This window comes from Rhizobium pisi, from assembly GCF_003938655.1.
Lineage (GTDB): Bacteria > Pseudomonadota > Alphaproteobacteria > Rhizobiales > Rhizobiaceae > Rhizobium > Rhizobium pisi.
On sequence record NZ_RJJT01000025.1, the window covers coordinates 1 to 57315 of the forward strand.

The 57315-nt window shown below is 55.8% G+C and carries 53 protein-coding genes and 1 pseudogene (1 of these 54 only partly in view); 29 read left to right on the plus strand and 25 right to left on the minus strand.

The genetic code is table 11. From position 1 onward, the window contains the following. Nucleotides 1–122: 122 nt before the first annotated feature. Both EFD55_RS27095 and EFD55_RS27100 read right to left on the minus strand, forming a co-directional pair. A complete protein-coding gene (locus EFD55_RS27095) occupies nucleotides 123–1241 on the minus strand; it encodes an ATP-binding protein (RefSeq protein WP_125849257.1) in 1119 nt (372 codons plus the stop codon). A gap of 460 nt (nucleotides 1242–1701) precedes the next feature. Beyond that, nucleotides 1702–1986 carry a hypothetical protein gene (locus EFD55_RS27100; RefSeq protein ID WP_125849259.1) on the minus strand — a complete coding sequence of 95 codons (285 nt, stop codon included), beginning with the start codon at nucleotides 1984–1986 and terminating at the stop codon, nucleotides 1702–1704. An 846-nt stretch (nucleotides 1987–2832) separates the two neighbouring features. Here EFD55_RS27100 and EFD55_RS27110 point away from each other — a divergent pair. The 6 genes from EFD55_RS27110 to EFD55_RS27130 all read left to right on the plus strand — a co-directional run bounded on the left by EFD55_RS27110 (nucleotide 2833) and on the right by EFD55_RS27130 (nucleotide 14104). Next, nucleotides 2833–3579: an HAD family hydrolase gene (locus EFD55_RS27110; protein ID WP_125849261.1), complete on the plus strand. Its 747-nt coding sequence runs from the start codon at nucleotides 2833–2835 to the stop codon at nucleotides 3577–3579. Nucleotides 3580–4007: 428 nt separating this feature from the next. Beyond that, nucleotides 4008–5831, plus strand: coding sequence for an AAA family ATPase (locus EFD55_RS27115; protein ID WP_125849263.1), 1824 nt, complete (start codon nucleotides 4008–4010; stop codon nucleotides 5829–5831). Next, nucleotides 5828–6496, plus strand: coding sequence for a 4Fe-4S single cluster domain-containing protein (locus EFD55_RS27120; protein ID WP_125849265.1), 669 nt, complete (start codon nucleotides 5828–5830; stop codon nucleotides 6494–6496). Before EFD55_RS27115 ends, EFD55_RS27120 begins: the two co-directional genes overlap by 4 nt. Nucleotides 6497–6854: 358 nt before the next feature. After that, nucleotides 6855–12125 (plus strand): protein kinase domain-containing protein, encoded by a 5271-nt coding sequence (locus tag EFD55_RS27125; protein ID WP_245438574.1) that lies wholly within the window; start codon nucleotides 6855–6857, stop codon nucleotides 12123–12125. Nucleotides 12126–12152: 27 nt separating this feature from the next. Next, on the plus strand, nucleotides 12153–12749 hold the full coding sequence (locus EFD55_RS33915) for a PDDEXK-like endonuclease domain-containing protein (protein WP_245438576.1): 597 nt from the start codon (nucleotides 12153–12155) through the stop codon (nucleotides 12747–12749). Beyond that, nucleotides 12746–14104, plus strand: a complete 1359-nt coding sequence (locus tag EFD55_RS27130; protein ID WP_125849267.1) for a hypothetical protein — start codon at nucleotides 12746–12748, stop codon at nucleotides 14102–14104. The genes EFD55_RS33915 and EFD55_RS27130 overlap by 4 nt, the downstream gene beginning before the upstream one ends. 185 nt (nucleotides 14105–14289) lie before the next feature. Here the strand turns inward: EFD55_RS27130 and EFD55_RS27135 are convergent. Further along, nucleotides 14290–14553, minus strand: a pseudogene (locus EFD55_RS27135) (efflux RND transporter periplasmic adaptor subunit); the annotation flags it as partial. Nucleotides 14554–14832: 279 nt separating this feature from the next. Here EFD55_RS27135 and EFD55_RS27140 point away from each other — a divergent pair. From EFD55_RS27140 to EFD55_RS27155, 4 genes are all read left to right on the plus strand, one after another. Then, nucleotides 14833–15795, plus strand: a complete 963-nt coding sequence (locus tag EFD55_RS27140) for a GlxA family transcriptional regulator (RefSeq protein WP_125849269.1) — start codon at nucleotides 14833–14835, stop codon at nucleotides 15793–15795. Between the two features lie 93 nt (nucleotides 15796–15888). Then, nucleotides 15889–16707 (plus strand): alpha/beta fold hydrolase, encoded by an 819-nt coding sequence (locus EFD55_RS27145; protein WP_125849271.1) that lies wholly within the window; start codon nucleotides 15889–15891, stop codon nucleotides 16705–16707. Nucleotides 16708–16837: 130 nt separating this feature from the next. Then, complete coding sequence (locus tag EFD55_RS27150) at nucleotides 16838–17596, plus strand: SDR family oxidoreductase (protein ID WP_125849273.1); 759 nt, start codon at nucleotides 16838–16840, stop codon at nucleotides 17594–17596. Between the two features lie 76 nt (nucleotides 17597–17672). Next, nucleotides 17673–18911, plus strand: a complete 1239-nt coding sequence (locus EFD55_RS27155) for an MFS transporter (RefSeq protein ID WP_245438579.1) — start codon at nucleotides 17673–17675, stop codon at nucleotides 18909–18911. Nucleotides 18912–19003: 92 nt separating this feature from the next. On the opposite strand, the gene EFD55_RS27160 is transcribed toward EFD55_RS27155, so the two are convergent. After that, nucleotides 19004–19870, minus strand: a complete 867-nt coding sequence (locus EFD55_RS27160) for an aldo/keto reductase (RefSeq protein WP_125849275.1) — start codon at nucleotides 19868–19870, stop codon at nucleotides 19004–19006. Between the two features lie 337 nt (nucleotides 19871–20207). Between EFD55_RS27160 and EFD55_RS27165 the strand changes: the two genes are divergently transcribed. Continuing rightward, nucleotides 20208–21332 (plus strand): HlyD family secretion protein, encoded by a 1125-nt coding sequence (locus EFD55_RS27165; RefSeq protein ID WP_125849277.1) that lies wholly within the window; start codon nucleotides 20208–20210, stop codon nucleotides 21330–21332. After that, nucleotides 21329–22924, plus strand: a complete 1596-nt coding sequence (locus tag EFD55_RS27170) for an MFS transporter (protein WP_125849279.1) — start codon at nucleotides 21329–21331, stop codon at nucleotides 22922–22924. The genes EFD55_RS27165 and EFD55_RS27170 overlap by 4 nt, the downstream gene beginning before the upstream one ends. A gap of 310 nt (nucleotides 22925–23234) precedes the next feature. Here EFD55_RS27170 and EFD55_RS27175 read toward each other — a convergent pair whose 3' ends face one another. From EFD55_RS27175 to EFD55_RS27190, 4 genes are all read right to left on the minus strand, one after another. Then, nucleotides 23235–23624 (minus strand): GNAT family N-acetyltransferase, encoded by a 390-nt coding sequence (locus EFD55_RS27175; RefSeq protein ID WP_125849281.1) that lies wholly within the window; start codon nucleotides 23622–23624, stop codon nucleotides 23235–23237. A gap of 291 nt (nucleotides 23625–23915) precedes the next feature. Continuing rightward, nucleotides 23916–25202 carry a c-type cytochrome gene (locus tag EFD55_RS27180; protein WP_125849283.1) on the minus strand — a complete coding sequence of 429 codons (1287 nt, stop codon included), beginning with the start codon at nucleotides 25200–25202 and terminating at the stop codon, nucleotides 23916–23918. 21 nt (nucleotides 25203–25223) lie between these two features. Beyond that, the gene (locus EFD55_RS27185; protein WP_125849285.1) at nucleotides 25224–27116 is read right to left on the minus strand and encodes a monovalent cation:proton antiporter-2 (CPA2) family protein; all 1893 of its coding nucleotides are present in this window, start codon (nucleotides 27114–27116) and stop codon (nucleotides 25224–25226) included. A gap of 3 nt (nucleotides 27117–27119) precedes the next feature. Continuing rightward, the gene (locus tag EFD55_RS27190; protein ID WP_125849287.1) at nucleotides 27120–27722 is read right to left on the minus strand and encodes an NAD(P)H-dependent oxidoreductase; all 603 of its coding nucleotides are present in this window, start codon (nucleotides 27720–27722) and stop codon (nucleotides 27120–27122) included. 204 nt (nucleotides 27723–27926) lie between these two features. Here EFD55_RS27190 and EFD55_RS33345 point away from each other — a divergent pair, with 204 nt between their 5' ends. From EFD55_RS33345 to EFD55_RS27205, 4 genes are all read left to right on the plus strand, one after another. Beyond that, nucleotides 27927–28103, plus strand: a complete 177-nt coding sequence (locus tag EFD55_RS33345; RefSeq protein WP_165405085.1) for a hypothetical protein — start codon at nucleotides 27927–27929, stop codon at nucleotides 28101–28103. A gap of 409 nt (nucleotides 28104–28512) precedes the next feature. Next, complete coding sequence (locus EFD55_RS27195; RefSeq protein ID WP_245438581.1) at nucleotides 28513–31287, plus strand: ATP-binding protein; 2775 nt, start codon at nucleotides 28513–28515, stop codon at nucleotides 31285–31287. Nucleotides 31288–31566: 279 nt separating this feature from the next. Beyond that, nucleotides 31567–31806, plus strand: a complete 240-nt coding sequence (locus tag EFD55_RS27200; RefSeq protein ID WP_125849289.1) for a DUF2188 domain-containing protein — start codon at nucleotides 31567–31569, stop codon at nucleotides 31804–31806. 4 nt (nucleotides 31807–31810) lie between these two features. Further along, the gene (locus EFD55_RS27205) at nucleotides 31811–32530 is read left to right on the plus strand and encodes a helix-turn-helix transcriptional regulator (RefSeq protein WP_125849291.1); all 720 of its coding nucleotides are present in this window, start codon (nucleotides 31811–31813) and stop codon (nucleotides 32528–32530) included. A 248-nt stretch (nucleotides 32531–32778) separates the two neighbouring features. On the opposite strand, the gene EFD55_RS27210 is transcribed toward EFD55_RS27205, so the two are convergent. The 5 genes from EFD55_RS27210 to EFD55_RS27230 form a co-directional block, all read right to left on the minus strand. Continuing rightward, the gene (locus EFD55_RS27210; protein WP_125849293.1) at nucleotides 32779–32994 is read right to left on the minus strand and encodes a hypothetical protein; all 216 of its coding nucleotides are present in this window, start codon (nucleotides 32992–32994) and stop codon (nucleotides 32779–32781) included. A gap of 38 nt (nucleotides 32995–33032) precedes the next feature. After that, nucleotides 33033–33293, minus strand: a complete 261-nt coding sequence (locus EFD55_RS27215) for a hypothetical protein (RefSeq protein ID WP_125849295.1) — start codon at nucleotides 33291–33293, stop codon at nucleotides 33033–33035. A gap of 35 nt (nucleotides 33294–33328) precedes the next feature. Beyond that, nucleotides 33329–33517 (minus strand): hypothetical protein, encoded by a 189-nt coding sequence (locus EFD55_RS27220; RefSeq protein WP_125849297.1) that lies wholly within the window; start codon nucleotides 33515–33517, stop codon nucleotides 33329–33331. Between the two features lie 259 nt (nucleotides 33518–33776). Next, nucleotides 33777–34634 (minus strand): alpha/beta fold hydrolase, encoded by an 858-nt coding sequence (locus EFD55_RS27225; RefSeq protein ID WP_125849299.1) that lies wholly within the window; start codon nucleotides 34632–34634, stop codon nucleotides 33777–33779. 24 nt (nucleotides 34635–34658) lie between these two features. Continuing rightward, a complete protein-coding gene (locus EFD55_RS27230; RefSeq protein WP_125849301.1) occupies nucleotides 34659–36059 on the minus strand; it encodes an FAD-dependent oxidoreductase in 1401 nt (466 codons plus the stop codon). A 222-nt stretch (nucleotides 36060–36281) separates the two neighbouring features. Here EFD55_RS27230 and EFD55_RS27235 point away from each other — a divergent pair, with 222 nt between their 5' ends. From EFD55_RS27235 to EFD55_RS27270, 8 genes are all read left to right on the plus strand, one after another. After that, complete coding sequence (locus tag EFD55_RS27235; protein WP_125849303.1) at nucleotides 36282–37118, plus strand: alpha/beta fold hydrolase; 837 nt, start codon at nucleotides 36282–36284, stop codon at nucleotides 37116–37118. A 132-nt stretch (nucleotides 37119–37250) separates the two neighbouring features. After that, nucleotides 37251–37586: an SH3-like domain-containing protein gene (locus EFD55_RS27240; RefSeq protein ID WP_125849305.1), complete on the plus strand. Its 336-nt coding sequence runs from the start codon at nucleotides 37251–37253 to the stop codon at nucleotides 37584–37586. Nucleotide 37587: 1 nt separating this feature from the next. Beyond that, nucleotides 37588–38241, plus strand: a complete 654-nt coding sequence (locus tag EFD55_RS27245) for a nitrile hydratase subunit alpha (RefSeq protein WP_125849307.1) — start codon at nucleotides 37588–37590, stop codon at nucleotides 38239–38241. Then, nucleotides 38238–38582, plus strand: a complete 345-nt coding sequence (locus tag EFD55_RS27250; RefSeq protein ID WP_125849309.1) for an SH3-like domain-containing protein — start codon at nucleotides 38238–38240, stop codon at nucleotides 38580–38582. The genes EFD55_RS27245 and EFD55_RS27250 overlap by 4 nt, the downstream gene beginning before the upstream one ends. Nucleotide 38583: 1 nt before the next feature. Beyond that, nucleotides 38584–39351 (plus strand): aquaporin, encoded by a 768-nt coding sequence (locus EFD55_RS27255; RefSeq protein ID WP_125849311.1) that lies wholly within the window; start codon nucleotides 38584–38586, stop codon nucleotides 39349–39351. Further along, nucleotides 39348–39779 carry a DUF302 domain-containing protein gene (locus tag EFD55_RS27260; RefSeq protein WP_125849313.1) on the plus strand — a complete coding sequence of 144 codons (432 nt, stop codon included), beginning with the start codon at nucleotides 39348–39350 and terminating at the stop codon, nucleotides 39777–39779. Before EFD55_RS27255 ends, EFD55_RS27260 begins: the two co-directional genes overlap by 4 nt. Before the next feature lie 198 nt (nucleotides 39780–39977). Then, nucleotides 39978–40547, plus strand: a complete 570-nt coding sequence (locus tag EFD55_RS27265; protein WP_239620808.1) for a hemerythrin domain-containing protein — start codon at nucleotides 39978–39980, stop codon at nucleotides 40545–40547. Nucleotides 40548–40613: 66 nt separating this feature from the next. Then, nucleotides 40614–41189 (plus strand): NADPH-dependent FMN reductase, encoded by a 576-nt coding sequence (locus EFD55_RS27270; protein ID WP_125849315.1) that lies wholly within the window; start codon nucleotides 40614–40616, stop codon nucleotides 41187–41189. Between the two features lie 45 nt (nucleotides 41190–41234). On the opposite strand, the gene EFD55_RS27275 is transcribed toward EFD55_RS27270, so the two are convergent. Next, complete coding sequence (locus tag EFD55_RS27275; RefSeq protein ID WP_125849317.1) at nucleotides 41235–42107, minus strand: hypothetical protein; 873 nt, start codon at nucleotides 42105–42107, stop codon at nucleotides 41235–41237. A 155-nt stretch (nucleotides 42108–42262) separates the two neighbouring features. Here EFD55_RS27275 and EFD55_RS27280 point away from each other — a divergent pair, with 155 nt between their 5' ends. The 3 genes from EFD55_RS27280 (at nucleotide 42263) to EFD55_RS27290 (ending at nucleotide 44096) form a co-directional block, all read left to right on the plus strand. Beyond that, nucleotides 42263–42691: a cupin domain-containing protein gene (locus EFD55_RS27280; RefSeq protein ID WP_165405086.1), complete on the plus strand. Its 429-nt coding sequence runs from the start codon at nucleotides 42263–42265 to the stop codon at nucleotides 42689–42691. Between the two features lie 27 nt (nucleotides 42692–42718). Further along, nucleotides 42719–43246 carry an isoprenylcysteine carboxyl methyltransferase family protein gene (locus EFD55_RS27285; RefSeq protein WP_125849321.1) on the plus strand — a complete coding sequence of 176 codons (528 nt, stop codon included), beginning with the start codon at nucleotides 42719–42721 and terminating at the stop codon, nucleotides 43244–43246. Nucleotides 43247–43379: 133 nt separating this feature from the next. Continuing rightward, complete coding sequence (locus tag EFD55_RS27290; RefSeq protein ID WP_125849323.1) at nucleotides 43380–44096, plus strand: hypothetical protein; 717 nt, start codon at nucleotides 43380–43382, stop codon at nucleotides 44094–44096. A 13-nt stretch (nucleotides 44097–44109) separates the two neighbouring features. On the opposite strand, the gene EFD55_RS27295 is transcribed toward EFD55_RS27290, so the two are convergent. The 10 genes from EFD55_RS27295 to EFD55_RS27340 all read right to left on the minus strand — a co-directional run bounded on the left by EFD55_RS27295 (nucleotide 44110) and on the right by EFD55_RS27340 (nucleotide 52995). Continuing rightward, nucleotides 44110–45018 (minus strand): LysR family transcriptional regulator, encoded by a 909-nt coding sequence (locus tag EFD55_RS27295; RefSeq protein WP_125849325.1) that lies wholly within the window; start codon nucleotides 45016–45018, stop codon nucleotides 44110–44112. A gap of 85 nt (nucleotides 45019–45103) precedes the next feature. Then, complete coding sequence (locus tag EFD55_RS27300) at nucleotides 45104–46156, minus strand: molybdopterin-binding protein (protein WP_125849327.1); 1053 nt, start codon at nucleotides 46154–46156, stop codon at nucleotides 45104–45106. After that, a complete protein-coding gene (locus EFD55_RS27305) occupies nucleotides 46156–46851 on the minus strand; it encodes an XdhC family protein (RefSeq protein ID WP_125849329.1) in 696 nt (231 codons plus the stop codon). Before EFD55_RS27305 ends, EFD55_RS27300 begins: the two co-directional genes overlap by 1 nt. Next, nucleotides 46851–47159, minus strand: coding sequence for an XdhC family protein (locus EFD55_RS27310; protein ID WP_125849331.1), 309 nt, complete (start codon nucleotides 47157–47159; stop codon nucleotides 46851–46853). Before EFD55_RS27310 ends, EFD55_RS27305 begins: the two co-directional genes overlap by 1 nt. A 73-nt stretch (nucleotides 47160–47232) precedes the next feature. Further along, complete coding sequence (locus tag EFD55_RS27315; protein ID WP_125849333.1) at nucleotides 47233–49386, minus strand: xanthine dehydrogenase family protein molybdopterin-binding subunit; 2154 nt, start codon at nucleotides 49384–49386, stop codon at nucleotides 47233–47235. 11 nt (nucleotides 49387–49397) lie between these two features. Continuing rightward, nucleotides 49398–49847, minus strand: a complete 450-nt coding sequence (locus EFD55_RS27320) for a (2Fe-2S)-binding protein (protein WP_017965601.1) — start codon at nucleotides 49845–49847, stop codon at nucleotides 49398–49400. 21 nt (nucleotides 49848–49868) lie between these two features. Beyond that, nucleotides 49869–50243 (minus strand): c-type cytochrome, encoded by a 375-nt coding sequence (locus EFD55_RS27325; protein ID WP_125849335.1) that lies wholly within the window; start codon nucleotides 50241–50243, stop codon nucleotides 49869–49871. Between the two features lie 68 nt (nucleotides 50244–50311). After that, complete coding sequence (locus tag EFD55_RS27330) at nucleotides 50312–51529, minus strand: MFS transporter (RefSeq protein WP_125849337.1); 1218 nt, start codon at nucleotides 51527–51529, stop codon at nucleotides 50312–50314. Nucleotides 51530–51556: 27 nt separating this feature from the next. Then, on the minus strand, nucleotides 51557–52384 hold the full coding sequence (locus EFD55_RS27335; protein WP_125849416.1) for an alpha/beta fold hydrolase: 828 nt from the start codon (nucleotides 52382–52384) through the stop codon (nucleotides 51557–51559). A 164-nt stretch (nucleotides 52385–52548) separates the two neighbouring features. Next, complete coding sequence (locus tag EFD55_RS27340; protein ID WP_125849339.1) at nucleotides 52549–52995, minus strand: helix-turn-helix domain-containing protein; 447 nt, start codon at nucleotides 52993–52995, stop codon at nucleotides 52549–52551. 364 nt (nucleotides 52996–53359) lie between these two features. On the opposite strand from EFD55_RS27340, the gene EFD55_RS27345 reads away from it, so the two are divergent. Then, entirely contained in the window at nucleotides 53360–54148 is a 789-nt protein-coding gene (locus EFD55_RS27345) for an SDR family NAD(P)-dependent oxidoreductase (RefSeq protein WP_125849341.1), read from the plus strand. 182 nt (nucleotides 54149–54330) lie between these two features. After that, nucleotides 54331–57087, plus strand: a complete 2757-nt coding sequence (locus EFD55_RS27350; protein ID WP_210276365.1) for an ATP-binding protein — start codon at nucleotides 54331–54333, stop codon at nucleotides 57085–57087. 38 nt (nucleotides 57088–57125) lie between these two features. On the opposite strand, the gene EFD55_RS27355 is transcribed toward EFD55_RS27350, so the two are convergent. Next, nucleotides 57126–57315: the 3' portion of an SDR family oxidoreductase gene (locus EFD55_RS27355; RefSeq protein ID WP_125849343.1), read on the minus strand. Its footprint extends 569 nt past the window's final position; 190 of the gene's 759 nt are visible here — the last part of the coding sequence; its start codon lies beyond the right edge, outside the window; the stop codon is at nucleotides 57126–57128.

The following is a 57315-nucleotide window of genomic DNA, read 5'->3' on the forward strand; positions in this document are numbered from 1 at the left end:
CGCGCTGGCCCCTGACTTGCCTGCGCGCAGGCAAGTCAGGGGCCAGCCAATCCCATCCAACGTCTACTGCGAAGTCACTCCCGCCGGCTCGGCACCGAATACCCGCACTTCTCGACGACCGTTCACAGTTTGTCGAGGCGGCCAGCTCTACGGATCGCTGGATCAATATCCGACGGATTGTTCGTCGCGCCGATGACGACCACCCCTTCCCGCCCCCCTGCTCCATCCAAGCACTCGAGGAATGCGTTCACCACCTGCGTAGAGTAGGACTTGTTATCATGGTCGAAGCTTTCGCGATCGCCGAAGCTGTCGAGTTCGTCCACGAACATGATGCTCGGCGCGTCTGCTTTCGCCCGGGCGAAATCCGACCTCCTCAACTTGAGAAGATCGCCGAGATGTCCCTTGGCTTGCCACTGCCCTAGTGAGGACGCGACAAACGTGACGCCACAGGTTTTCGCCAGGGCTTGGGCGAAGATGGTTTTGCCAACACCTGGAGGCCCACTGAGCAGCAGCCCACGGTCGACATCGTCCCACGACAAGATCCCTGCCCGCCAGTCAGCCAGATCCTTAGCGAGTTGGAGACCCCACTCCTTAGCTGGACCGTAGCCATGCATGTCCTCCAGCCGAGGCGTTGCACGGAGTTCTGCCCGTTTGACCGGCTCGGGGTCGGCAATGGCCTCGGCGCGTGCCTCTCGCCGTAATCGACGTAAGGTCTCATCCACTGGACGCCACGGTCTCAGGGCGATGACAAGATCCTTGATAGGATATTTTAGCAATCGTTTGGCTTGCCCATAGCTGACCTTCATATCTAGGATCTCGCCACATGCGGCCTTCAGGTCGCCGGGTCGCACGGGTTCGATATCCACAATCCAGTCGAGTGCAAGTCGTAGATTTCTAGGGATATCTTCTCTGTTTGGGCAGATCACGAGAGCCTTTGGTCGGCCTTCGCATTCATTCTTAAATTTTCTCTCATTGTCCAACAAAGTGTCTCCCTGGCTGAACCAGCACGAGGCAACCGGGCCAAAATTCGTCTCGTCCTCCTCACCGAATAAAACCAGCCGAGCTGCATTGATGTGCTCATGGGGATCTGAGTTGTCCGGACTGATGAGCACCAGGACACCGACGTCAGCCGTCACGAAGCTCGGGATTTTCTTCAACGCGCGTTGCGTTGTCAGGTGAAGGGCGAAGTCTTTTACGGTCGCACGGACGCGTTCATTTCGCGTTGGGCTTTTCTGAGACATAGTTACACCACGGATTGGACAGCAGGGATTGACGCAGAGGAATCAGAGTCCTGTGTGGCCTGCTATCCGTCCCGCTGTAACTGCCTGGGTTTCGTCCGTGTTGACGAGCCAACTCCCCCCAATCCGCGATAGTCCACCAACCACATCGGAAATGATGGCCTGATCAGAGATTGGGCTACGGTATGGATAAGGGAAAGCCTGGATAGCTGTGACCGCAAAACCGCGATCAGAAACAGAGATGCTCATCATGAACCCTCAACGAAAAACAGCGATGAAACCCACAGGCGGGAGTTCAGCGATCTATTCGTATCAAGGTTCGAGCGAGAATATCCATACGAGAACGAATAGAGAACTGATCCAGGCGCGTCAAGCTCAAACTCGTACTTTCTGGGGCGTTATTCGCGCCACCTGCTTGGACGGTAAATTTCGCTCAGCAGAACAGCAGCCCCGACTTTTGCCGTTAAAGGCCAAGATCCTTGTGGAGCTCTTCTCCGTCGTCATTGGATGGACGCAGCCCTGCCTGTTCGCTCGAAACCCATGTCCAGCTCATAACGAATGCACCGTCGTCGCCGCCGCGAGATATGATCGTGTCCAAATCGACCTCGAGATCGTCGCTGATTTGCACCGCTGCGGCGAATGCCGCAGTGTCTGGATCCACTGGCTTTCGCAGTTTTTCTGCCAGTGGCCCTTCCGGAATAGATTTCAGAATCTGATCGAGTTCATCTTTTTCGAGGCGTATCCACATCGGTCTAGCTCAATTGCACTGCTGCCAGTGTGCTTCTCACTTCTGTGGGCCGCAACGGTGGATGTAAGGCACCAAGTGCTCTCGCATACCGAGTCTCTACCGGCACCCTTGATGTGAGACCGACAACGCGCAATGCGGCGGACAGAGCATAGCTGGGATGCAAAAAGTGGGATTGCTAGACTCAGGCTTGATAGGTAATCAACCGCCTCACGCGGACGGCCTGCCGATCACTCGGTTTTTGCCGTCGGTAGCAACATACGGGCGCTCCCCAAATCGGGTCGAGCGCCCGTTGTGTTTGATCGCATGGGAGCGAATAATTCTGCAGCCCAGCAGATTCCGCAATCTAATGCCCTTCAAAACTAAGTAGGCACGGGCCAACGGGGCTATTTTTGTGCCGCAAATCAACTCCAGGACTTGTAGTGCCAACAGGCACAGTAAAGTGGTTCAACTCCGAAAAAGGGTATAAATGCACTGATTCAACGGAAAATCAGTTCGATGTTACAAAGAGATTGGCGCGGAGCACGTTCCGTCTGTATTGAACCGGGCGTCACGATGCGCTTGTGCCCAGACACGACGGTAGGCCAAGCACATCGACTTCGACGCTCGGGTAAATTTTCTCTTTCACCAATTGAAGGGCGTTCACGTTGCCTTCGATGGGCAACAACCCAGCATCGCCGGGGAGCGCTGGCAACTGTTCCTCGGCCGAGAACCTGAACAATGTGATGTGAGCTACAGGAAGTCTGACCTCGGTTCTGTCCCCACAACCAAACTAACACAAAACCCAGTTGACGGTTGGGCTCACTTGGCCGGAGGCGCGGTGCTGTTCTGCCAAAGACATACCTGGTAATGGGAACTTCAACGTTATTGCCGAGCATCTGCAGTGCGACGTCGGCCTGGAAAACCGCGTCATCTCAGTTGGCCCGCGAGCCATCGGCGGCTGCCGTTGGTTCGGCAATGCTTCCTATTCGGAGTGGAGACGGAGTGGATCGAGACTACCGCAAGCCGATCATTTTCATCGATTTCGATGGCACCATCTGCCACGATCGGTACTGGCGCAGCCTTCCCCCCGTCAAGCAGAACAAGTTGCAAACCTACTTGTTTCAGAAGAACCGCCATATTGTCTTCGAGTGGATGCGAGGACTTCACACCGCGGAAGAGGTCAACGGTATGGTCGCCGCCGCACTCGACATGCCCTTCGACAAAGTATGGGAGATTTTCGTGGCAGATTGCCAGTCGATGCAGGTTTCGCTGGTCACTCTTGCCCGCCTCTCGCGCCTTAGACTGGTCGCCAATGTTATCCTTGTGACCGGAAACATGGACAGTTTTTCCCGCTTTACGGTGCCAGCCCTTCGGCTCGACCAACACTTCGATGCGATCAGCAATTCCTATAACGAAGGCAGGCTGAAGACGGATGATGGTGGCGCCTTGTTCATGCAGTATGCCGACCAGTTCAGCGCCTCGATTCTGGATTGCGTTGTCATCGATGATTCCGAGGAAGTCTGCTCGACTTTCGCCCAGCTCGGTGGAACGCCGCTGCGCGTGACTGCGGAGCGCACGACGGACGCCATCCTAGACGATTTGCTGCTGTCCTGAATACGAACGCACTACAATGGCCCGCATTCGCCCGGAATGTGCCAGGTTTGGGTCTCTCCCTGCGACCCACCGGGCGCCTTCGCCTCGTTCACGCCGGGAGCAATGGATCGCTGAATGGCAGCTATCAGATTCACTTGGTTTAAGTGCGGGCAGCCGTAACGAGGTCGAGAGTCGAGAAAGTGACGCCAGTCCGGTCCGGGCGAATCCTTCTTCACCTGTCCGGTCGGCAGGCTGACACAAGATCTCGGCAACAGATCCACGTGCTGTCGAGACTACCTTTCGGTATGGCATTAACAATATCGGTTCACTGTGAACGCCGGAATTCGTATGTTTTAGTGTGCGAAAACTCGTTGAGTTATTCTATTCGCGCTCAACCTGTGATCTAAGTTTCCGCAATTGTTATTCCAGCATACGATCGAATTGACCTGATGAATAAAACTACCTGGCTTCGCGACCTCGTACGCTTTCTTCCGCTAAAGAGCCAGTTCGTACTGTCTGGCAATGTACGTGACCTTCAGGCCTATGAGATCGCGCAGGACACCGTAGCGGCATTGCCTCTGGGCCTCTGCCTGCAGCGAGAGCTACAATCGTGTGGCTATCGCGACGTCATCTCGTTTTCGCCAACGGTGGGTTTTGGACTGCCGGGTGTGACAAATGAAGCAGAACTTGCCCAAGTTATGATGCGGAACGGCTTAGGAAGTGAAAATCCCAAGACAATGGGATTGGAGATGCTTGGACAGCTCCTTGGCTCATTCACTGCGGCAACCGGTGAACCTGCCGCACTTATCGTCGATTTCGCGTCACGGCTGGTGAACCGGTCCGATGCATTGACGATCGCCGAGCACACTCTATTCACCCAGGCGCAGATTCTTTGTCATGCGGCAAAATCCCGACCAGCAGGTCCAGATCGGAAGCCATTTTACAATTCGATTATCTGGATAGTCGAACGCGATTCCGATCTCCCCGATTGGCTAACTGTCGATAATCCCAAGCTCCGGACTATCCCCGTAGCAGTCCCCGATAGTCTCACTCGAAAATCCTTATCGCAAACCCTGCTCAAATCCTTACCTGCCGCTCAGCAGGCTTCAGAAGGGCAATTAGCTCAGTGGGCCGAGACATTTGTCAACCTGACTGAAGGGCTGTTGCTCTCAGATATGAATTCCATTGCCCAACTTGGTCGGAACGAAGGATTGAAAGCCAGCGAGATCGCTGATGCCGTTCGCCGGTATAAAGTCGGCGTCACGGACGACCCTTGGCGCAAGATCGATAGGACTAAGATCGCAGGGGCCGAAGAGTTCATTCGCTCTCGCGTAAAAGGCCAAGATCATGCGGCAATGCATATGCTCGATATTGTCAAACGGGCTGTGACAGGGGTCGGGCGCTCTTCCACCAACGGGCGTCCGCGTGGCGTTGCCTTCCTCGCTGGGCCGACCGGCGTCGGGAAGACTGAGCTGGCAAAGACGATTACCAGCCTCCTCTTCGGCGACGAGTCCGCATACATTCGTTTCGACATGTCGGAATTCAGCGCGGAGCATGCGGATCAACGGTTGATTGGCGCCCCACCAGGCTACGTGGGCTATGACGCCGGTGGCGAGCTAACGAATGCAATTCGCGAAAAGCCATTCAGCGTGGTGCTGTTTGACGAGATCGAGAAAGCGCATCCCCGCATTCTCGACAAGTTTTTGCAGGTTTTGGACGACGGTGTGCTGACGTCAGGCCGCGGCGACAGAGTTTACTTCTCCGAAGCGATTATCTTGTTCACGTCCAATCTCGGCATCTATCGGACCGATGCAAGCGGCGCTCGTATCCAGAACGTTTCGTCCGATGAGACACATGAAGTAGTGACCGCGAAGGTCAGGGAAGAGATCGATCGCCATTTCAAGCTCACCCTCAACCGACCAGAGATACTGAACCGCATCGGCGAGAACGTCATTGTCTTTGATTTCATCCGTCCGCAGATCGCTGATGCCATCTTTGACGGCATGGTTGCGAACTTGCTCGAAAGCACACGCTCGATTGGTTTCGATATTTCCATCACCGATAAAGCGAAGACCGTGCTGAAAGAGATGTGTCTGCGTGATCTGTCTAACGGCGGTCGTGGTGTTCGCAACATGGTGGAAGCACATCTAGCTAATCCATTGTCGCGAGCGCTGTTTGACACCGGAGAGGTTGGCGGCACCTTCCGTATCGAAGAACTCTCAACCGGAGCTGTAACGTCGATCACGCTCGAGCGGGAACAGCGACCATCATGACGGCTATCGCCATCTCTCGAATTCATTTTCCGGTCACGACGCTGGGACCGGGCAATCGCATCGGGATATGGCTACAAGGATGTTCAATTCGGTGCCCCGGATGTATCTCGGCAGACACTTGGGCAACAGGCAGCGGAAAGACGACTGTCGAGGACGTCCTATTCGTGATCGCTCAGTGGCTGCCCGAAATCGATGGCGTGACGGTCTCTGGCGGCGAACCATTTGATCAGCCGGAAGCTCTCCGAGACCTACTTAGGCAGATCCGCCTCCGGACCAATGCTGATGTGCTCGTCTTCTCAGGCTATCCAATTGAGAAAATTGCGGACCAACTCGACGATATGGCCGGGCTGATTGATGCGTTGATCTCCGATCCCTACTCAATCGAAGCTCCGCAGACGCTAGCCCTCCGGGGAAGCGACAATCAGCGTTTGAACATCTTAACTCCGCTCGGAAATGCCAAGTTCTCGTCGTATCAGCGGGAAGCTGCGTCCTCCGACCGGAAGTTCGACCTGATGATGGATGATGCAGGTCAGGTCTGGATGGCCGGGATCCCGGGACGCGATGACTTCAAACGGCTCACTGAAATTCTGTCCGCCCAAGATCACAAGATTTTCACAACACAAGACCGCTCCGCGGGAGCACCGAGACGCAAAGCCAATGATTAGATTTTGTCCGAACTGCAAGACAGAACGTCCACTCAGCGAGTTCTACTGCCAAACCGTCCTTGAAGATGGCGCGACTTGCAATTGGGATCTAACCGCGGTCTCCGTCAGAGAACCAGGCAAAGGTGAGGCCACCAGTACGGAATCCTCTTCTCCTGTTCACACGCAGGTACCTGCCCTACGGACGTGCCCAAATGGACACGCCGTCGACGAGGGCGATCTAATCTGTATGGCTTGCGGAGCGGAGATCTCAGACGAGGTTCCACCCATCGAACCTGTCACGTTAGAAACTCCTCCTGAAGACGCACCAACCGCGGAGGTAATCGCGACGGAGATTGCCGGTTGGACAATAGAGAGCCGCTTGCCATCGATCAGTACAGTCCGAGAGCGTTTCCTGGCAATCGAACCGGAAACAGGAAAACGAGGCATACTGACGCTTTACGCGGACGGATCTGAGCCGGATCCGTCGGTCTATGACGCCATTCGAAACATGCCCGACGACCACCTCCCCCAAGTTTATGAGGTCGGCCGTTGGCACGACCGAGCGTTTGAGATTTCCGAGGAAATCACCGGCGGGAGCCTCGAAGAGGCGCAACTCGATGGCGCCAATCTTGGCGTGGTCAACTCGGTCGTGTTTGAGATTGGTAAAGCCTTGGGGTCGTTCTCACAGGCGGGCTTGCGCCATCGCGACATCACCCCTGCGAACATCCTAATTCGGACCAGAGATCCTCTCGATCTCGTCGTCGCCGGTTTCGGATCGGCGAGATTATCTGACTACGACTTGGATATAGTCGCGCCTCTGGAAACGACCCGCTATATGGCACCTGAAGCTATCGCAGGTGGGGTGGCGGCGGCTTCCGACTGGTGGAGCCTTGGTATGATCACGCTCGAGATCGTAACCGCGGGCGCGTGCTTCGAAGGAGTGAACCCTCAGGCATTTCTAATTCACGTCCTGACCAAGGGTGTCACCGTTCCCGAAGGTTTGGACCCATCGATCGAGCGCCTTCTGAAAGGTCTCCTCGCGCGGGATCATCGCGAACGTTGGCAATGGAATGAATTGCGGGCTTGGTACGCGGGCGAGTTTGTCGAACTGCCTGCAGAAGTCGTTGACGAGACTGATACCGTTGGCAAGGCAGCCATCGCCCTGGCAGGAAAATCGTATTCAAAGGCTACAAGTTACGCCTTGGCAGCCGCAGAGCCAGGAAATTGGGACGAGGCTCGGACCCATGCCGCACGCGGCGTCATCGCCGCTTGGGCGGAAGACGCAGGATTTGATGATGCGGTTCAATCAGCGTTGAGGCGCCTCGCGCATACGGACGGACTGTCGGACGACCTACGCCTTTCGATGGCGCTGAAGACACTCTATCCGGCAATGCCTCTCATCGTGAAGGGCAATATCGTCACCCCCGGTTGGCTGCTTGACCATCCTGCCGAGGGTACAGACCTTATATTCGGGCCATCAGCTGAAATCCTGGCACGCCTCGGCGTCGAGGAATGGCTGCAGCGCTTGAAGCAGCGAGGCATTTCAGTTCGAGAGAAGGCTCGTCAGTTTTCGATCACGCTGAATGAAGAGGATTTGCAGGTCCACCTTCTGTCGAGCTCAAAGGCTCGCCTCGCGGCGCTTTGGACTGAGAAACGACGGATTCTGCCTGATACCGATCATCCTGGCCTCAACTCCCTCATTGAAAGACGCCAGACGACGGACGAGGACTTCATTCTCTTGTTGGCTGCAGACGTCGGCCAGTTCCGATCTGTCGACGAAATTCTGGATGAAGCGCAGGCAACGGCTGAACGCGCTGGAGTTCCGTCGTTCGAAAGGGAGCAAGCCCGTGACCTCCTGAGCCGGTCTCGAAGAGATTTGCACGCGCTTGTTGATCGGCGGCTCGCAGGTTTCGCACGCTCAGGCATCGAACGGGTTGACGAATGGGCGGATCAGTTCCGGCTGGACAGACGCATCAGCCTCGACCGCACCCTAGTTCTCCTTTCTGTTCCCGAGGAACATTGGCTAGAGCCGCCAAAACAGCACTATGTGTCGACTCTCCTCGAATACTTCTCGAAGAAGATTTCGGGAAGCATCCTGCGTGGACCGCTGACGAGAATGGTCATTGGCAAGACGACGCCCCGCGTTGATCTTACCGAGCTCGGGACCGAGCGTAAGCCTGCAGCGGCCATGCTAGATCTCATGCTCTCCCGAACAGATCGTTCTGAGGACCTCGATCCTGCGGCATTCGGCCAATCGGAAACGCTGGAGCGGCGGTTGCGATCACTGCACTCGCACTCGACACTCTACAAACGCGATACGGGCATCGACGGACTTTACCTTGGCTTTCCGTTCCTTATCCATCGTGACGATCGCAAAAAGCCAAAGATCGCTCCCATCCTGCTTTGGCCCGTCAAGGTCACCCCAGAGGTTGGCAATCGCGGTCACGCGACCATCGCCTTCGACCGTGACCGCGACGAAGTACGTCTCAACCCAGCGTTTGAAGGCATGATTGGCATCGACGCGTCGCGACGCTGGCAAGAGGCCGCGAACGATCTCCTTGGACGGGCAACATTAACCGCGGCGGATGTGGTCGATGGTTTTGGTGGGCTTTCCAAAATCGAGGGCCGATCACTATCGAAACTTCCGAGCAAAGACACGGATGCGGATTTCGGACATGACGTTATCTCTTGTTCGGCCGTTCTGTTCCATCTGGCATATATGGGCCAGGCGATCGTGGAAGATTTGCGCCAGTTGAAAAGCAAGCAGCTGGGTGGCAGTGCGTTGGAAACCGCGCTCAAAGTTACGGATGAACCACCGCAATCCGCGCCCCGTGAAAAGCCGTCAGAAATGGATCGTTTCTTCACAGTTGCGAGCGATCCGTCCCAAGAAGCGGCCGTCATTGAAGCGCGATATGCCCCAGGGCTTCTAATTGAAGGCCCGCCTGGCACCGGCAAAAGCCAGACTATCGTGAACATGGTGGCTGACGCGATTGGCCGGAAGAAGAGTCTCCTTGTAATCTGCCAGAAGCAAGCCGCGCTCGAAGTTGTAAAAAAGCGCTTGGAAGCTGAAGGACTCGAAGATCGCATCTTCATGGTCACAGATATCAACCGAGATCGCGAACCTATCATCCAGGCAATTCGAGATCAGTTGGAGGCCCATCACAACAACCAGTCCAACCAGGGATGGAAGCGTGATCGCCAGAATTTGGCGACGAGAATTCAAGCCGTCGAGAATGATCTGAACGGCCATCACGCTGCGCTTCATACAATCGACGACCATTCCGGGCTATCGTATCGGGCTCTACTTGGCGACCTTATAGAGATTGAGACCCCAAAGGTCCCGATGGATGTCCCGGCGCTCCGGCGACTGCTTGGCCCATTTAGCCCGACCGAGATTGCAGAGTTCGCAGAGGCGTGTGGCCCGCAGGCACGCTACTGGTTGCCAGCGAACTATGAAGGCAATTCCCTCGTCGTTCTGAAGACATTCAATCCAGATCCGGCCAACACCGCTTCCTTTGACGAAGACCTCCAAGCGTTTATCCGCAGTGAGAGCGATCGTTTGGATGTTTTCACGCGTACGGCCCAGGCGCTGTCTATGAAAGACCCCGCACCGTATCGAAGCTGGCTTGACGAAAACGATCGCGAGTTCACGGAGCTCGACCAGATTGAACGCAACGAGCTCGCTCGCTGGTACCGGCTGTGTACATTCGAAAACGGAACTAGCAAAGCTTCTATTGCCGAGGCCCGGCTGCGGCATATTCACGACGCCATTGGCGACTTAAGAGGCTCAGTTCCTCTAGAACCGTTCCGCAAGCAAACCTTGGCGCTGTCAGACGCCGACCTTAAGGCTTGGGCGGCTGACGCCCAGGTCCTGACCACTCCCCCGTCCTTCTTCGGAAAAATAAATCCATTCCGCTGGCTACGTCTACGCAAGACGAAGTCGTTCCTCCAGTCGGCCGGATTACCTCCGGAGATCGCAGCGTTCGATGCGGCCTTGCGGTGGGAGCAGCAACTCCGCCCCCTACGGCAGGACCTCGCACAGACCTTGCGTCCATTTGGTGAAGCGAATGTCGTCTCTGATGACCTTGTCGCAAACGATCTAGCAGCCGTAGCAGTCCACAGAGCTGACGCGATCGCGAGTGCTCAAGCCCTGGCAAACAAGGTTTTCCAGTACCCTGTTCCCTCACAGTTAGAGGCCGTCGTCGCGAAGGCGTCACTTGCCGAGTATCAAAGCCTGAGGGATAGCGCACATCAGGCATTCGAGCGATACGAGGCCAAGCAGTTCAGCCGTGCGTCGCTGGAAAACGCGGCGCAATGGTTCGACCCGAAGTGGGTATCCGAGCGGCTGAAAACCATTGAAGATGATGGGCAGAATGGCGGAGTGATCGCTTCAATTTTGGAAGCTCGCCCAACTCTCGAAGCCTACCAGAGATTTCGGATCAGAGCGAATGGCCTGCCGCAGGCGGCACTTGATATTTTCAAGCTTTTGCGCCCCAAAAGCGCCGAACTCGAACGCCTGCCCGGTTCGGCCCTGGACGACGAAGTTCGAAAGATCGTCAAACGCGAGGCGATGCTCGCTTGGAAAACCAAGCTCGAAAACGACGATCCCCGCCTGCTCTACGAGGCCGCTGAGCTGCAGGCCAAGATCAGATCGGTTGGCGAAGCGGAGAAGGCCATGCGGCGGGCAAACCGCCAGATGCTGACGCAGGGTATTGACCCTGCCCGGGTCGCGTCGCCACGAGATTGGGAGCCAATCACTCGGCTTCGCGGACAGCGAGCACAGCGACTGCGCGAATTCCTTGAGAAGGGACCAGACCTTGGCCTCATGGAGTTGCGCCCCGTTTGGCTGATGAACCCGGATGTGGCGAGCCGAGTGCTCCCACTACGAAAGAACATGTTCGACACGGTCATCTATGACGAGGCATCGCAGATGCCTGTCGAGTATGCCCTTCCCACCCTTTTCCGCGGTGAAGTCGTGGTCATCAGTGGTGACGAGAAACAGATGCCGCCAACCGCATTCTTCGCCAGCCGAGTTGAGAATGACGAAGCAGACGTTTTCGATGGAGAGGAGCTTGATGAAGATGCGACAGAGGTCGAGCGCGAGACGTACAACGAAACGTGGAACCGTCGCGAAATCAAGGATTGCCCCGATCTCCTGCAGCTCGGAAAATCTGTTCTTCCGACTACGACCCTTCAGATTCACTACCGCTCAGCGTATCGCGAGCTGATTGGGTTCTCCAATAGCTCCTTCTATGGCAACAGATTGAGCGTACCCGTGCGGCATCCAGATGAGGAAATCTTAAGGGCAAAGCCGATCGAGGTCATACGCGCCGACGGGATTTACAGCGATCAGACCAACGAAATCGAAGCGCGTCGCATAGTTCAGGTCCTGGCAGATATCTGGCGCAGGCCGGGGAACACGCCGACCGTCGGCGTTGTGACCTTCAACCGCAAACAGGCTGACCTGATCGAGGAGATCCTTGAGAAGCAAGCTGAGAGGGACGATTGGTTCCGAAACATGGTTGCGCGAGAGCGAGATCGTGTTGAGCGTGGTGAAGACGTAGGCTTCTTCGTTAAGAACGTCGAAAACGTCCAAGGCGACGAACGCGATTACATCATTTTCTCGTCGACCTTTGGAAAGAACGCGTAGGGAAGCTTCCGAAGGAACTTTGGTGTCTTGGGGCAGAAGGGTGGCGAGCGTCGTCTGAACGTTGCGGTAACCCGCGCACGGATCAAGGTGATCATGGTGACATCGATGCCCATCGGTGATGTTTCCGATATGTTGAGCAGTCGCCGGAAGCCAACGATCCCGCGTGATTATCTCCAAGGCTATCTCGAGTACGCTCGGTCAATGTCAGATGGCGACTTCAAGAATGGTCGTAGCTTACTGGATCGAATGCTGACTGAGCGGAGCGGGTCGCAAAATCGAGATGGATCAGATCTCGACGGATTTGCTGCATCGGTGGCGGCATACCTTGCTGAACTGGGCGTAACTACCGACCAAGTAAATGATGGAAGCGCGTTTAGCCTGGATTTTGCTGTGGAAGACCCGAAGACCGGTCTCTATGGCCTTGGCATCGAGTGCGATGCACCGCGCCACAGAATTCTAGATAGCGCTAGAGCGCGGGAAATTTGGCGGCCGTCCGTTCTCGGTCGCTCTATCCCCGTCATCCATCGCATTTCATCACATGGCTGGTACCACGCTCGCGAAGAAGAAAAGCAGCGTCTGCGCGATGCTGTCCAATCGGCGATCTTCAGGGAGGCGGCCGAATGAGCGGTCCCAAAGTCGTTCGGGTTATCACCCGAGAAGAGATAATCGCGATCTGCCAAGGTCATATCGCTGCGCTGGTAGCTGCGTTCGAGCAATGGCAGCGGGTCGGCAAGCGGAATGAAATCGTGGATGCGGAAGACATACGGCTGGCCCAAAGTAGGATCTCTGCGATGGGCGACCTTCTCGCAATGGATAAGTTCGCTGAGCTTCAAAAGCAGGCGCCTCTCGAAATCGCATTCCTAAAAGCTGACATGGAAACACGAATCGAACGGGCTGCCGAAAAGACTGCGCGGGACCGCAACGAGGGCAAGCGAAGGCTTCGCGCGGCGAATTCGTTGGCGATGGCCCTGTCAGAAAAAGGGTTTGCAGTTCCCCCTGCTCTGTCCAATCCAGGATCTTGCTCTCAAGACGAACTTCAGGCCGCTGTCACCCAGGGATTTGCACTCTTGGCGCCATCGAGCTTGCCCAGCGAGATCACGGATCGACAGCGCGAACTGGCAGCCAAGTTGGGCGAAGGAGAAGCGCATCCGACACTTGCAGATTGGCTGGCAACCCAACATCCCTCCGCGGTCGAGGATCCGCGATTGGCCGACCTCGAGCGTCGATATGAAGAATTGCGAGCACTTGATCCGGAACGCGCAAGCAAACTGAGCGATCGGGTGGAAAAAGTATCAAGCGACAGATCGTCCAGACGCTCGCTGTTAATCGACAGCTTGGCATTGGACATTGCCGCCGAACGGCGGACCGCGACTGACGAAGCGGATGCACTTGTAAAGCTGCGTGCAATGGAAGCTCAGCTTAAAAACATCCAGACACCGGCTTCAGCCTCACAGCTCGCGAAAATAAACAACCTGCTGAACGGGTCTTCGACGGTCGCCGAGCTCTCGAACATGATCGCTACCGCAACCGCAACCCTTCAAACGATAATTCAGGAGCGAGCGGAACAGGATCGGCGCAGCGCGATCCTCGCTGGTCTCAGTGAACTCGGATACGAAGTCATAGAGGGGATGCAGACAGCCTGGGTTGAGAACGGCCGGGTCGTTCTGAAGAGCAATAAAAGACCTGGGTACGGAGTGGAGATCGGTGGAAACCCCAATAGTGGCATTCAGCTACGCACGGTTGGCTTCGCCGCCTCAGCCGATCCCCGCGATGCAATCGCCGACATATCCGCTGAGACTGAGTTTTGCGGAGATTTTTCGGTACTGCAGGCCAAGCTAGCCGCGAGTGGGGGAGAATTGGTGGTGGTGAAGGCACTGGGTGTCGGAACAACGGCCGTCAAAAGAATATCTGCGGTCCCAGAAAACGAAATATCGGACACGAACGCGCGGGGCACCGCTCCCACTGTTCGACGATCATAAGTAACTTGCAGCCACTAGACTGCCCTTACTAAATCCACATGGACCGGCCTGTCGCGAAACATCATATTATCCTTTCGGTCGTTCTTGATACAGCGTGTTCGTCGCGACCACGAGAGTATGGCACTCATGGAGGAAGTCAAGATCGCGTGAAAGCTGCACAGGCCTATCTGAGCGACCGCATCGGAGGCTAAGCCTGCATTTGCTACAGCGAGGCTGGCCTTAGCTTGGCTCAAAGCAGTCACAAAGGGACGTTGGTCGACTTTGAACAGTTCATCACCGTCCTTGACCAACTGGCCGTCTTTGAAAGCAATGCTCTGCAGATAGCCACCGACGCGCGAACGGATATCGACCTGTTCGGCGGCTCGAAACCGGCCAATAAATTCATCCCTATCTGTCACGTCGCGAACCAGAGGCTTCGCTACAACCACCTGCGGAGCTGCCTCTTGGGCATTGACGAAGTCCCTCAGAGCTACCGTCCATCCGGCCATACAAAGCGATAATACAAGAATTCGGGCTTTCATTTTCCACCTCACAAGTTGCAGCGTAACAAGGGCTGACGCCGACCTCACATGAATGCGGGTCGGGCATTGTGAAAGCAGACTGACAGCACCGCAGTGCCAGTTATTGTACAATCAACGACTAATGTCCGGTCTTAGAACTGCGCTCTTGACCAAGACAGGTCCACGTCTCAAATATGGTGTATGCGGCACTTTAAGACGGAGCGATTAATGCGATCTGTGGGCTTTATTCTTGAAGACGGTTTTCAGGTCATGGGGCTTGCCGCCCTTTCGGCGTTTGAGTTCGCCAATCAGGATCAGGGTACGGAGGCCTATAAGCTGGCGGTAATGTCTGAGAAGGGAGGCACCGTTCGATCGTCGCTGAAGATTGGCGTGGAGACCGAACCCCTTGGTGATTTTCCCGACACGCTGATGGTTGTTGGCGAGCTGACCCCAAGCCCCTCTTCCCCAGTGTTGCGAGATTACATCTTCAAGGCGGGCACAGAATCGCGGCGAGTTGCCGGGCTTTGCACCGGAGCTTTTCTGCTGGCCGAAGCGGGACTGCTGGATGGGAAGGTGGCGACTACGCATTGGGCACACGCTCGCGACCTCCAGAGACGGTTTCCCTTGGCGCATGTCGATGAGGATCGAATTTTCACGCACGATGGAAATATCTGGACATCCGCGGGCATGAGCTCGGCGATCGATCTCACGCTGGCTCTGATCGAGGACGACTTTGACGCGGCCGTTTCACGGTCGATTGCGAGGAAGCTCGTCGTCTATCACAGGCGGCCTGGAGGCCAGTCGCAGTTCTCGGCGCTCTTGGAGCTTGAGCCAAGGTCCGACCGAATTCGTCGCGCCTTGATTTATGCGAAGGAACATCTCCGCAATCCATTGACGGTTGAGGAGCTGGCGGAGGCCGTCAGTTTGAGCCCAAGACAGTTCAGTCGCCTTTTTAGGGAGGAGACTGGCCAATCGCCAGCGAAAGCGGTCGAGATGTTACGTCTCGAGGCCGCGAAAGCCATGTTGGAAGACGGTCGCCACCCAATGGAGATTGTAGCTCGCGACACGGGATTTTCCGATCGAGACCGGATGCGCCGCGCGTTTCTTCGCACACTGGGACAACCACCACAAAGCTTGAAGCGGGCATTAAAGCTCATGGATGGCGAAGATGTCGAGTTAGCGGACGCATGAGTCAAAGTCCTAAAACGACGGATACCTGTCATATGAGACAAGCTGAACTTTGGCTACAATGGGTCCAGCAAGAGGTACGTCGGGAGCCAATAAATGCCTTCAGGGCCAGAGATCCACTCAGTCCAAACCAAGCATGGTGAAATTGCTATCCGGACCAATGGCCCAGAAAGGGGCACGCCGCTTGTCCTCCTTCCTCGTTTCAGAGCCACAATGGACGATTGGGATCCGGCGTTCATCAAATCGCTTTCCCGCGACCACCAAGTCGTGCGGTTTGACAATCCGGGCGTCGGTTTGTCTCAGGGCAGTTCGCTCAACAGCATAAAATCCATGGCCAGCGTTGCCGCCGAGGTAATTCTCCAAGTCGCACCGCGTCATGCTGATGTTTTGGGTTGGTCTCTCGGGGGCGCGGTCGCCCAGCAGCTTGCCTTGGATTATCCCCACCTATTGCGTCGGATGATCCTTGTCGGAGCGACGCCAGGCGCAATCGCCGAAGGACCGCGCCAACAACCCCGTGTTGCTACCGTTTTGGCGAAGCAGGAAAACGACGAACAAGACTTTCTCTACCTCTTTTATCCCGAGACGGAAGCTGCGGTGTCATGCGGTCGAACCTCGATCCGCCGGATCGCAAACCAGCCCTACAGATCTCCAGGAGTAAGCGCCCTCGCCTTTATGGAGCAAGTTCAAGCCTTCACGCGCTGGCCAGGGATACTACATCGAGCAAGAGAACTTAAATTGCCAATACTCGTCGTGGCAGGCGCACACGATATTGTGGCCCCCGCCTATTGTTCGTTTGTCCTGTCTCAGCAGGTCCCTGACGCGAAATTCATCGTTTACCCAGACTCGGGTCACGCGTCGCTCTTTCAACATGCCGAAGAATTCGTTGAGGACGCAACGCGCTTCCTCGAAGCGTAAACGAAATATCGAATGTCCGAAATCGCCGTTTCAATGACATTTGAGCCAGCGCGATTTTCCGCCATCATCCTCCCATCGAAACCCGGTTGCCCAGCCAGAAAGTTGGCACCGAAAATAGATGGAGCGATTTATGAAAATGACTGGCAACACAATCTTCATCACGGGCGGCACTTCGGGGATTGGACGCGCCCTTGCTGAAGCGTTTCACAAGCTTGGCAACAAGGTGATCATCGCCGGGCGCCGCAAGGCCCTGCTTGATGAAGTCTCGGCCGCCAATCCAGGGATCGACGGGATCGAGCTGAATATTGCCGACGCTGCGGATATCGAGAGGGTGGCTACAAAGCTGATCTCGGAATATCCGAAACTCAACGTGCTCATCAACAATGCGGGTATCATGCCGTTCGACGATCCGGCAGGCAAAATCGACGATTCCGTTTTGCAGAAGATCATCGAGACAAATCTTCTTGGCCCAATTCGCCTGACTTCGGCGCTTGTCGACCACCTTAAGGCTCAACCGGACGCGACGATCATTCACAACACGTCAGTTCTTGCCTTCGTTCCGCTCGCTGGCAACGCCGTGTACTCCTCGACCAAGGCTGCGCTGCATTCCTATTCGCTGTCCCAGCGTTTTGCGTTGCGTGACACGAACGTGAAGGTTCAAGAGATCGCTCCGCCGTGGGTCGACACAGATCTTGTTAAGAAGAGCGGCGATCCACGGGCAATGCCGCTGGACGTGTTTATCGAAAAAACCATGGCGGGGCTCGCCACCGAGGCTCCAGAGGTCTTCGTCGAAGAAATCACGGCTCTCCGCGACAACCCTGGCCTGAAAGAACATCAACTCGTTCACGACTTCAACGCGGCCCTCGTGGCAGATCCAATCCCTGTTTGAGCATCGGACCGTAACGATCGGCCTTCCCGCGGTTAGACGGGAAGGCCGAGAAGAATGCAGTTAAGGGTACCTCACCATGTCTGACCGACTGAATCTGACACCCAAGATTCCCACTGAGACACTTTCCCGGACGCTGGAAACCCCTGAGCCAACGCCGTCCTTGATGCCTGCCTATTTTCTAGCTCTTGGAACCTTCGCGATAGGCACAGAGGGTTTCATGATCGCACCTTTGTTGCCGACGATTGCCTCTGATCTCGGCATGAGCCTGTCAGCGACCGCGATGCTCGTGGTTGTCTTCACGATCACTTTGGCCATAAGTTCCCCGATCACCACAGTGATTACTGGACGTCTAAATCGCCGTGACACATTGTTAGTTGCCATGACCATTTTCGCCGTGGGCAACTTCGTGGCAGCATTCTCGGCAACGTTCTCCACCCTTCTAGTTGCTCGCTTACTTATGGCCGTGGCAGCAGGACTATACGTTCCGAGCGCGAACGCTCTGGCTGGTACAATCGCCGGGCCTGCTCGAAGAGGAAGAGCGCTTGCTATCGTCAGTGGTGGCATGACCATCGCGATCGCTTTGGGGTTACCGCTTGGAGCCCTGGTCGGTCACGCCTTTGGATGGAGGACGACGTTTCTCGCTGTCGCTGTTATGGGCCTTGTGGCGATCGTCGGTATTATCGTGGGGATCGTCCGCACGGCAGGTGAAGGCATGTCCGTCGCAAGTTTGTCGGAGCGCGTGGGCGTCATTCGGCAAGCCCCAATTCTCAAATTGCTTGCCGTCACTCTGTTCTGGTCAATTGGCGCCTATACCGCCTACCCTTACATCGCACCATACCTCACCACGGTCTTGGGTTTCGGTACCTCAGGAATTGGCGCCACGGTCTCAATGTGGGGATTTGCGGCAGCGGTAGGTGTCACGACTGGTGGCGGCCTGAATGACCGGTTCGGATCAGGAAGAGTCGTGACGGCGTCACTCATTCTGCTCGGCTGTTCCTTCACTGTTTTGGCAACGGTGACCGTCCTTGGTCCAGCAGCGGCTTTAGTACCTGCCTTAGTGGCTATCGGCGTCTGGGGTTTCAGCGTCTGGTCCTTCTTCCCCGCTCAGATGGCCAGATTGATTGCGGCATCGTCCCCTTCTCAGGCTTCGGTATCCCTATCCCTGAATACTTCGACAATGTATCTAGGCTTCTCGATCGGAAGTGCGCTCGGTGCGGGGATTATTGGCCTCGACGCTGTGTGGGCCATTGGTGTTGCTGCTGCTGTCGCAGAAGCAATCTCGCTAGCGCTAAACTACCTTTTCGCGAGGAAATAGCACTGGCATTGAGGGCATAATTTCCCTGATACCCAAACATCAGCCTTTTGCCTGTCGGCCCGACAAACTCAGTTGTCGGGCCGATTGCTGTGTCACTGGCGACCAGCTGCATCGAGGGATGCGAACTCATCGTCACTAAGTTTGATGCCTGCCGCAGCGACATTTTCTTCTAGGTGGCTTACCTTCGACGTGCCCGGAATCGGGATAATTACGGGGCTTCGTTTCAGCACCCACGCCAATGCGATCTGGCTTGGGGTCGCTTCGTGGTTCTCAGCAATAATGTCAAGCACGGAGCCACGCTTGGTGAGTTGGCCAGCTGCCAGCGGGAACCACGGGATAAAGCCGATCCCATTCTGCTCGCAGTAATCAAGAACGTCCTCGCTGGACCGATCGACCAGATTGTATCGGTTTTGAACCGTTGAAACTTTGAAATATTTAGAAGCCGCCTCGATCTCCTCGACTGAGACCTCGCTCAGGCCTGCATTCAAAATCACGCCAGTGTCGAGCAGGCTTCGGATGGCGACAAACTGTTCATTGCGTGGGACACGCGGGTCGATCCGATGCAGCTGCCACAGCCCAATCTTCTCGACGCCAAGTCGCTCGCGACTTTCGTGAGCACGTGCAACTAGCTTTTCGGGGCGGCCATCCGGCGCCCACTGATCGGGGCCGGGACGGGTCAACCCGGCTTTCGTGGCAATCAACAGCCCATTGTAAGGGTGGAGAGCTTTTCGGATGAGCTCTTCTGAAACGCCAGGCCCATAGGAATCGGCCGTGTCAATGAAGTTGACGCCCAACTCTGGTAATTTCTTGAGTGTCCGTTCGACTTCATCTGGGTCTTGTGGCTGACCCCAAACTCCTCGACCGGTGATCCGCATTCCGCCGAAACCCAACCGATTGACCACCGTCGAGCCTATAGCAAAAGTTCCGGCTGCGGCTGCATTTGATTTCTTATCTGACATTGCTGAGATCTCTCAATTGCGAAGATTTTTGACGGCCCGACAGGCACTTCCCCCCCTCGTACAGGCGCTGGCCCGGGCTTTATTGTAAGATTGGAGCGTTTTGGGTTGGGTATGAACTGCCAACCAGTCGTTGGGGTGCCGGATATTACAATCGATCCAAACAGCACTGCATCAAGGTCCGCTTACAATCAGAATACATCCTCGTGTGTCGAGCGGAGAAGACAATGCGATTTGAAGCGACAACCTCTTTGGCGGTTCAGGCGACCGGGCCAGCCGAAATTGAATTGACGCGCAGGGAACTACGGAACCCTCCCGCAGAAAGCGTGCGGATCTTCGAATGAGCGACAACGTAACGACCTTGTCGCCGACGTCAGCCAAGGCGCCACCATCACCTGTCTCGAACCTTCCTCCAAGCCAGCCCAGCCTGTTAGCGAGGCTTTTCATACCGGCCACGGCAGTAATACTGGCTGTGGCTGGTGTTGCGTACGCAAACGCGAACTGGAATAGCTGGACTGCCTCCGCGGCAACGCAGGCGACGGATGACGCTGCCGTTGGAGCAGATTTCAGCACCATGAGCGCACGGGTCTCCGGAAATATTCGGTCGATCGCCGTTGATGACTATCAGCCGGTCAAAAAAGGGGACCTGATAGTAGAGATCGATCCCAGCGAATACGACGCGGCACTCGCCCTTGCGACAGCAAATTTAGAGGCGGCAAAAGCGTCACGCGTCAACCTTGGCAACCAGGAAAACCTGCAACGCGCCGTGATCAAGGCCGCTGAGGCGCAAAACGCATCCGCACTTGCGGTGGAGGAACAGACACGTCTCGAATTTGAACGACAGAAGAACCTTGGCCAAGCAAGCACGGAGCAGCGCCTCCAACAGGCTCAGGCATCGTTTCTCCAGGCGCAAGCCTCTGTCGCGTCAACTGCCGCCGCGATCGAACAGCAATGGGCTCAACTCCAAGTCCTGCAAGGTCAAGAGCCATTGTTGGATGCGCAGATAGATGCGCAGGAAGCCAACGTCACTACCGCCCAGCTCCACCAAAGGTACTCGCGCATCTACGCGCCTTTCGACGGCGTGGTTGGCAAAAAGTCGGTCCACCTTGGCGACTTCGTGGGCATCGGCGGCAGTATCGTTGCGGTCGTTCCAATCCCTAATGTGTACGTAACCGCAAACTTTAAAGAAACACAGCTTAGCAGGATGAGCACGGGGCAACTCGTTGATGTCCGCATTGACACTTTTCCCGGCAAAATCCTGCAGGGTAGAGTCGGAAAGCTTTCACCCGCGAGCGGCTCAACGTTCGCGCTGCTGCCGCCAGACAATGCGACTGGCAATTATACGAAAGTCGTCCAACGGGTTCCCGTTCGGATCGAATTTATAAGCGGCCAACCACTCGTTCGATCCCTACGCCCAGGGATGTCTGCTGTCGTGACGGTTTCCACTCCGGACACCAACCCATGAATGGCGCCGCCTCGACCGTGCTGGGGCCCTTATCACAAGACACGACGACGAAACGGCCGATACTCATCGTTGCGGCTCTTCTGTTGGCCGCATTTGTGGTGGGTTTCGATACCCGCGTCTTCACGGTCGGCCTTCCCGACTTACGAGGAGCGTACGGTTTTGGCACCGACGAAGGTGCTTGGTTAGCGACCGCAGCCAACGCGCCCCAGATATTTATCGCATCGGCCGTCGCTTGGTTGATGACGGTCTATGGCGTTCGCAGGGTGATGATACCTTCAAGCCTCGTTTACGCGGCGCTCTCTTGTGCAATTCCATCGATCCATAACCACGACCTTTTGTTCGCCGCACACATTGGTCGAGCGTTGCTTCTTGGCGTCTTCGTACCCGCCACGCTGATGATCATCTTCCGCAACCTTGCTCCTAAATACTGGATCATCGGCCTTGGGATCTACACACTTCGTATTCCGCTGTCCCAGAGCTTGGGATTCGCACTGGTCGGATACTACGGGGACGTCCTGGGATGGCAGTGGCTCTACTGGCAGGATGTGCTTGTCGCTCCGTTGATCGCTTTGCTTTTGGTGTTGGGCGCTCCAAGGGAGCCGATCGACAAGTCACTTTTGGCAAACGCAGATTGGGGCGGAATGCTCCTACTCGGCGCGTCGATGACATTCATCTATATCGCGCTGGACCAAGGAAACCGGTTGGACTGGCTTGAATCGGGGCTGATCGAGGCATTGTTTCTTGCTGGAGGGCTTCTATTTCTCGTCTTCCTCATAAACGAAAGCGTCGTGTCGAGGCCATGGGCGCATGCCAGCGTTCTCGGTTCCCGCAATGTTATTCTTGGTCTGGCCGTTGTCACTGTCTTTACGTTCGCGAGCAGTGCTGGAAGCACCCTCATCCCGGGAATAATGCAGACGGTGGGGGGACTGCGCCCGTTCCAGATAAGCGGCGTTTTCATTCTTTATGCAGTAATGCCGGTGGCAATAATCGTCATGCTCTCTGGATTCGCTCTGACGTACTTTGATGCGCGAGTGGTCTTGATCGTGGGGTTGTCTGCAAGCGGCGTCGCTGCTCTTATCGGATCACAGGTCACCTCGGATTGGTACCCCGACAGTTTCGGGCTGATCGTGCTGTTGCACACTACTGGCCAGGTTCTGACGTTCTACGCATCGTTTGTTTTCCTGGTTGGAAATTCAGATCCAAAACGCTCGACCGCGATGTCGGCATACATTCAGGTCGCTCGCCTTGGAAGCGCTGAGCTTGCGGCTGGCCTGATGGGGACGTGGATTCGCCGAAGGGAGCAGTTCCATTCAAATATTCTCGGAGCCCACCTGGCAAATGACAATCCGCTGTATGGTCGAAGCCTAGCCGCTTTGAGCAACGCGCTGGGTCACAACGGCGGTGGAACCGCGAAAGCTGTCGGCACACTATCCGCGGCCGTCCGATCGCAATCCTACGTTTTGGCCTACAGCGACTGCTTCATCATTGCATTCTGGTTTTCCGTCGCTGGGCTGGTCCTGGTAGCGCTTATGAATGCTTCACCGCCCAGCCCACTGAGCCCGCGTCCGATCCTGAAGCCCACACATCAATGAGCGACGTGGCTAGCGAACTCCAGTTAAGGGCCTGCAATTTCCGTAAGGTATCGAATGATCGCTAAGAGCGACCGCTCGTTGGTGTGTGATTTGCTACGCCACACCAGATAGTTCGACTGCAGCAGTTCGTGATCGTAAGCGCCATCCCGTTCGCACCTTTCCCCGAACCGTATTGTAGATCGCTACTTAGCAATCTAACTCAGTATAGATCGGAATCAGTTGACACAGCAACTTTCAGATTCTGCCTTTTAAATATGCACGACCCGCTTTTCCCAATGTTGGTCTCAATTTCGGTCCAGCCCAAGCCGCTCTAAAACGGACGGAGTTCAGGCGCACAGCAGAGATACAAAACATCGCGGCCATTCGAGATTGCAAGTCGCTCCGCTGCCTTAACGAGCGCCGACCCAACCCGGTGTTTTCTGAAGTCGTTTTCTACCCAGACCGCAGCGATCCACGGCGTCAGGTTTGGTCTCTCGACCAAGTCGGATTTGATTAAGGAGATTGTACCGACAAACATATCGCCAGTGTGCGCGATCAACGTGAATTCGTCATCTGAAGCCTTAATCCTTTGAAGTTTTTGAACCACTTGTTTTAACGTCAACCCTCTGTGCTTGGACCAGGCATGCCATATTCTGTTTGCCGCCGTTTCCAGCATGTCGGCTCTGTTTCGCAGGTTGGCAATAGCAATCTCGGCCGACATTCTTTCTCCCTGATCCGTTTAATAAATATTGCAAGAAATCAGGGATAATGGCTCTAAAAAAAGTTGAAATTCAATGAGTTTTACGACCTAGCTCGGCATACAAAGACATCCCGAACTGGGGAGGCTCCGGTTGCGTCACGGGTGGTTTGGGTCGTCCCGGTGAATAATGAACGCCAGACGGAAACGGCGACGAGAGCAAGGAACGCAACGAGCAAACCCGCGTCTTAAAGGCAGCTTTGAATCCCGCTTCCGCTCATCTGGGAATCCACTGTGGCAACATGACCTAGTAGTTTACTCCCGTGCTTTCGCAACATCATCTGCTGTAACGGCGCCCTTCTTCCCACCAAGTTCGCCGATGACGAAGTTCGCCAACGCTGCGATCTCCGCGTCATTGTAGATCGCCCCAAACGCGGGCATCGTCCGACCCGGCGCTACCATACTGTCTGAAGATCCTTGAAGGACAACCCGGATAAAATTGCTGCCGTCGACATCAGCCAACGCATGGGCGCCAATTATATTGGCCCGGCTGTTCACCAGTCCGTCACCGCCGAGCCCGTGACAGCTCACGCACGCGCCAGCAAAGATCCGCGAGCCAAGGGTCTCGTCCGAATTTTTGGACGAACTGTCCTGGATCGAGCTCTTACGCTTCACACGAACCTTCTCGTCGCTTTCGATTGGGGGAACCGTCCGAAGATATGCGACTATAGCCTCGATGTCCGACGTTGGGAGCTTGCTCAAGCTGAGGCCGACCGCTTCACGCATCGGACCGCCCGCGGGCCCGTGCCCGTTGGCATGCCCCTTGGATAAGAAGGATGCAATCTCACCGTCTGTCCAGAGTCCGATGCCGCTATCCGGATCGGACGTGATGTTCCAGGCTTTCCAGCCATCCACTTCGCTGCCCGATAACGCTTCGCTCTGTTTGCGCTGGAACATCAGTCCTCTCGGCGTATGGCACTCGCCGCAGTGCTCGAGCGCCTCCACGAGATATGCTCCCCTATTCCATTGCTCATCCTTTGATGGATTACTCTCGAAAGGACGAGACGGGAGAAAGAGGAGGTTCCAACCGCGCATAAGCCAACGTTGATTAAAGGGAAACGCAAGCGAGTTTGATGGCGCGTCCTCGCTCACAGGTGCCAGTGTGCGCAGATACGCCCGGACCGCCAAGATGTCGTCAGTCGTCATCAGGGCGTAGGACGCATACGGAAACGCGGGATATAAGTTTTCGCCGTGAGCCCCTACCCCGGACCGCACCGCACGGACGAACTCGGCGTCACTCCAGGCACCGATCCCATGCTCTGGATCTGTCGTTATATTCGATGAGTAGATAGTCCCGAACGGCAGTTTGAAGGGCAAGCCTCCGGCAAACGGTTTCCCGCCTTTCGTAGTGTGACAGGCAGCACAATCCGCCGCGATCGTCAGATGTTCGCCTCGTGCAATCAGGGCTGCGCCGGTGGGCTGCAGTGCACTCGCCGAAACATCTGGCAGGGAATGTGGCCAGAAGAAAAAGAAACCGGCGCCCGCCCCACCCACGCATACCACAGCCGCAGCGGCAATTATCAGCTTCTGAAAACGCTTCATTCCAACCGCTCCCGTGGCAATTTACTGCCGCGATTGCTCAGCTTTCAGGGCGTGACTATCGTCGAGTACGGGTGGAGTCCAACCCCGTCGAACCAAGTCGTTGTACGCCGTGCGGTTGCCGAGCATCGCATTTTCGATGACTTTCCCGATGTCATTAAACCCGGCGATGAAGTCAGGATTGTCAGATACGGGCGTGACGCCATCAAAAAGGGGCGCCATCCGCTTCAATCCAGCGAGGTCTTGTTCGATAAACACGTTTCTTCTCTTTTCGACCTCGTAGGGGTGCATTCCCAACGACCTCAATGTCAGGACCGCGGCCTCTAAAGAACTACCGAAAAGCTCTCGAACGATGTGATCCGCGCCAGCATCGGAAAGGCGATAGTAGTGCAGCCGATCGTAAGCCCTGGCGACAATCTTGATATTGGGGTTGGTTCGTCGAGCGTAGGTCACGATCTCAACCGCGCGATCTGGATCGTCAATTGCAACAACGATGACGTCCGCTTTCGCGAGGCCCGCCGAGTCAAGGAGGTCTGGCCGCCCCGCGTCTCCAAAAAATGACCGGATTCCGAACTTTCGCAGATCATCAACCACTTCTGCGCGGAAATCGAGCACGACCGGCTTGTGTCCGTTCGCCAACAGCATCCGATTTACAATTTGGCCGAAGCGTCCAAGTCCAGCGACGATGACGGTGCCCTCTTCGGGCTCGTCGTCGGCCCGGGCCGCACCTCGACTGTCGAGCAAGGTCACGATGCGGTCAAACAGGATGAACAGACCGGGCGTCAGGACCATCCCCAACGTGATAACAAGTATCAAAATCGAGACTATCTCTTCCGAAAAGATACTTCGTTCTCGTCCCAATGAAAGCAACACAAAGCCAAATTCACCCGCTTGGGCGAGGCCGAGAGCAAATAGCCAGGCTGCCGACGCCCGAAGTCGGAATAGCCGTGCCAATGGCAGGAGAACGCCAACCTTGATCAACATCATCGCCAACGTCGCAACGAGGACGATCGCCCAATGCTGCAACAGTATCGAAAGGTCGATCTTTGCACCGATCGTCATAAAGAAAAGGCCGAGCAGAAGCCCTTTGAAGGGCTCGATATCGTTCTGAAGTTCGTGCTTAAACTCGCTGTTGGCCAACACGACGCCTGCGAGGAAGGCGCCTAAAGCCGGGGAAAGGCCCACGGCGGACATCAGGGCCGCTATGGCAACGACTACTAACAGGGCGGCAGCTGTGAAAACTTCCCGAAGGCCTAGTTGTGCTATCGCGCGAAAGACGGGCCGCGAGAGGTAGTGTCCGGCGGCCACAACGAAGACAACTGCTCCCAGAGTCAGAAGTGCAGATGCCCACCCCGGTAGCGTCGCAAAGAATGTTTCTCCATGAGCACTGTTGGCGACAGTGGTGACAGAAGAAAGCATAGGAATGCAAGCCAGCATAGGAATGACCGCCAAATCCTGGAAAAGCAGGACTGCAAAGCTCGCCCTTCCACCGTCGGACTCCAGGAGCCCTTTTTCTTCAAGGGTTTGCAGAACGATTGCCGTAGACGATAATGAGACGACACAGCCGAACAATGCGCTTTGCTGCCAAGAGAAACCTAACGACGTTCCGACGAAGCAGACCGCCAAGAGCGTCATAACGACTTGCAGGCCGCCCAAGCCGACGAGCTTGCCTCTCAGCCGCCAGACCATCTGCGGATCGATTTCCAGCCCAATCAGAAAAAGCATCATCACGATGCCGAATTCCGAGAATTGTTCGAGGTAATCAGATCCTGCCCCAGAGACGTGAAGGATAGGACCGACAATCACTCCCGCGGCGATGTAGCCCACAACTGAACCGAGCCCAAGCCTCCGCGAGATGATGACGGCGGAGACGGCTGCGGCGAGATATGCCAGGGCATAGAACGTTAAACCCTCCATAGCCTAATGCTCCGCCATGATCGGCAAATCAGCCGGGAATATCGTGTCGCGGGTCATCGCCTCATCCAGATCAAGCTGGTTGGTTGTTATCAAGCTTAAGAGGGCGCCGTATGATGCCACATGTCGCTGCGCCTCCGGCGTGCCGATGTGATTGGCGGCGTGAAGGACAAATGGAGGCAGGAACTTCATTCCGCAGAGCGTCGCGGTTTGCTGCAAAGGCAGCAGGAACTGGCGCAGTGGGTAATTATTGCCTCCAGTTGCCGAGTAGTCGGTCTCACGACCGCCTGTGGTGACGCTTATGAGCGCGAATTTGTCAGCCAGTAGCTTCCCCTGTGGACCATAGGCGAACCCGTATTCCAACACGAGATCCTGCCACTCTTTCAGAAGCGAGGGCGTCGAATACCAGTAGATCGGGAATTGGAAGACAATGACATCGTGGTCCAGCAAGCGTTTCTGCTCGCGATCAATATTAATCTGAAAACGAGGATATTCCTCATAGAGATCAACGAACGTCAAATCGTCGACTCTACGGGCCACATCGGCCATTGCGAGATTAATACTCGATTTCCGTTGTGCGGGATGCGCAAACAGAACTAGGACACGCATGCTGGTACCTTCTCTTGTCACACAATTGCGCGAGCCGATCCGCCACCACCTCGAAAGGTGGTGTTTCATCGTCCTAAAGGGTTGGTCTCTCCAATTATTGGACGATCCGGCAGGAGCGAGCGAAGACATGCGCCGCACTCGATTTTGACAAGAATTCTCCACCCACTTGGTTAGCCTCCAACGCGTCAAAGAAAGGAGGCTACGATGCCCGAAACACTTACAATTACTGAGATGAGGTCAGATCCATTAATAGCGCTGCTGAACAGAGCCGATGGTATCGACCCCGGCAGTTTCGTGAAGCTGCTCGATGAGGCCGCGCAGAAATTGAATAAATACGGGGGTTCCGGCCGGGTTGGGCCTGCATTATGGCATCGCAAGTAGGTGGTCGAGGATTGAGCATTTCTACCACATATCCCGGCCGAGAGGCTTCGCGTTCGTCACCCGCGGTCCGTTATCTGATGGCTTTCTAACGCGCCACACGTCCTGCGAAAGAACGTGATCTCGAACGGTGCTTCGGAAACCCTACCCCACGGGCCCGTCGGTTTTGTCATCCGTTTCGCATGCGTACCCCGTTATTGCTCGTGGCATGGCTCCAAGTCGATTTCAGGCATCGATTTGTTGGCGCATATTTATAGCGGGGCCGGTTTATGATTCCACCACATCGACCTCTGGTGACCTGGCGAGAAATGAGTCAGTATTCTACCAGGCTGAAGAGGGAAAACTCGCTTCAAACCTGTGAATTAGAACTTCTTGAAAGACCGGCCCAAGACCTGTAAGGGCAGACGCGGCGGTGCAGAACCTGAAACTGAAAAAAGCCAAGCTGAATCTTGGGGGCGGCATGTCAGTCTTATATTTCGATAGCTTCGAGCTAGATATCGAAAATCGGAGGCTGTCTGCGGATGGGAAAGCACTCCGCCTTGGGAGTCGAGCCTTCGATATTCTCGCCGCACTTGCCACGCGGGCCGGACAGGTCGTCAGTAAAGAAGAGCTTATTCGGACGGTTTGGCCAACCACAATCGTGGAAGAAGGAGCGCTGAGAGTCCATCTCGTCTCGCTTCGGAAGTCACTCGGGGATGAAGCTCGGAAATTTATCGAAAATGTGCCTAGCCGAGGATACCAGTTTCTACCGGCTGTCAGAGTAAGTCCTTCCGCGACGACAAACCGTCCAGCGAATCCGATCGATAAGTCGACATTGCCGAGAACGGCTACCAAGCTCCTTGGTAGGGAAGATTTTATACGAACGACCGCTGAGTTTTTTAAGACAACGAGGCTCCTTACGATTGCTGGTGCAGGCGGCATAGGCAAAACATCGGTCGCGATAGCGGTAGCCAGAGTGCTAAGCGAGCAGTATCGTGTGCTGTTCTTGGATCTCGCCGCCCATTCCACTGGCGAGACATTGCTGCCATCGCTGGCGAGCCAGTTGGGACTAAGTGTCTACGGATCGAATGTTCTCCCAGCGATTATCGGCGAGTTGCAAAAGAGCGCCACCCTCTTGGTTTTTGATAACTGCGAGCATGTTGTTGACGAAGCCGCTCGCGCCGCCGAGGAAATTTTAAAGGCTTCGCCATTGACCACTATTTTGGCGACAAGCCGGGAGCCATTGCGGGCGTCTCTTGAGCGCGTGCGGCAACTTCCACCTTTGGAGGTTCCCCCTGAGGGTTCATCGGCCGTAAACCCATCAGAATATGCTGGATTAGAACTTTTCATTTCTCTCGCAGGCCTCGTGGCCGATGAAAGTGACTTTGCACGCCCCGAAGCAATGACTTTGGCGGCCGATATCGTCCGCAGGCTCGATGGAATACCCTTGGCTATCGAACTCGCAGCTGCGCGAGCGTTCGATATGGATCTCGAAAGTCTTCATCGCTCGGTCGCGGACCCGCTGGCTCTGTTACGGCGAGGTCGTCGTACCGCACCGCCCCGTCAACAAACGCTAAGAGCCGCTTTGGACTGGAGCTACAACACGCTGGAGCCCACCCAAAAGGACCTGTTAGATCGGCTTTCTGTTTTTGCTGGTCCATTCACTGCGGACCACGCAAGGTGGGTTGCTGCGGAGGATGTCTCCGACGAAGAATTCTACGATGCCTTTGACGGGTTGTTTCTAAAGTCTTTGCTCAACGTCTCCGCCGCAGGCGGCAACTATCGGCTCTTGGTCACCACAAGGGAATATGCGGCGACCAAACTCGCCAACTCCGGTTTTGATCAATTCTGCAAATTGGCTCACGCCAAGCTTTGCCGCGCTCGGCTTGCTGAAGCTGAGCGCGATTGGACCGTTCTCGATACGGGTAGTTGGCTCAACGAACACGGAGGCTTGGTTCACGAGCTCCGAAGCGCACTAGAGTGGGCATTTTCCGAAGGCGGCGAGACGCGAGCCGGAATTGATCTTGTGGCCAGTTCCAACATCATTTGGACCCAGCTCGGCCTGATGGCTGAGCAGCTCACGCACCTTGAACGCGCCCTCGCCTACTTCGATCAGCTAGACGGGGTCGACGCACTTACCGAGATGAACCTACGGGTCTCTCATGGCGGCACCTTATACCACATCAAGAGCTCAGAACGTGACCAGGAAGCAATCGAAGAGTTTTCGAAAGCCAAATCCATTGCCGAGAATTTGCGTGACCACATGAACACACTCCGCGCGGTCGGAGGAATGACGGCAATCCACACTATGAATGGTGACTACGTCGAGGCGATATCACTGGCACACCGTTTCAACGACCTCTTTGGGAACGTACTGCCGAATGCAGCGAGCCGCCTCCTTGCTCACAACTTCCATTACATCGGAAACTTTGACGCCGGGTTGAAACACGCGCAAACTGCACTCGAACTCGCAAGGGGAGGTGTCCGCGGGACTCTCAACAACGGAGCGAGTTATGATCAGCGCATCAGTGCTTTATCGACGGTCGTCAAGACTCTGTGGGTTCAGGGAAAGCTTTCAGAGGCGAGGACCTTGCTTGCCTCGACATTTGACGAAGCTAGCGCATTAGATCACGCCATCTCGTACTGCCTCTTCCTTTCAGTTTCCGCATGTCCAACTGCGTTTGGCATGGGAGACCATGATCTTGGAGTTCGGCTTCTCAGCCATCTAGCCGAAAAAGCAACGAAGAACTCCCTCCTTCGGTGGCAAGAATGGGCCACGACGTTCCATCATGTCGCTAAAGCCGTCCAGTTGGGCAACTCGGACGAGTTCAATCAAAGCCTTAGGAATGCGAAGGGTGCTCGGTTCGAAAATTGCCTTATGGCAGGCGGTCACCTCGCCGATGACGACACGTTGGATCGTGCGCTTTCAAAGAATGCAGGGTGGTGCCGTGCGGAATTGTACCGATTGAAGGGAGAGCGACTTCTTCGTGAAAATGCTCAAGATGGCCGGGACCTAATACGTCGTGGATACGATCTTGCAACGGAACAAGGCGCAAAGTTTTGGGCACTTAGATCTGCGACCAGTCTCGCAAAACACGCGGCGGAACCTCATGGTCAGGCAGAGCGCGAGAGGCTAGCGGAGATACTTTCCTTTTTCGAGGGTGAAGCTTTGTCCTTGGACGTCTCCGAAGCACGTAAATTCGCATAGTCTCCAGCCATCTGTCACAGCCGAAACTTACAAGATCGTATAAGCATCCGCGGCGCATTATCGGATCACACTCGATCAGGATTAGCATATGCGACACGATCAACAGCATAGCTATTCGACAGGGTTGCCACTGCTGGTCATCAAATCAGCAGTGTTCTCAATCGCGCTCTATGCAATCCTCGGAAAGGCAGGTTGCGCACCACACCCAGGTTCCCGCCCGCTACCGGAACCTTCTTAATTAATCGGCGATGAATTCCAGCGACTTAGAGAGAATTTCGAATGCATATCACCTATCACATTGGCCCCCATGACGGTGGTTTTGCGTACCGTCTTGATGACGTTTGGTCAGAGCCCTTCAATACACATGACGATGCCTTGACGGCTGCAAGGATTGCCGCGCGGCGACAGCAGATAGCAGGCCGCGACACCGAAATCGCTTTTGAGACGACCGACGGCAAATGGCATCGCGAATATTCCCTTGGCACCGACAGACCTGAGACTGAGGTCGTCGACGGCTAGCCAGATGCCTGCTCGTTCGGAACAAAGTAAGACCAAGAACTCTGATCCAGCTCGCATCGTCAGCGAGATTGCCCGGGTTAACTCCTTGCAATCGCGTTTCCGCTCGATGTTGAAGGGCTATAACTTTCGTTACTTTCTGTTCGGGACTTTCCCGGCGCCAGGGCGCCCACTGTTTGCCGACAACGTTCTGGCGACCAACTGGCCCACCGATCTGCTGGACGCCTACAAATTTCGAAACCTATTGACTGAAAGTCCGCTTATCAGGAGGCTTGAGCGGACCGTCCTTCCAGTGCCGACGATGCCACTACTTCTGGCCCGAGCCCCTCACCCGGGTCACAGACCTCCAGACGGGATTTTCATCAACGAGGGATTCTCGTTCACGTTTGCGGTTGCACTCTCAGATTCAGAACAGCGACGTTACGTTTGTCTAATGTCTGGTCGGCGAAAGGTCGAACGCCACGAAGAGGTGGCGATGCTTATGATGGCACTTTTGGGAGCGGTAGACTCATATAGTTCGCGTCCGCGGGCAACTGAAGTTTTGACACCTCGCGAGAAAGAATGCCTCCGATGGGCCAGCGCGGGTAAAACGAGCCGCGAAATCGGGCAAATACTTGCGCTGTCCAATCACACAATCGATGGCTATCTCAGAGCCGCCATGGAAAAGCTCGATGCAGTAACGCGCACACAAGCTGTGGCAATGGCGTCTAGGCTTGGGTTGATCTGAAAGCGGATTGATTACGAGGTGCTTGGCACCCCTGCAAACGGCATATGCGATTGGCGCTTGCCAAGCCACATCGCGAGCGGACCACGCTTGCAGATTATCTAAAGGATGGGCGCGATGAGATGGCTCGTACTAGGTTTATGAAAACCCGGGGGTAGGCACGACGGCGCGTGACAGCACTTGCGTCCGCTAGAACGAGGCGGCTATCGATTATCTGCATTGGTGATTTGCGCGGGGCGGAAGAGCCACGATCACCGGCCGGGACCATGCGCCTCAGCAGTAGCAATCCTCCCGACGATATCAGCATAGCTCTCACTGACGTATATACCGTAGGGGCCGCGGTCTCCGATAGGAACCGACGTTTGGATAACCGTGCTGCCGCCGCTTACCACAACAGCCACGATATGGTTCACGTTGATGGTTACTTGACCGCCGATATTGGTGGACGTCGCATTGATGAAGGCCAATTGATTCTGCGATGGTTGGTTTTTCTGCCCCTGCACTGCTATCGTTGATTTACGGGAGTCAGTCCGCTTTTCCACCAATCAACGCTGTCCCTGGTCATAAGTACGACCGACTGGCCGGTCTTTTGAACCAGCGTAGAAGCCAATCTCTCCGCAGCCTCAAGGTCATCCATCTCCTCGACCCACGGATCTTGCCCGTCGATTGGCGGGCAGTAAACCAGTACGTCATCTGAATCGCCTGGCGCGATGATGATTACTCGGCGCATCACGCTTGAGGCGTCATAGGTGAAATAATATCTCATTTTTTCTCCGCCAGGATTCACGGCCCACGCCGGGTTCACATCCGAGACCAGTGAAAGCTGATGGTAACAGTCGATCGCCGTTCGGTAGTTGCTACTCCGCCTTCTTCAACGAAGTCAGCGGGAATTTCCCGTTGCTTCCACGGAGACTTGTCGGCCACGAACCTGTCGCGGTTTGCGCTAGGGTGTTCTTCGTAGCCGTAACGATCGACATTGGCTACCGTCATCTTTGATCCTCAAGACTTCAAGACCACGACATCGCCATTGCTCCGGCCTCGCGGGCCGCAGGGGTGTCGCCGAACGATACTGCCATCGTCAATCCGCGCCCGCTCTATGTCGGCACGGCGGCTGAGCGAGCAGCAGATCCGTACAGGCCAGGAACTTCCTAGCAATGGCAAAGCCAGGGTGAGCTAAACGGATAGCTCGGAACGGCATTTTAAGCCTCCATGGGTGGTTAGAAGGGGTGATAAGAACAGAAAGCGTCGATTACCGGATTCGCTGGACGAAGGACGCGATCACTTCTGCAGCGTATTCAGGCACCTGATGTTGGGGTGCATGACCGGCCTGCGGTACCGTTACGATGTGAAGCGACTGCCAAAAGGTCGATACCTCGAACCAATTGTCTACCGGACAAGCGATGTCGTGGTCGCCACTGACGACGATGATCGGATGGCGTCCAGCGGCCATATCCTCCATCTGCTGCCCGTTCGGGTCCGGGAAAATGGTGGTACGGTCCTTTGCTTCACTCAGAAGCTTCATGAACGTTGCCTCCTGAATTATGGGCGAGCGGTCATTTTTTCGAGCAGCTATTCGTTCGTGAGACAGTCGCGCAGCCTCTTTGCTCCGAGGAGATTCAGGCTCGAAAAACAAAATTGCTTCGTCGGCAAGGTCGTTTACAGGCTTCATGGCGGTCTTCATGAAGAGTGGGTCTCCGCTGATCTTGGAATGGCCTGGAGGGGCAGTTCCAATCAAAACCAGATGGGAGACCAGTTCCGGATACGTCAGGCTGAAGACTTGAGCTACGACACCTCCGAGCGACCAGCCGCCCATCACAACCTTCTTGTATCCAAGGAAATCGATCAGGTCCTTGGCGTCCTTCGCCAGGGAGGCTCGGTCGTAGGTTGGTTCTCCAGTGGATGCACCCAAGCCGGTATAGTCGAAGGTGATAACAGTGAAGTCCTTGGCCAACTCGTCGAGAAACAGGGGGTCCCAGGCATCAAGTGTACCCCTGAAACGGACCGCAAGAACGAGTGGCGTTCCCTGCCCGATCAAACGGTAGGCAATGCGTCGCCCGTCCAAGTCCGCGTACTTCGTCTCGGTGTTTGTAGCGTTTTCCAAAGTCATTGATCTCGGTCCTATTAATCGATGTCACGCGGCTTTGCGAACAACAGCTGATGCCGGTACATTCGCAAACAGCATATTCAGCCCCTCGGTGATGGTTGGATGGGCGAATATCCCGTCGCGAAGCGTTGTGAAGGGCAGACCACCAAGCATCGCCATTTGAACGACGCTCATTACTTCGCCTGCGTTCACGCCGAGCATGCTGAAACCAAGGATCTTGTCGGAATCGACCGCAACGAGCGCTTTCATGAACCCCTTGCGTTGTGAGAGGGTCCTTGCTCGCGGCACGACATCCATCGGAAGCCTCGCGACGCGGTACTCAATGCCTTCCTTGAGCGCTTCCGCTTCGTTCATCCCGATCCGAGCAAATTCCGGATCGATAAAGACGCAGTACGGGATCATTCGACCCTTTGTGGTTCGGTTGCCACCCGTCATCGTGCTCTTGACCACGCGGTAGTCATCGAGGGACGCATGGGTGAACATAGGAGTTCCGGCAACCTCACCCATCGCCCAGACGCCATCGGCGGTCGTCCGAAGATGGTCGTCAACCTTGATGAAACCTCGGTCGTCGACTTCGATACCCGCCAGTTCGAGCCCGATGCCCGCTGTTCGGGGACGTCGGCCCGAGGCGACGAGGATGTGCGATCCCGCGAATACTCGACCATCCGCGCTACGGACAGTGACACTCTCGCCTGAGCGCCCGCTAACGGAGAGGTCGTAGGCGCTGAGCGCCACCTCTATCCCCTCGCCATTGAGGATCTTCAGAATGCCTTCGCTGACGTCTGTGTCTTCCCGCGGAGCAAGCCGAGGTCCCCGCTCAAGTATCGTGACTTCTGAACCCAGGCGACGGAAGGCCTGGCCCAGCTCCATTCCAATGTAGCCACCGCCGATTACGATCAACTTCGTTGGAAGGTCGCCAAGCTGCAGAGCTTCAACGTGGGTGATCGGAGATGCGTCCGCGAGACCCGGAAGGTCTGGTACGTCTGCTGTCGTTCCCAAATTGATGAAAACTTGCTCGCCCGAAACAGTTCTCGTTCCAGACGCGGTCTTAACCTGAATGGTTTTCGGGGCGATGAACTTACCCCAGCCCAATACGAGGTCGAACCCACTTGCGTCGAAACCGGCTTGGTTAGTGGCAACCATCTCTGCCACGACACGCGCGGTGCGATCGCGAACAAGATCGAGACTGCTGCGGACGTTGTCGGCGGTGATCCCGAACTCGGAAATCCCCTTCATGGAATGCGCGACTTCGGCGCTACGGATAAGTGTCTTGCTTGGAATGCAAGCAATGTTGATGCACGAGCCTCCAATGAGACCCACCTCAACGACCGCTACCTTCTTGCCCGCCTTTGCTTGGTCCATGGCCAGCGTCTTGCCAGCTTTGCCACCGCCAAAGATCAAAATGTCGAATCTGTCGACCGAATTCATGGTGCACCTCGTTTCTTCGATGACCCCATGAAGCGGAAAAATCTCAACGCGGTCTTGTAAAATTCGGCCTCTAGCCGCCTCACAGCGTTCATAGCCATCAGCGCCGAGACAAGCATCCGTCGTCCACACAAAAGCCGGATCGTCAAAGACCGGAGCGGGCTCATTTGCGAGTTTTGGGCGAATTCAATCGCGGCCAAGGTGCCGAAAATGAGGAGTATTCACATGGCTGACGGCATCTTTATCAAAGAGAAGATCGACCACCTGTCCGTCGATGGCGTGTCGGTACGATACGTGAAGGCGGGAAAGGAAAACGGCGTCCCGTTGCTTCTGACGGCTCCATGGCCGGAGAGCATCTTTGCTTTCAATCTCGTTTGGTCGGACCTCTGCAAACTCGGACCCGTCGTCGCGGTAGATCTCCCAGGATTCGGTCAATCTAACGCCCGAGAAGATTTGATGTCGCCGGAGGCGATGGGTAACTTCGTGATAAACCTCATGGCTGCTTTCGGAATCGAGCGGGCGCACGTTATCGCACCCGACGTGGGTACCTTGGCCACGCTGTTCGCCGCATCCAAGCGGCCAGACCTTTTCGAGAGCATCGTTGCAGGCAGCGGAGGCGCCAGCATGCCCCTGCTGGGCGAGTCGTTGGCACAGGTGGTGGCATCGAAAAAAGCCGCTTATGTCGGCTCCGACGGCGGCGAACAGGTCGTGAAATTCGTTTCAGGCTCAGCGAGAGTTACAATCCCAACGGAAATCCTCGCGGACTACCGACGGTCTTCTGAGGGCCAACGCTGGAACGAAGCTGCAGAGTTCGTTCGGGCCTATTCCACCGACTTGCCCCGGCTCGAAAAGCTCCTTCCCGACATTCAGACGCCAGTTTTGGTTATTTCCGGCAAAGACGACCCGCTTGTTCCCCCGTCAAATGGGGACTTCCTGGCAGAACTTCTTCCCCACAGCCGGGCCGAGATCGTCGAGGCAGGTCATTTCGTTTGGGAAGATGCCTCGGCGGACTATGCACGACTGGTCTCAAGCTGGATTATGGACGGTTACAGGTCGGTATAAATGGAGCGTGCAAGTTTGAGTTGCCGACGTTCTTCACCCACTTTGTGATCCGAATTCCGCGGCGACAGCATCTTACAAGAATGTGGCTCGCGCTCAGTCATTTTAAGCCAATTGCTCTCAAGGAGAATCCTTATGCAGACTGCTGCAACGCATATCGGCGGAGTTGTGCCAGCGCTAGGCGAGGTACCCGCTTTCGCGCCAGGCGATCGCGTAACGATCGCTACCCGCTCGCCTGTTGGGCACTACCGCATGCCAACTTACCTGCGCGGGAAACTCGGAAACGTAGAGGCAGTCATCCCTACGATGGCCGTCGATAACGAAGAAGAGGCCTATGGACGCAACGCCGGTTCCAAAGGGCACTACTACCGCATCGCCATCCCGATGACGGAGATTTGGTCCGACTACGTGGGCTCGCCCAACGACGGCTTGAGAATTGAGATTTTCGAAAATTGGCTGGAAAGGATTTGAGATGACCGACCACGGCCACGATCATGATCATGATCATGATCACCCTCACGAGGCTATCACGGCCGACGAGCATCCTGGATACTACGAGATAATGGAAACCGCAGTCAGAGAACTGCTGGTTGAACGCAAGCTTTTCGGTGCCGACGAGATCAGAAGGCAGATCGAAGTCCTCGACTCTCGAACTCCCGCACTCGGCGCCAAGGTCGTCGCCAGGGCTTGGCTGGATCCCGCTTACAAGGAACGGCTCCTGGAAAACGGACGCACCGCCTGCGAAGAACTGGGCATCACATTCTATGACGATACCCAACTGATCGTGCTTGAGAACACGGCGGACGTCCACAATCTGATCGTCTGCACCTTGTGCTCCTGCTATCCCCGGCCCGTCCTTGGTCTGCCACCAGACTGGTACAAACTGAAGCCGTACCGAGCTCGCGCCGTCCATGAACCGAGAGCGGTGCTGGAGGAGTTCGGCACTCACATCCCGGACGACGTTGAGATCCGCGTCAGCGACTCGACGGCTGTCATCCGCTACCTGGTCCTGCCCTTGCGCCCAGCAGGGACAGAAGCTCTGACCGAGGAAGAACTTGCCGACCTCGTCACACGCGACGCTATGATTGGCGTGATCCCTGTAAGCTACGAAAAGGAGGCCGCGTGATGGGCTCAGAGCTACTTGTCAAAAAACTACCGAACGATATCGGCGGCGAGGCGGCCGGAAAAATCGAGCGAATTGAGCACGAGCTTCTTCCCTGGGAGAAGCGTTGCCACGCCCTGGCTGACGTCCTCGACTTTCACAAGATAGTCAATACCGAGGAAAAGCGCCGCGGTGTTGAGGCACTCGGCTCCGAAATGGTCGGCAAGCTCTCCTACTATGAACGATGGATCGCGGCATTTGCCAACATCCTCTTCCAGAAGGGCATTCTGACGCCCGGGGAACTCGCAGTCAAAATGGAAGAGGTCGAAGGGCGTTGGCTCTCAAGTCAGCAATCGGCATCCTGAAATGGCCGAGACCGCTCCCTCCACAGACATCCGGTGCTTTTTCGAGCGCGACCCCGCCCTGTCTCTTTTTAGACGGGCCTTTGTGGAGAGCGTGGGAACCGGGCTTCTTGCGATTGCCATGGTCGGGTCTGGCCTCGCGGTCTCGACGTTCGCGAAAGCTCAGCCGTTGGCAGCATCGCTCACAATTGCGATTGCGATCGCTGGATCCCTGGTTGGCTTGATCGTTGCCCTGGGGAAGGTATCGGGCGGCCATTACAATCCCCTGATATCATTCGCTCAGTGGCTTGGCGGTGAGCGCAAGGGCGACTGCACCATAGGCTACGTCATCGCTCAAATTATTGGCGGCTTTGTCGGGGCATTGGTAGCTGGACAGATGTTTGGAAGCCCGTTTCGGACGGTCTCTCCTGAATTTCCCTCCTTCGGGATGCTCCTCAGCGAGTTAGTAGCCTCTGCTGGACTGATGACAATCGTCTTGGGATGCGCTCGCAGCAGCAGATGGGACACCGGCCCCTTCGCCGTCGGCTCTTGGTTGGTCGCCGCGATACTCGCCACTCCATCCACCTCTTATGCCAACCCAGCGGTGACGCTAGCCGCCGCCTTCGCTTCAGGGCCTGTTGCCTTGGCACCCATTACTGCCATCGCTTTCGTCGCAGCCCAGGTGATGGGGATGGCCGTGGCGATCGGCATCAATAGGATGGCCTTCGGCTCCACCTCTGAGCCTGCAGGAAACGCCGCACTCGCTGGCTCTTCCCAGGAGAAGCTCACATGACGCCCGGGTTAACTGTTCTGAAGGCCCATACTCGCCCAGCCGATACGATGGCGGCATTCGAGCGGGCGATTGTCGCACGAGGGATGAAGGTTTTTGCTCGAATAGACTTCGCTGCCGACGCGGAAGCCGCGGGATTGCAGTTGGGCCCGACTTTGCTGACGATATTTGGCAATCCGAAAATCGGTACCGAATTGCTCCAGCTCAACCAGCTGGCGGGCATCGATCTGCCATTGAAGGCATTGGCTTGGAGCACCCCCGACGGCCATTGGCTTTCGTACAACGAGCCGTCTTTCGTCGCCGAGCGGCACGAATTGCATGCAAAAGCCGTCATCCTCAAAATGAGCGAGGCGCTTGCTGGCGCCGCTGATGAAGCCGTCAACACCGTCCCGCCCTCGCTGGACGAAAGCACCATGGGAGTAAGAAAATGACCGCTATTACCATTAATGCAGGTGCCAAGGCGCCTGCAACCACTTCTTGCTCCGCGCCGTCATAGCGCCCCCTAATCAAGACGGGCTAAATATGGTTCTAGTTTCCCGGCGATACATTGGGATCATTTGGATACCGACCCTCCGAATTTTGGTTGCGGGGGAACGGCACCATCTGGTTCAATGACGAAATGAACGGCAATGAATTTCATGAAAGTGTTCGATCTTCTCGACGACAAAACACGGCCAAAGGCCCCACCAGTTCCCGGCGCGACGCTCGCACATCGAATCACAGGCCGGAAGCTGGCGATGATTCACGAAATGCACATTGTTGCTCTCGATGAGACCAGGGCGATGATGGACATGGTCGGAGCCGGTGAAATCGCTGCTGGAGAATTGGCCGAGCACATCGATTCACTCGAGCTTTTGAAGAACTACAGAGCTTTCGGCAATCTGTGCGGCCGCGAATGCCAGTTCCTGGATTTTCACCACCGAGCAGAGGACGAAGAATTCTTTCCGGTTCTCCATGCGAATGGAGACGAGGGAATGAAGCGAGTTGTCGAACGCCTTGGGGACGAGCATCGGATAATTGGCCAGATCCTGGACGAGCTCTCGGCCAATGTTGCGCTGATTTTGGCGCAACCCGGCCCCGACACCTTCTCCGTGACCAAAACGACGTTTGACGTCCTCTACAAGGTAATTCGCTCGCATTTCAGCTACGAACAGGCGGAGCTGGAAGAAGCCCTTGGTTTCTACAGGATTCCTCTTTAGCGAGACCACTCTTCAGAAGATCCGAACCGGACCCTTAAGGTCCCTTGACGCCAGAAAGGTAGCCAGATGGCACTTAAGTTGAACGTTATAATCGGCAGCACTCGCCCGGGCCGCAACGGTCCGACGGTGGCAAAATGGGTCGAACAATTCGCCAAGGAACACGGCCAGTTCGACGTCGAGCTGGTGGATCTTGCAGATTTCGCCCTGCCGCTTCTGGATGAACCAGCCCATCCGGCAATGCGCAAGTATGAGCACGAACATACTAAGCGGTGGAGCGAAAGCGTAGCCTCAGCTGACGCGTTTTTGTTTGTTGCGCCGGAGTATGACTACTTCGTTTCGGCAGCCCTCGTGAATGCAATCCAGTACCTCTTCCACGAGTGGACCTACAAGCCAGCAGCAATCGTCAGCTATGGCGGCGTTTCCGGCGGCCTACGCGGCTCCCAGGAACTTCGTCAGTTGCTAGGAAACGTGAACGTGGTGGCAATCAACCAGCCGGTTCCGGTCCCTTTCTACACCCAGTTCATCAACGACGAAGGCATTTTCACCCCTAACGAAGCAGTCATCTCTGGAACGACCACGCTCTTGGGAGAACTGCACAAGTGGGCGGTGGCCCTGAAGCCAATGCGTCAGCCCGCCCAGTAATTTATCGGTCGAGGAAAAAGCGTACCATCAGGGAGCGCTTCTTCACTACATCATCAAAACTGGCGTTGCACTGCGCGGGACGTTCGGATCTCGCGCGAAGTTCGCCGAGTAATGCTGAACCTCAAAGCCCGCCCGTTGATAATTCCTGAAGCTCGTGCCCAACGGACTGTCGACGGTCGCAGGTCGGCCAGTCTCGGCCATTGCGATGACGGCTCCCTTGTCCCCGACATCGCGTAACCGCCGCACTATCACTGCCGACTGGAGGCCTTTGCCTCTCGCGGTGACAAGAGTTGCATCAATGCCAAACCATGCTCCAGCAGATCCGACGAAAGCCGCTCCTGCTGCGCAAGGCTCTTCATCAACGTATGCGACATAGCAGGTCCACCTGTCCCGGTTAGCAAGCGCCTTGAACCACTCGAAGGTCGCCGTTGGAAAGCCATACCCCGCGTTGATCACGTTTGCGAAGTCGGTCGCCTTGCGGCCGCCGTCGGCTATTTCGATCCTGGGTTCGTTCGGCACAATGTGAGGGACCGTTTTGGAGAAGAATTTTATCCAACCACTGTCCTTCTGTATGATCCCCATTCGGGACAGAGCGGCACTGGAAGCGTTGAAGCCATCCTCGTCAACTTGGATTACCCACGTTTTCGATGCGTTGCGATCCAGCCATCGCAACCCTTCTGCCATCTCCCTTTCGTTAGCCGACCACTGCGGACCAATGGCAAATCCGCGATTGAAGGGGACGGCAGGAAGCTCACGGCAGGCTAGAAAGCACGCATTGTCGCTCCGGAAAGTCTCGATCCCCAACTGCTTCCGAACCGACGGCGGTGCGGCATTCAGCATGTCCATCCATGCTTCGGCCTCGATCGCCCGGATTATCCTCGAGGTGTTTGCCTGAATTTTCCTTGGCTGGATGTTCATACGGTTCTCTCGTGTTCTCCTCTCAGCGAGAAAGAACTATTTCTCAACGAGTTCAAGGCGAAAGCCGAGGCTTCCCGTAAACATGCTGTTTAGGAAAGCGTCCTTATCGACGTCGTGCCGACCTCTTATGGTCCGCAAAAATCATGGAGCAATCGATGTCTGAAAAAAGCGCCGCTATCTTTTCAAATCCGCTCGATGGAGTGCGGGTCGAAGCTTTTGGCACCAACATTATAAGGATGTTAGGCGAAGCTAGCGGAGCCGCGATGTCGATCATGGAAGTCATACTCCATCCCGGCGACGGTACGCCTCTCCACCTTCATGAACGGGAAGACGAGACCTTTCGTGTTTTGAGCGGCACCGTGGGCTTCTGGTGCGGTGACAAACATCAGAGGCTTGTATCGGATGGGATCGCATTTCTGCCCCGCGGAATTCCCCATCGGATAGAGAATGTCGGCGACGACGAGGCTAGGCTTATGGTCATATTGACACCTGGAGGGTTTGAGCAATTCTTCGTCGAAATCGCTTCAGACTCCGGTGAAGCGCCCGAAACAATTGCAGAGCGGTTTGGCCTGCGTTTTCTGTAATCGAACTTGCGTCTCTAAAGGACCGAAATGTCGCTTCCACTCATAGCATTCATCGTTGTCGCCTTCTGCTGGAGGATCGCGACAGTATTCATCTCCGCCCGTCACGAACGAGCCTTAAAAGCTCACGGAGCAATTGAATACGGCGCGTTGAACAGCATCATGCTGGCTGTCTTCCATGTGCTGTATTACCTCTCTGCGATCTTCGAGGCATCATTGCGCTCGGGCAACCAAAACTCAACATTGTCGATTGTTGGGGTGGCCATCTACATCGCAGCCGCGTTGGTGTTGGTGTCTGTCATACGGTCACTCGGCGATCTTTGGACGATCAAGATCATCCTCAGCGGTACACATCGTTTGGTGAAGAGCGGCCTGTTTTCATTCGTTCGGCATCCGAACTACTTCTTGAACATCCTCCCAGAGCTAATCGGGTTCGGGCTTGCGCTCAACGCCTTCTGGACGCCCGTTATCGGTCTTCCACTTTATCTGATACCACTTACGATCCGCATCCGGCAGGAAGAGGCCGTAATGACGCAGCGATTCTCGTCCTACTGTTAGGGCCGTCGCTACAAGCAAACAGGGCACGATGACAGAGAGTGGAGACCCGACAAGGGGTAATACAAGTAACGCGGGCGGCAGCGAAGATCTGCCACCTTTGACGGCCGAGAGTACGGCGAAGCTGGCGCAGCTGATGACGGACGTTATACAGGCGGCCTGTGAGGGAGCCTCAGCTTCTGGGCTCATGCCGTCCGACGAGACAAAGAAACTCCTGCTAAAGCGGGTCTCGCCCAAAAACGCTCTCAACTTTGATAGCCTCGAGAGATACTGGGTCGTCCTTCTTGATGAACTCTCCCAGATTCTCGACCGAATTCTGGCGTATCCGTACGTTGTTCAATATCGGAAAGTCCTTAAATCCGCTCCGAGGGAGCTTTTAATGGCCTGGCAGATCCACAGCCAGAGCCTTCGGTCGGGTGAGCTTTACATTGTCCAAGATCGGACTTGCGAGTTCCTAAAATTTCTAAGCCATGTCGGGAGAGACTGCGGCATCACAATTTCGGATCAGACAAAGACGTTTGAAAAGGCCTTCAAAAAGACCTTTGAGCGGAGGCTTCGTGAGCGCCATCGCGTCGTTCACGCTCACGAACGCCCCTCGTGGGAATCGCGCATCATTTCCCTCAGCGGCCAGACATCCCCCTTGCCTGAAGACGCCATCAAAGCGCTCTTAATGGAAACATTTGAAAAAACCATGCCTACTTTGCAGCGCGTTTCTTCTCAGCTAGGCAAGGAGCCGCCCATGTCTGTGGCGGCGGTAGAAAAAATACACGAAGAGGGGGCCGTTAAGGAAGCTCGCCTGATGCTGGACTTGGTGGCCAAGGCACTTTTATCGACTATCGGCCTGATGAAATAGCCATTGATGGTCGTCACGAAGGCTCCAACGCGTGCCGAAGAGCCTTTGAAAGGTGCGCAACAAGTGCCTTTACTTTTGCATTGATATGCCGATTGGCAGGAAAAACAGCGTTGATCTCTAGTTTGGCGGTCACCCAATCGTCCAATATCTGGACCAGTTGACCGTCACGAAGCTCGTCAGCTACCAAATAACGAGGCAGTAGGGTTATACCTGCGCCCCGTATCGCTGCTTCTTTCAGTCCAATGCTATCGTTCGCTTCGATCCGAGGCGGGATCGAAACTTTCTCGTGCTGTTCAGATTTTTGAAAGTGCCATTCCCTGCCCCAACGCAAAGGGGAAAAATGGAGAAGGCGATGATCTAGAAGATCGGTCGGCACGACAATGTCAGGTCGATCTTTGAGATAGCCGGGAGAAGCGCAGACCACCAAGCTCGTCGACGCGAGCCGACGTACGATTAAGCTCTGCTCATTGGCGATTGTACTCCGAACGGCCAAATCCATCCCGCGTTCAACCAGATCGACAGGCTCGAGCGAGAAGTCCATAAAAATGTCGATGTCAGGATAAAGCTGAGAAAATTCGGCAACGGCGCCCGATAGATACCTTTGCCCGAGATCAGGTGAGACAGAGAGCCGGATTTGCCCTGACGTCCCGTCGTGCAGAGCCTTTGCATTGATTTCAGCCTTATTTACCTGTCCAAGCAGGTCACCAAGGGACTGCCGATAGGTGTCACCCGCTTCAGTGAGAGCCACGCTCCTGGTGTTCCTCTGGAAGAGGCGTACACCCAATCGCTTCTCCAGCTCCTGCAGCTGCACACTGACCGTCGCCTTTGACATGCCAAGCTGCTCGGCGGCCCGCGAGAAATTGAGTGTTTCGGCAACCTTCAGAAATACGGAAACACCGGCGAGAGGATCGAGTGACTTCATAACGGACGAGTTTGATAGAAAGCCATTCGGTCTGGTACTCTCCTGGCCCGCGAGCGAATTGGCGAATCCCGTCGTGTCGCGCAATTTAAGCGCTTACCGCCTCTTCATCCAGAAAATGAGCGCCCCGAGCTGGCTCTTCACGTAGTTGCGGGCGTGCCGAAATTTCCTTAAGCAAACCTCCTACCCCCAGTCGACTGATATCCAAGCCATCGAGGTGATCGCCCGCGATCAACCTGTCCAGGACCCAATCCAGTCCGTTTTCCGACGAGCTGCGAGCGCAACCAGGCGCACCGATCACAGGAATATCGCCGACTCTGCCGAGAACCAGGAGATTGCCTGGGTCCACAGGCATGCCAACGCGTTCGACCACACCACCTGCCAAACGTATGGCTTCTGGAATTACGTCGTTTTTGTCGACAACGGCGGAAGCCCCAAAGACGACAATCATGTGGTCACTGGGCGGGCGCGTCTCGATCTCTACTCTCAACGCAGCGGCAACTGCCTCCGCGGAATGAGCCACCCGTGTTTCGGACAGAAGGAGGCTGTTCCTCTCCATGAGTCGACCACCAAGGATGCGAGCTGTCTTGCTCATCGTTTTTTCGGATAGGCTGGGCAACTGGGTGGCGACCAAGCTGGCCGTGTGGCGACGGAACGGCATGACCTTGATCATGCATCCTGTCTTGGCGACCGCTGCCGCAGCTTCGACAGCTAACCGTGGAACTGCGAGCGGGATGATCTTCACGGTGGCGATCATTTCTCCGGCCGTTACGGAGATGCGATCTGCCAAGGAAGCCAACGTGATGGCGTGGTCAATGCTGTTAAAGATGTCGACCAACTTTTTGTCGGCGACGAAAAGTCCATTTTCCTGGCTATAGAAGTTCATCCGACCACCCACGGCCGGGGCAATGCTCATGTATTCTGCACCAATCGCCCTACTAACAAGATCTGCCGCACTCTCCTCGTCAACCTCATCGGGTTCGATACGGTGTGCCGTGACCAGTGAGATTCCCGAAGAGACCAGGAAACTTAGATTTTCCCGGGTAAGCTTGTGTCCCTTTTTAAAAGTTCTGCCTTCCGCACTGACCTTGTGTGCCAGGATAGCTCCGAGAGCTGTTTTGGTTTCGATCATGCCGAACATCAAATCAGCTCCCTACCTACCCTGCCCGCCTGAAAAGCGATGACTTCGGCGAGGATCGAGACAGCGATCTCCGCTGGCGAGCGAGCACCGATGTCCAAGCCAATGGGCGCTCGGATAGACAGCAGTTGCTCACGCGAGAATCCATAACTTTGGAATCGATCAAGACGAGCAGCGTGTGTCTTTCTGCTTCCGAGAGCACCGACATAAAAGCAGCCGTGCGAGAGCGCAGCAACAATCGCCGGGTCATCGATTTTCGGATCGTGGGTGACCGCAATGACTGCAGTCGATCTATCGAGTTGAATGGCAGCGAACGCCTCCTCCGGCCAAAGCGAGTATATCGTCGCACCGGGAAATCTTGCGGCGGAAGCAAACGCTTCACGAGGGTCGATGACTAGAACTTCCGAGCCTGTTGCAGATGCCATTGGGGCGAGGTGCTGGGTTATGTGGACGGCCCCGACGACTACGATGCGCCTTTTGGGCGCGTGAACTCTGAGAAAGTAGTTTTCCGTTCCCACCGAGACCCGGCGAGAGACCCCGTCATTCAAGGCGATCTCGATCTCAAAGCGCAGGGGATCGTTCTCTGGAATTCGATCCAGATGAAGAGTTTGGTTGCCCGATCTTAGGTCGACAATCTCGACAATCGGCGTTCGACTGGCCCTGAGCTTGTTTGTCTTTGCAAGTTCGGAGAATTGCATCAGTCGACCCTCTCCACGTAGACTTCGATTCTGCCCCCGCATGAAAGGCCGACCCGCCACGCAGTTTCGTCTGCCACGCCGAAATCAAGAAGAGTGGGACGGCCGGTCTCAATCACCGACATCGCTTGAGTGATGACCTCGCCCTCAACACAGCCGCCCGAGACTGACCCCTCAAAGTTGCCGTCCTGATCGATAACCAAACAGCTGCCGACTGGTCTCGGTGCAGATCCCCATGTCTTCAAGACTGTCGCGACAGCAACCTGTCGGCCAGAAAGAAACCACTCCTCCGCCAATCGCAACGGATCCATTTCCAATCTCCAGAAATTTCGTCGAGGGGTGTAGCAGGCCGCGCTTGAATGCGCGGCCTGCAGTCTTGCCGCACTAGGCTAGTGCCTCGGCAAGCGGCAAGGAGCGAATCCGCTTTCCTGTTGCCGCAAAGATCGCGTTGCCAAGTGCACCAGCTGCGGCGGCCGTTCCAGCCTCGCCGACACCTCCTGGCGCTTCGCCACTTTTGATCTGATAGACCTCGATCTTGGGTGCCTCGTTGATACGGAGTACCCGATAGGTGTCGAAGTTCGTCTGATCGACAGCACCGTCGGTGAAGGTGACCTGATTGAACATCGCGCTGCTCAGGCCAAAGATCACTCCGCCCTCCATCTGGGCGACAACGGTGTCTGGGTTGATCACAACGCCGCAATCAACCGCGATGACCGAGCGAACGAGGCGAACCTCCTTTTCGTCGGTGATCTCGATTTCCAGGATGTGCGCGAGATAGCTTCCAAAAGCCACTTGAAGGCTGATGCCCTTGCCCCTTCCCGGCGGCAATGCTTGACCCCAGCCTGCTTTCTCGGCAGCAAGGTTCAGTACCGCAAGTGCTCGCGGATTCTTCGTGAGCATCTTCCGGCGAAACTCAAGCGGGTCCTGCTTTGTCGCGGTCGCCATCTCATCCACAAAGCTCTCGACTACAAAGAGATTGTGCGTTGCCCCGACACCTCTCCACCAGCTGGTGTTAACACCCGCTGGCTCGTCGCGAACATAATCCGCAAAAACGGCCTCTTCATCGTAGGGGGTCTCCGACGCGCAATCGACGGCATCGGGATCGATGCCATTCTTGAACGCTGCTGGCGCCCACCGTGCGAAGATGGAGGACCCCGTCACCCGATGCGTGCGGCCAATCATGCGGCCGTCCTTGTCGAGGCCTGCGGCCACCCGATCGTAGTAATATGGCCGGTAATAGTCGTGCGTCATGTCCTGTTCGCGCGTCCAGACCAGTTTGACCGGGTAGCGGGTGTCCTTCAGGAGTTTGGCCGCCAGCTCTATCGTGTCGACGTCCAAGCGGCGTCCAAACGCTCCACCCATCAGCTGATTGTTCACGGTGACTTTTTCGGGCGGTAGCCCTGTGATGTCCGCGACTGCCTTTTGTGTGCGGACAGGCACCTGTGTGCCTACCCAGACCTCCGCCCGGTCGTCCTGAATATGCAGGGTGCAATTCAGGGGTTCCATCGGTGAATGCGATAGGAACGGCGAACGGTAAATCGCCGAAAGCTTTGTTGGGGCGTTTGCGATTACGTCAACCGCTTTATTTTCGTCACGGATGACGACCCCCGGCTGTTGCGATACCTGGTCCATCTTGGCGACAATAGTGTCCACCGTGACGGCGCCGTTTTCACCCGCGTCCCATTCGATATTGAGGGCATCCAGGCCTTGCTTCGCCGCCCACATGTGTTCGCCGATCACCGCAACAGCGGCATTATCGGCGGTCACGATGTCGAGGACACCTTTCACGGCGCGAGCCGCAGCTTCATTCATTTTTGTGAAACGGCCACCGGTCACCGGAGATATCGCCAGCGTCGCATATTTCATGCCGGGGACCCTGATATCCATACCGTAGACGACCGAACCGTTGACTTTGCCGGGAGTGTCGAGCCTCTTTGCTCGCGTTCCGATGACTTTGAACTGAGACGGGTCCTTCAATGGAACGTCGGCTGGAACGGGCAGCTTTGCCGCCTCGGCCGCAATGTCATAGTAGGTCGACGATTGATTTGAAGCGTCGTGGTAGATCGTCCCCTCATGGACCCGACATTGCGCTGGATCGACCCGCCACTTGGCGGCCGCCGCTCCAACAAGCATGATACGCGCCGTAGCGGCTGCCTGCCGTAGCCGCATCCAGTCGGAACGAGTTGATGTCGATCCACCCGTCGCCTGGTCGTACAGGATGGGATCCATATATTTCGAAAGGTCCGGCGGAGCGGCTTCCACTTTCAACTGGTCAAGCCGAAGCTCTAGCTCCTCTGCCATCAACATCGCGCTGGATGTATAAATACCCTGCCCTACCTCCGTGTGTGGCATGATCAGGGTGATCCCGTTTTCATCAATTTTCACGAAGGCATTGGGCGTGAAGGCGGCCTCTTCAGAGGAACTCGCTGGGCCGGTTGCTCGCCCCATCCGTGGCAGTTGAACCGCCAGCACAAGACCTCCGGTCGCCAGGACGGTACCTTTGAGGAAGCCGCGACGGGAATGAAGATTGTTGATCATGTCAGTCCCCTCTATGCCGCTGCAGTGTGGATCGCGTCGCGGATCCGGACATAAGTGCCACAACGGCAAATATTGCCTGCCATTGCCTCATCGATGTCCGAGTCTGTCGGCTTCGCATTGCTATTAAGAAGCGCCGTTGCCGACATGATCTGGCCGGACTGACAGTACCCGCACTGGACAACCTCCTTTTCGAGCCACGCTGTCTGGATTTTGCGCCCGTTTTCGGTCTCACCGACGCCCTCGATCGTGGTGATCTGTTGAGCATCGATCATATCCATGGTTGTCTGACAGGATCGAACTGCCATGTTGTCTATCAGGACGGTACAGGCTCCGCATTGGGCGATGCCGCAGCCGTATTTGGTTCCGGTCATGCCGAGCACGTCTCTCAAAACCCAGAGCAGTGGCATGTCGTCCGGGACATCGACTTCATGTGTTTTGCCGTTGATGGTGATCGTCTTCATTGGTCTAACCTTCCTGGGTCTCTATTGCGCTGTCAGTGTTTTCAGGTAGCTGATGACATCTGCTCGATCCTGGTCTTTCGGGATTGATGCGCTCATGCGGGTCCCCTTGACCACGGCGGCTGGCGCTTTAAGGAAGGCGTCGAGAGTAGGCTCATCCCAAGTGAGACCAGACCCCTTCAAAGCAGCGGAATAGTTGTACCCAGCGATGCTTCCAGCAGGGCGACCGACAACATTCAGAAGGCCCGGACCCACCTTGTTTTGCTCGGTCGTCGCGTGACAGGCACTACAGCGGGCAAAGACCTTTTTGCCCTTGTCTGGATCTCCATCGGCTTGGACCGACGAGGCCCCAAGCACTGTCATTCCCACGGCAATCATGACGGCCTGCAACTTTTCCATGGTTCCTCCTTTGGAAAATCGGAATGCGAAAGGGGCAGCAATCTTGCCACCCTTGGTGAATTCGACTGTTAAGTGGCACTTCTAGGCTGCCTAATCCTCGCACTTGCGTAGGTAGCAATGAGAAGAGCGATACCTTCCCCAATCACGCCTGTGATGCCCAGGTCACCGACACCGCCCCGCGAAAGCACGACGGATCCGATGGCGCTGCCAACGGCAAAGCCCAGGTACATGAATGACGTGCTGAGTGAGACTGCGATTGGGACTGCAGGCTGACCGACCTGAATCAAAGTGGCAATCTGTGCCGGATAGAACGCCCAGATCGCGATACCCCAAAAAGCAACCGCAATGACCGTCGGAACAATGGCCTGATCGGGCGTCAGAACTCTTGCAAAGAAAATAAGCGAGACGAAAACTAACACCGCAAGGATCAGGCTTGCGGCGACGACCGGTCTTGCTCCCATCAGATCATTCAGGGTGCCACCAAGTACGATGCCGATTGCAGCGCCGATCCCCCATACCGAGACAACGGCGCTAATTCCATTTGGGCCAAGGCCATCGACCTGGTTCAGATACGGAGCGATGTAGGTCCAGACCGAATAGGTCCCGAGCGCCCAGAAGAAGATCACAGCCAGTTCCCGGAAGACCTGGGGTCGTTTAACGATCGCGAGGCGCTCGGCGACCGACGCAATGCGCATTTCGGTGCCATCGGTACGAGGCAGCTTTGCAACCAGCGCGACCACTGCGATGATCGACAGGGCCGCGACGCCGAGGAAAGTAACCCGCCACCCAAGGGCGTTTCCTACGAGTGAGCCAATAGGCAGCCCGATTGCGATTGCTATAGTCAAACCACCGTTCAAGATGGCAAGGGCCCGTCCCCGTTTTTCTGGCACAACTAAGGCGCCCATCAACGCGTTGGCGTTCGGGGTGTAGAGTCCCGCCGCCATGGCCAATAGGACACGAGCAGAAAAAATTCCCCAGTATCCTTGGGATGCCCAGGCCACCAAATTAGCCAGCGCGAAAGCCGCCATTGTCAGGACGAGCAGTCGTTTGCGGTCGACCCGTCCAAACAGGATGGTTAGGAGCGGCGATGTGATCGCCAAGGTAAGGGTGAAGACGGTAACGAGGCTACCCAGTTCCGAAACCGGGAGTGAAAGATCCTCTCCCATTTCCGGCAGAAGGGGAACAATCATGAACCCCTCCGTGCCAATGGCAAAGGTGCCTAATGCCATAATGTAGGCTGGCGCGAGCGACTGACCTGCCGCGCGTTCGCTTGAAATAGAAGTCATTTGGATCGCCTCTGCGCCAGCCAGCGGTTACGATGCTGCCTTGATGAAAGTCATCACGTCAGCATTGAACTTTTCAGCCTGCGTCTGAGCCAGACCGTGAGGCGCACCCGGATAGACCTTGAGTGTCGCATTCTTGACGATCTTTGCGCTCTTGAGGCCAGCTGCGGCGATCGGCACGATCTGATCGTCGTCCCCATGAATGATGAGGGTCGGCTTGTCGATTTTCCTGAGATCGTCCGTGTAGTCGACCTCCGAAAATTCGCGAATGCAATCGTATTCGCCCTTGATTCCGCCTTCCATTCCCATCAGCCAGAAGGTTTCACGGAGGCCTTCGTTGACCTTGGCGCCCTCGCGATTGAAGCCATAGAAAGGGATCGTCAGATCCTTGTAGAACTGCGAGCGATCGGTCGCAGTGCCCTTTCGGATGCCGTCGAAGGCTTCAATGGGAGTGCCTTCGGGATTGGCATCGGTTTTGAGCATGAGGGGCGGGACTGCGCCGACCAGCACCACTTTTGAAACTCGCTTCGTGCCGTGGCGGCCAATGTAATGTGCGACTTCGCCGCCACCGGTGGAGTGGCCGATCATGACCAAATCCTTCAGATCGAGATGCTCGATGACCTCAGCGAGGTCGTCGGCATACTGATCCATATTGTTACCGGTCCAGGGCTGATCAGATTTTCCATGGCCACGACGGTCGTGAGCAATGACTCGGAAGCCATTCATGCCGAAATACAGCATCTGTGCGTCCCAGGCGTCACTCGAAAGTGGCCAGCCGTGCGAGAAAAGAATCGGCTGCCCCTTGCCCCAATCCTTGTAAGCGATTTTGGTACCGTCTTTCGTCGTGACAAAGTTCATGTACTGGTTTCCTTGTTTTGTTTTGACTGCAGCTTGAGTCTCGTGCGGCATGCCGACTGCAAATGAAGCGGTTACGGCGGCACCGGCCAGCAGCGTATGGCGGCGGCTGATGAGAAATTCATTGGACATTTTCGTTCCTCTCGTCAGGAGATAAGCGCCTCTAATCAGGCGTTTGCGGATGCGTGTACGTCTGCCGAGCCAAGGCGACGCCACGAAGCCGGAGTGTGTTGAGTGGTGCACTTGCCAGCGCTCAGGCGCCGCCATTTGAGCGGGGTGACACCAACCAGACGCTTGAACACCTTCGAGAGATGCGCTTGGTCACTCAGACCACACGCCTGGGCGATTTGGCTCAGCGGCTCATCGGTCGAAGAAATGAGATATTTCGCGGCATCAACGCGGCGGCTCAAAACGTAGTCGTAGGGCGAGCGGCCGAAGGAGACCTTGAAACCCTTCGAGAACCGGCTCGCGCTCAAGCGGACTTGGTCGCCCAGCTCCTGGACACGGATGCAGCCATCGATGTTCTCATCGATATAGCGGACTACCTTGTTCTTCTGCCAATCGGAAAGGCCCGCAACGGTCTTGTGGGAATTCCGGCGGGGGCCGTGCGCCATGTCAGCGAGCCGAACACGACTTTCTGGACGGAGATCGATTGCGGTGTCCTGAGGTCCGAGACCCCAGACGCGTTCACCGCCCGGGCCTACGAGGAATGGTATGAATGAAACCGTTCGTGTCATGGCAGTGTCCTTTCTGCTTCGATGGCTGAAAGGTAGCTGCAGGCTGCCCCGTAACACGAGCTAAGCGATGTTAAGAGATGTTAGGGCGTTAACGACCCGGAGCGCGTTCCGTTAACAAGTCCGATTCGTGATCGCGGTAGCCCGCTACTTGAAGGTCCGCGTGGGCGCCCGATGGTACAATAATCAGTTCCAGGGCGAGCCTATATGTGAAGCTAGGCGGATAGGGAGCTTCAAGCACCAAATGCAACAGGATGACGTCACTTTGGATGGACGGACTGATAGTCTTCGGCCCCTGGCTGGACAAGTAGCGCTTTTAACCCGAGCGGATGAAGGGGTCGGCATGGCCACTGCTGCCGCGCTAGCTCAGTGCGGCGCCAATCTGGCATTGACGCTTATTGACACGGAGGTTGAGTCTGCTTCGCTGGACGAACTCCGCCGCATTGGCTGTAAAGTCGTGGTGTTTAGAGCACCCACGGATTGTAGTTCGACACAGCATACCCAGCTGGTTCGACAGGTTATCGCGGAATTTGGCAAGATTGACGTCTTGGTCGCTAACTCTGAGTATCGTGTTCAATGGCAAGTTGACGACGATGACCTCGATGAGGACCAGGTTGAGCTGCAATATTCTATGAACGTCAAATCTAACATCGCGCTGATTCGAGCAGTGATACGGGTCATGACCAGTGGTGGGCGCGTTATTGCCCTTGGTTCTAGCCTCGCGGATCGTGTCGGAACCCCGGGCCTTGCCGATTTTGCGGCAACTCGTGCCGCGTTGGCCGCCTTCTGCAAGGGCGCGGCGCATGATCTGGGACCACGCGGAATCTCGATTAACGTCGTCCAGATGGGCGCCATCGCTTTCGACGCCGTTGCAGTTTCACCGGACATCATCGAATCCGAACGTGCTTCAACTGCCCTCAAGAGGCTTGGAACGCCATCGGAAGTGGCAAGTGCAATCACATTTCTTGCTGGGCCGAGCGCCTCTTTCATCACAGGCAGCGTGTTGAACGTCGACGGTGGGTATAACGCATAGCCCGCTTGTTCACGCAGAGGTTCGTTGAACCCATGAACCAGTTGGTTTATAGGCCATTCTAATATCAAGAATGGGCTGAGCATGAGAGTGGCATCCTTACAAGCGTTGGACCTTTCAGCTTCAGCAGCGGGTGAAAACGACCGCGTTTTGTTAGTTTCTTGGCCGACCAGGTCCAGCGACTCATGACTGTACTAAGATTTGGTCGTTTCGAACTCGATATTGCTCATCGTAGCCTCTCCGAGTCGGGAAAAATCCTTCACCTTGGCGGGCGTGCTTTCGACATTTTGGCCGTTTTAGTTGCACGAGCTGGGCAGATCATCAGTAAAGATGAACTGATTAGAGCCGTTTGGACGTCCACGACCGTCGACGAAGGCGCTCTGCGCGTCCATATGGTGACGCTCCGAAAGTTGTTGGGGGATAGAGAGGCCGGGCGGTATATCGAAAATATCCCTGGACGTGGCTACGCCTTTGTCATGCCGGTCCAATCTGTTGAAGACGGCGAGAGCAGCAGCAATGTGCAGCCGGTTGCGATCCCAAAAGCAAACATCTCAAGCAATCTACCTCGTCTCGCTGGACGATTGATCGGCCGGGAGACTTTCGTTGAGGAGACCGCACGACTTCTGGCCTCTAGCCGCCTGGTCACGATCGCTGGTGCTGGAGGAATTGGAAAAACATCCGTGGCTCTCGCTATTGGCGAGATCCTGAGCGAGTCGCGGCCGGTGCTGTTTGTAGATCTTGCTGCGCTCACCGACGGGCGGCTCATCATGCCGACACTTGCTTCGCTGCTTGGAGTCACAGTGTTTTCGGACGACGCCGAGCCCGCCGTGTTGCGGGCATTGGAAGATAGCAATGTTCTGCTTGTTTTCGACAACTGCGAGCACCTTATTCTCGAGGCCGCGTCTTCGACCGAAGACATTCTGACTGCCACGCCTAACGTATCGATCCTGGCTACCAGCCGTGAACCCCTGCGCGTTTCAGGCGAGAGGATCCGGCAACTGCCTTCGCTGGTCATTCCGCCGGAGGACGCCACCAACGCTGATTGGTCCTCGTTTTCAGCGATGGAACTCTTTATCGACAGGATGATGCTTTCATCTGACGTTGAAAGTTTTGATCGGCCTGAGGATTTTGAAACCGCTGCGTCAATCGTCAGGCGGCTTGATGGAATTCCGCTGGCGATCGAATTTGCAGCCTCTCGCGTCGCTCACCTGGGGCTTGCCAATCTTGCCAACTCCCTGGATGACCCGCTGACCGTGTTGCGACGGGGGCGCCGTACCGCCCCACCCCGCCAACAGACCCTGCGAGCCACGTTGGACTGGAGCTTCGATAGCCTGACGCCCACCGAGAAATCGCTTTTCGAATACGTTGCCGTGTTTGCTGGTTCATTCTCGTCGGATGCGGCTCTCTCTGTTAGCGGCGGCCGTCTCTCCGAGGACGACTTCTACGAGGCTTTCGACGGTCTGTTCCTGAAGTCATTCCTATCCGTGAGCGCCGGAGACGGAAGCTATCGACTTCTCGAAACGACCAGGCGTTATGGTCTTGAGAAGCTGGAGAAGAGTGGTCAGTCCGATGCGATCAGAGCCGCACACGCTGTCTATTGTGAAAAGGAGCTGCAAAGCGCGGAAGCCGATTGGAAGGTTCTGGCCACTCCGCAGTGGATGCGACGCTACTCATCTCTGATCAATGACGTCCGAGCTGCGATACAGTGGAGCGTCGACCATGAACGCGACGCGGATTTCGCGATACGTCTCTCGGCGAGGTCAACGGTTCTGTGGGCGCAACTCGGCCTCATGAACGAACAAACGAAGGTAGTCGAGCAAGCCTTGGCCAGACTTCCAGGTTCGAAGCACGTAGGGACACGCATCGAACTGGAGCTTCGGATATCGAGGGGTGGAGCGTTATTCCACGTTCGGGGCTTCCCTGCCGACCCTGAAGCCTTGGCGGAATTCGATCGCAGTGCCGAGATCGCGGAAGCGCTGGGCGACACGTCCACGTTCATCAGAGCTACGGCTGGCCGAGCCTCCATATGGGTTTCAAACGCGCGATACGCTGAAGCTATCGATATGGCGCTCAAACTTGGAATTCGGTTTCCCGAGATGTCACTCGGATCTTTCAGCCGGATGCTTGAGCACGGATACTTCTTCCATGGCAACCTCAAGTTAGCCTCTGATCATGTAGAAGGATCTCTTCGGGATGCTGAAGGGTCTCTGCGACGGACCCTAAACGATGGTGTCGGTTTCGATCAGCGCATCATTTCCCGAGCAGTGCTGATTTTCGTGAAATTCTTGCAGGGTGACACCTCTGAAGCATTCAGAGAACTCGACTCCGCCATGGAAGAGGCCCGTGCTCTCGATTATTCGATATCAACGTGTTTGCTCTTGTTTTTGACGGCATCGCCGATCGCTTTCTTGTCTGGCGATCACAAGCGAGCGGGTGAGTATCTAGATATCGCGGAGACACTCACCAAAAAGCATGCCCTCCACAGATGGTCGCTGTGGGTGGCCGCCTATCGTTCCCTTATCTCTGATGGCATTCAACGACCAGAAACCGAAGAAATTTTCCATTCGGCAGTCGGAATGAGGTTAGAATACCTGCTCGTCCTGGCAGGCGTTCGTGCGCCGTTAGAGGCCCTGGATCGCGGCATAAAAGGAGAAGGCGGCTGGTGCCGTCCCGAACTACTGCGGATAAAAGCCAAGGTATTAAACGAGTCCGACCCACTTCAAGCCCAGTCGCTGATCAAAGCTGCCCTGGATGAAGCGCGGCGGATGGAAGCCCCCTTCTGGGAATTGAGGGCGGCCAACACAGCCTATGAACTGGCGGGACCTGATCAGGAGATCACGGCGCGTGCAAAGATCAAGAGCACTCTCGATAGAGTCGATGGAGCCTATTTGACCGCAGATATTGCAAAGGCACGGGAGATTCTCGACGTGGGTGATCTCTGACGGACGGGACGACCGCCCGCCAGAAAAAGACGATCAACTTAGCGAGGAATCGGATTGTCGATCAGGCTTTGGTTGAACTGCGTGAAGAAAACGTGTTCGCCGGAACCGGGGTTGTCGCGCAGCGGTTTGACGATGTCGACCACAATTTCAGGCGAGTCGCTCGCAAGCTTTGTCATGGTCTCCTTGACGAAAGCTTCCAGCGGCATCGCCCGAGGATCGCCACTCTTC

What these genes read in the sequence shown, in the direction of transcription:
- EFD55_RS27095 (WP_125849257.1), bottom strand. Translation starts at nt 1,241, where the DNA reads ATGTCTCAGAAAAGCCCAACGCGAAATGAACGCGTCCGTGCGACCGTA.
- EFD55_RS27100 (WP_125849259.1), bottom strand. Translation starts at nt 1,986, where the DNA reads ATGTGGATACGCCTCGAAAAAGATGAACTCGATCAGATTCTGAAATCT.
- EFD55_RS27110 (WP_125849261.1), top strand. Translation starts at nt 2,833, where the DNA reads ATGGGAACTTCAACGTTATTGCCGAGCATCTGCAGTGCGACGTCGGCC.
- EFD55_RS27115 (WP_125849263.1), top strand. Translation starts at nt 4,008, where the DNA reads ATGAATAAAACTACCTGGCTTCGCGACCTCGTACGCTTTCTTCCGCTA.
- EFD55_RS27120 (WP_125849265.1), top strand. Translation starts at nt 5,828, where the DNA reads ATGACGGCTATCGCCATCTCTCGAATTCATTTTCCGGTCACGACGCTG.
- EFD55_RS27130 (WP_125849267.1), top strand. Translation starts at nt 12,746, where the DNA reads ATGAGCGGTCCCAAAGTCGTTCGGGTTATCACCCGAGAAGAGATAATC.
- EFD55_RS27140 (WP_125849269.1), top strand. Translation starts at nt 14,833, where the DNA reads ATGCGATCTGTGGGCTTTATTCTTGAAGACGGTTTTCAGGTCATGGGG.
- EFD55_RS27145 (WP_125849271.1), top strand. Translation starts at nt 15,889, where the DNA reads ATGCCTTCAGGGCCAGAGATCCACTCAGTCCAAACCAAGCATGGTGAA.
- EFD55_RS27150 (WP_125849273.1), top strand. Translation starts at nt 16,838, where the DNA reads ATGAAAATGACTGGCAACACAATCTTCATCACGGGCGGCACTTCGGGG.
- EFD55_RS27155 (WP_245438579.1), top strand. Translation starts at nt 17,673, where the DNA reads ATGTCTGACCGACTGAATCTGACACCCAAGATTCCCACTGAGACACTT.
- EFD55_RS27160 (WP_125849275.1), bottom strand. Translation starts at nt 19,870, where the DNA reads ATGTCAGATAAGAAATCAAATGCAGCCGCAGCCGGAACTTTTGCTATA.
- EFD55_RS27165 (WP_125849277.1), top strand. Translation starts at nt 20,208, where the DNA reads ATGAGCGACAACGTAACGACCTTGTCGCCGACGTCAGCCAAGGCGCCA.
- EFD55_RS27170 (WP_125849279.1), top strand. Translation starts at nt 21,329, where the DNA reads ATGAATGGCGCCGCCTCGACCGTGCTGGGGCCCTTATCACAAGACACG.
- EFD55_RS27175 (WP_125849281.1), bottom strand. Translation starts at nt 23,624, where the DNA reads ATGTCGGCCGAGATTGCTATTGCCAACCTGCGAAACAGAGCCGACATG.
- EFD55_RS27180 (WP_125849283.1), bottom strand. Translation starts at nt 25,202, where the DNA reads ATGAAGCGTTTTCAGAAGCTGATAATTGCCGCTGCGGCTGTGGTATGC.
- EFD55_RS27185 (WP_125849285.1), bottom strand. Translation starts at nt 27,116, where the DNA reads ATGGAGGGTTTAACGTTCTATGCCCTGGCATATCTCGCCGCAGCCGTC.
- EFD55_RS27190 (WP_125849287.1), bottom strand. Translation starts at nt 27,722, where the DNA reads ATGCGTGTCCTAGTTCTGTTTGCGCATCCCGCACAACGGAAATCGAGT.
- EFD55_RS33345 (WP_165405085.1), top strand. Translation starts at nt 27,927, where the DNA reads ATGCCCGAAACACTTACAATTACTGAGATGAGGTCAGATCCATTAATA.
- EFD55_RS27200 (WP_125849289.1), top strand. Translation starts at nt 31,567, where the DNA reads ATGCATATCACCTATCACATTGGCCCCCATGACGGTGGTTTTGCGTAC.
- EFD55_RS27205 (WP_125849291.1), top strand. Translation starts at nt 31,811, where the DNA reads ATGCCTGCTCGTTCGGAACAAAGTAAGACCAAGAACTCTGATCCAGCT.
- EFD55_RS27215 (WP_125849295.1), bottom strand. Translation starts at nt 33,293, where the DNA reads ATGAGATATTATTTCACCTATGACGCCTCAAGCGTGATGCGCCGAGTA.
- EFD55_RS27220 (WP_125849297.1), bottom strand. Translation starts at nt 33,517, where the DNA reads ATGACGGTAGCCAATGTCGATCGTTACGGCTACGAAGAACACCCTAGC.
- EFD55_RS27225 (WP_125849299.1), bottom strand. Translation starts at nt 34,634, where the DNA reads ATGACTTTGGAAAACGCTACAAACACCGAGACGAAGTACGCGGACTTG.
- EFD55_RS27230 (WP_125849301.1), bottom strand. Translation starts at nt 36,059, where the DNA reads ATGAATTCGGTCGACAGATTCGACATTTTGATCTTTGGCGGTGGCAAA.
- EFD55_RS27235 (WP_125849303.1), top strand. Translation starts at nt 36,282, where the DNA reads ATGGCTGACGGCATCTTTATCAAAGAGAAGATCGACCACCTGTCCGTC.
- EFD55_RS27240 (WP_125849305.1), top strand. Translation starts at nt 37,251, where the DNA reads ATGCAGACTGCTGCAACGCATATCGGCGGAGTTGTGCCAGCGCTAGGC.
- EFD55_RS27245 (WP_125849307.1), top strand. Translation starts at nt 37,588, where the DNA reads ATGACCGACCACGGCCACGATCATGATCATGATCATGATCACCCTCAC.
- EFD55_RS27255 (WP_125849311.1), top strand. Translation starts at nt 38,584, where the DNA reads ATGGCCGAGACCGCTCCCTCCACAGACATCCGGTGCTTTTTCGAGCGC.
- EFD55_RS27260 (WP_125849313.1), top strand. Translation starts at nt 39,348, where the DNA reads ATGACGCCCGGGTTAACTGTTCTGAAGGCCCATACTCGCCCAGCCGAT.
- EFD55_RS27265 (WP_239620808.1), top strand. Translation starts at nt 39,978, where the DNA reads ATGAATTTCATGAAAGTGTTCGATCTTCTCGACGACAAAACACGGCCA.
- EFD55_RS27270 (WP_125849315.1), top strand. Translation starts at nt 40,614, where the DNA reads ATGGCACTTAAGTTGAACGTTATAATCGGCAGCACTCGCCCGGGCCGC.
- EFD55_RS27275 (WP_125849317.1), bottom strand. Translation starts at nt 42,107, where the DNA reads ATGAACATCCAGCCAAGGAAAATTCAGGCAAACACCTCGAGGATAATC.
- EFD55_RS27280 (WP_165405086.1), top strand. Translation starts at nt 42,263, where the DNA reads ATGTCTGAAAAAAGCGCCGCTATCTTTTCAAATCCGCTCGATGGAGTG.
- EFD55_RS27285 (WP_125849321.1), top strand. Translation starts at nt 42,719, where the DNA reads ATGTCGCTTCCACTCATAGCATTCATCGTTGTCGCCTTCTGCTGGAGG.
- EFD55_RS27290 (WP_125849323.1), top strand. Translation starts at nt 43,380, where the DNA reads ATGACGGACGTTATACAGGCGGCCTGTGAGGGAGCCTCAGCTTCTGGG.
- EFD55_RS27295 (WP_125849325.1), bottom strand. Translation starts at nt 45,018, where the DNA reads ATGAAGTCACTCGATCCTCTCGCCGGTGTTTCCGTATTTCTGAAGGTT.
- EFD55_RS27300 (WP_125849327.1), bottom strand. Translation starts at nt 46,156, where the DNA reads ATGTTCGGCATGATCGAAACCAAAACAGCTCTCGGAGCTATCCTGGCA.
- EFD55_RS27305 (WP_125849329.1), bottom strand. Translation starts at nt 46,851, where the DNA reads ATGCAATTCTCCGAACTTGCAAAGACAAACAAGCTCAGGGCCAGTCGA.
- EFD55_RS27310 (WP_125849331.1), bottom strand. Translation starts at nt 47,159, where the DNA reads ATGGATCCGTTGCGATTGGCGGAGGAGTGGTTTCTTTCTGGCCGACAG.
- EFD55_RS27315 (WP_125849333.1), bottom strand. Translation starts at nt 49,386, where the DNA reads ATGATCAACAATCTTCATTCCCGTCGCGGCTTCCTCAAAGGTACCGTC.
- EFD55_RS27320 (WP_017965601.1), bottom strand. Translation starts at nt 49,847, where the DNA reads ATGAAGACGATCACCATCAACGGCAAAACACATGAAGTCGATGTCCCG.
- EFD55_RS27325 (WP_125849335.1), bottom strand. Translation starts at nt 50,243, where the DNA reads ATGGAAAAGTTGCAGGCCGTCATGATTGCCGTGGGAATGACAGTGCTT.
- EFD55_RS27330 (WP_125849337.1), bottom strand. Translation starts at nt 51,529, where the DNA reads ATGACTTCTATTTCAAGCGAACGCGCGGCAGGTCAGTCGCTCGCGCCA.
- EFD55_RS27335 (WP_125849416.1), bottom strand. Translation starts at nt 52,384, where the DNA reads ATGAACTTTGTCACGACGAAAGACGGTACCAAAATCGCTTACAAGGAT.
- EFD55_RS27340 (WP_125849339.1), bottom strand. Translation starts at nt 52,995, where the DNA reads ATGGCGCACGGCCCCCGCCGGAATTCCCACAAGACCGTTGCGGGCCTT.
- EFD55_RS27345 (WP_125849341.1), top strand. Translation starts at nt 53,360, where the DNA reads ATGCAACAGGATGACGTCACTTTGGATGGACGGACTGATAGTCTTCGG.
- EFD55_RS27350 (WP_210276365.1), top strand. Translation starts at nt 54,331, where the DNA reads ATGACTGTACTAAGATTTGGTCGTTTCGAACTCGATATTGCTCATCGT.